This is a genomic window from Enterobacter cloacae complex sp. 309I3 (assembly GCF_050031595.1).
Classification (GTDB): domain Bacteria; phylum Pseudomonadota; class Gammaproteobacteria; order Enterobacterales; family Enterobacteriaceae; genus Enterobacter; species Enterobacter cloacae.
Window position 1 is genome coordinate 1,091,320 of sequence record NZ_JBLGWI010000001.1, and the last position, 57,084, is coordinate 1,148,403.

The 57,084-nt window shown below is 54.4% G+C and carries 54 protein-coding genes, 1 other RNA gene and 1 pseudogene (2 of these 56 cut by a window edge); 29 read left to right on the forward strand and 27 right to left on the reverse strand.

The genetic code is table 11. The annotated features are described in order from the left end of the window. Together ispA and xseB are read right to left on the reverse strand one after the other, a co-directional pair. Positions 1-241, reverse strand: the 5' portion of a protein-coding gene (ispA, locus tag ACQG22_RS05055; protein WP_014830869.1) for a (2E,6E)-farnesyl diphosphate synthase. Its footprint begins 659 nt before the window's first position; 241 of the gene's 900 nt are visible here — the first part of the coding sequence; its start codon is at positions 239-241; its stop codon lies off the left edge, out of view. Further along, positions 242-484 (reverse strand): exodeoxyribonuclease VII small subunit, encoded by a 243-nt coding sequence (gene xseB, locus ACQG22_RS05060; RefSeq protein ID WP_008503331.1) that lies wholly within the window; start codon positions 482-484, stop codon positions 242-244. It abuts the gene before it with no gap. 191 nt (positions 485-675) lie between these two features. Here xseB and thiI point away from each other — a divergent pair, with 191 nt between their 5' ends. Further along, positions 676-2,124, forward strand: a complete 1,449-nt coding sequence (thiI, locus tag ACQG22_RS05065) for a tRNA uracil 4-sulfurtransferase ThiI (protein ID WP_369706594.1) — start codon at positions 676-678, stop codon at positions 2,122-2,124. A gap of 134 nt (positions 2,125-2,258) precedes the next feature. Here the strand turns inward: thiI and yajL are convergent, their stop codons facing one another. Both yajL and panE read right to left on the reverse strand, forming a co-directional pair. Continuing rightward, positions 2,259-2,852, reverse strand: a complete 594-nt coding sequence (yajL, locus tag ACQG22_RS05070; RefSeq protein ID WP_013095845.1) for a protein deglycase YajL — start codon at positions 2,850-2,852, stop codon at positions 2,259-2,261. Beyond that, positions 2,815-3,726, reverse strand: coding sequence for a 2-dehydropantoate 2-reductase (panE, locus tag ACQG22_RS05075; protein WP_367229152.1), 912 nt, complete (start codon positions 3,724-3,726; stop codon positions 2,815-2,817). Before panE ends, yajL begins: the two co-directional genes overlap by 38 nt. 128 nt (positions 3,727-3,854) lie before the next feature. On the opposite strand from panE, the gene ACQG22_RS05080 reads away from it, so the two are divergent. After that, complete coding sequence (locus tag ACQG22_RS05080) at positions 3,855-4,346, forward strand: YajQ family cyclic di-GMP-binding protein (RefSeq protein ID WP_008503327.1); 492 nt, start codon at positions 3,855-3,857, stop codon at positions 4,344-4,346. Positions 4,347-4,377: 31 nt separating this feature from the next. On the opposite strand, the gene ACQG22_RS05085 is transcribed toward ACQG22_RS05080, so the two are convergent. The 8 genes from ACQG22_RS05085 to ACQG22_RS05120 all read right to left on the reverse strand — a co-directional run bounded on the left by ACQG22_RS05085 (position 4,378) and on the right by ACQG22_RS05120 (position 13,252). Beyond that, entirely contained in the window at positions 4,378-5,739 is a 1,362-nt protein-coding gene (locus tag ACQG22_RS05085; protein WP_013095847.1) for an MFS transporter, read from the reverse strand. Between the two features lie 149 nt (positions 5,740-5,888). Further along, complete coding sequence (gene cyoE, locus ACQG22_RS05090) at positions 5,889-6,776, reverse strand: heme o synthase (protein ID WP_013095848.1); 888 nt, start codon at positions 6,774-6,776, stop codon at positions 5,889-5,891. Positions 6,777-6,787: 11 nt separating this feature from the next. Next, complete coding sequence (locus ACQG22_RS05095) at positions 6,788-7,114, reverse strand: cytochrome o ubiquinol oxidase subunit IV (protein ID WP_006176899.1); 327 nt, start codon at positions 7,112-7,114, stop codon at positions 6,788-6,790. Further along, a complete protein-coding gene (locus ACQG22_RS05100) occupies positions 7,114-7,728 on the reverse strand; it encodes a cytochrome o ubiquinol oxidase subunit III (RefSeq protein WP_003859057.1) in 615 nt (204 codons plus the stop codon). The genes ACQG22_RS05095 and ACQG22_RS05100 overlap by 1 nt, the downstream gene beginning before the upstream one ends. After that, positions 7,718-9,709, reverse strand: a complete 1,992-nt coding sequence (gene cyoB / locus ACQG22_RS05105; protein WP_013095850.1) for a cytochrome o ubiquinol oxidase subunit I — start codon at positions 9,707-9,709, stop codon at positions 7,718-7,720. Before cyoB ends, ACQG22_RS05100 begins: the two co-directional genes overlap by 11 nt. A gap of 16 nt (positions 9,710-9,725) precedes the next feature. Beyond that, a complete protein-coding gene (gene cyoA / locus ACQG22_RS05110) occupies positions 9,726-10,673 on the reverse strand; it encodes a cytochrome o ubiquinol oxidase subunit II (RefSeq protein ID WP_013095851.1) in 948 nt (315 codons plus the stop codon). Positions 10,674-11,152: 479 nt separating this feature from the next. Next, entirely contained in the window at positions 11,153-12,628 is a 1,476-nt protein-coding gene (ampG, locus tag ACQG22_RS05115) for a muropeptide MFS transporter AmpG (RefSeq protein WP_369706595.1), read from the reverse strand. Between the two features lie 45 nt (positions 12,629-12,673). Continuing rightward, positions 12,674-13,252, reverse strand: a complete 579-nt coding sequence (locus tag ACQG22_RS05120; RefSeq protein ID WP_013095854.1) for a lipoprotein — start codon at positions 13,250-13,252, stop codon at positions 12,674-12,676. A gap of 305 nt (positions 13,253-13,557) precedes the next feature. Here ACQG22_RS05120 and bolA point away from each other — a divergent pair, with 305 nt between their 5' ends. From bolA to ACQG22_RS05165, 9 genes are all read left to right on the forward strand, one after another. Continuing rightward, on the forward strand, positions 13,558-13,875 hold the full coding sequence (gene bolA / locus ACQG22_RS05125) for a transcriptional regulator BolA (RefSeq protein ID WP_013095855.1): 318 nt from the start codon (positions 13,558-13,560) through the stop codon (positions 13,873-13,875). 330 nt (positions 13,876-14,205) lie between these two features. After that, a complete protein-coding gene (gene tig / locus ACQG22_RS05130) occupies positions 14,206-15,504 on the forward strand; it encodes a trigger factor (protein ID WP_013095856.1) in 1,299 nt (432 codons plus the stop codon). Positions 15,505-15,762: 258 nt separating this feature from the next. Next, a complete protein-coding gene (clpP, locus tag ACQG22_RS05135; RefSeq protein ID WP_013095857.1) occupies positions 15,763-16,386 on the forward strand; it encodes an ATP-dependent Clp endopeptidase proteolytic subunit ClpP in 624 nt (207 codons plus the stop codon). Positions 16,387-16,513: 127 nt separating this feature from the next. After that, positions 16,514-17,788, forward strand: coding sequence for an ATP-dependent protease ATP-binding subunit ClpX (gene clpX, locus ACQG22_RS05140; RefSeq protein WP_013095858.1), 1,275 nt, complete (start codon positions 16,514-16,516; stop codon positions 17,786-17,788). 184 nt (positions 17,789-17,972) lie between these two features. Continuing rightward, on the forward strand, positions 17,973-20,327 hold the full coding sequence (gene lon, locus ACQG22_RS05145) for an endopeptidase La (RefSeq protein WP_013095859.1): 2,355 nt from the start codon (positions 17,973-17,975) through the stop codon (positions 20,325-20,327). A 210-nt stretch (positions 20,328-20,537) separates the two neighbouring features. Then, positions 20,538-20,810 carry a nucleoid-associated protein HU-beta gene (gene hupB / locus ACQG22_RS05150; protein WP_002444653.1) on the forward strand — a complete coding sequence of 91 codons (273 nt, stop codon included), beginning with the start codon at positions 20,538-20,540 and terminating at the stop codon, positions 20,808-20,810. 212 nt (positions 20,811-21,022) lie between these two features. Then, positions 21,023-22,894, forward strand: a complete 1,872-nt coding sequence (gene ppiD / locus ACQG22_RS05155) for a peptidylprolyl isomerase (protein WP_130626576.1) — start codon at positions 21,023-21,025, stop codon at positions 22,892-22,894. Positions 22,895-23,042: 148 nt separating this feature from the next. After that, positions 23,043-23,423 carry a helix-hairpin-helix domain-containing protein gene (locus tag ACQG22_RS05160; protein ID WP_058661724.1) on the forward strand — a complete coding sequence of 127 codons (381 nt, stop codon included), beginning with the start codon at positions 23,043-23,045 and terminating at the stop codon, positions 23,421-23,423. Between the two features lie 99 nt (positions 23,424-23,522). Further along, a complete protein-coding gene (locus tag ACQG22_RS05165; protein WP_014830880.1) occupies positions 23,523-23,921 on the forward strand; it encodes a YbgC/FadM family acyl-CoA thioesterase in 399 nt (132 codons plus the stop codon). Positions 23,922-23,984: 63 nt separating this feature from the next. On the opposite strand, the gene queC is transcribed toward ACQG22_RS05165, so the two are convergent. Both queC and ACQG22_RS05175 read right to left on the reverse strand, forming a co-directional pair. Beyond that, entirely contained in the window at positions 23,985-24,680 is a 696-nt protein-coding gene (gene queC / locus ACQG22_RS05170) for a 7-cyano-7-deazaguanine synthase QueC (protein WP_013095864.1), read from the reverse strand. A gap of 66 nt (positions 24,681-24,746) precedes the next feature. Next, positions 24,747-26,447, reverse strand: a complete 1,701-nt coding sequence (locus ACQG22_RS05175) for an SgrR family transcriptional regulator (RefSeq protein ID WP_058678436.1) — start codon at positions 26,445-26,447, stop codon at positions 24,747-24,749. 101 nt (positions 26,448-26,548) lie between these two features. On the opposite strand from ACQG22_RS05175, the gene cof reads away from it, so the two are divergent. Continuing rightward, on the forward strand, positions 26,549-27,367 hold the full coding sequence (cof, locus tag ACQG22_RS05180) for an HMP-PP phosphatase (RefSeq protein WP_369706596.1): 819 nt from the start codon (positions 26,549-26,551) through the stop codon (positions 27,365-27,367). Positions 27,368-27,408: 41 nt separating this feature from the next. On the opposite strand, the gene ACQG22_RS05185 is transcribed toward cof, so the two are convergent. Continuing rightward, a complete protein-coding gene (locus ACQG22_RS05185) occupies positions 27,409-28,455 on the reverse strand; it encodes a PLP-dependent cysteine synthase family protein (protein ID WP_248766795.1) in 1,047 nt (348 codons plus the stop codon). A gap of 115 nt (positions 28,456-28,570) precedes the next feature. Here ACQG22_RS05185 and ACQG22_RS05190 point away from each other — a divergent pair, with 115 nt between their 5' ends. From ACQG22_RS05190 to amtB, 5 genes are all read left to right on the forward strand, one after another. Beyond that, a complete protein-coding gene (locus ACQG22_RS05190; protein ID WP_369706597.1) occupies positions 28,571-29,029 on the forward strand; it encodes an Lrp/AsnC family transcriptional regulator in 459 nt (152 codons plus the stop codon). 30 nt (positions 29,030-29,059) lie between these two features. Further along, positions 29,060-30,832 carry a SmdA family multidrug ABC transporter permease/ATP-binding protein gene (locus ACQG22_RS05195; RefSeq protein ID WP_095452984.1) on the forward strand — a complete coding sequence of 591 codons (1,773 nt, stop codon included), beginning with the start codon at positions 29,060-29,062 and terminating at the stop codon, positions 30,830-30,832. After that, the gene (locus ACQG22_RS05200; RefSeq protein ID WP_369706598.1) at positions 30,825-32,606 is read left to right on the forward strand and encodes a SmdB family multidrug efflux ABC transporter permease/ATP-binding protein; all 1,782 of its coding nucleotides are present in this window, start codon (positions 30,825-30,827) and stop codon (positions 32,604-32,606) included. Before ACQG22_RS05195 ends, ACQG22_RS05200 begins: the two co-directional genes overlap by 8 nt. 222 nt (positions 32,607-32,828) lie before the next feature. Then, positions 32,829-33,167 carry a P-II family nitrogen regulator gene (glnK, locus tag ACQG22_RS05205; protein ID WP_008503304.1) on the forward strand — a complete coding sequence of 113 codons (339 nt, stop codon included), beginning with the start codon at positions 32,829-32,831 and terminating at the stop codon, positions 33,165-33,167. Positions 33,168-33,202: 35 nt separating this feature from the next. Continuing rightward, positions 33,203-34,489, forward strand: coding sequence for an ammonium transporter AmtB (gene amtB / locus ACQG22_RS05210; protein WP_013095872.1), 1,287 nt, complete (start codon positions 33,203-33,205; stop codon positions 34,487-34,489). 179 nt (positions 34,490-34,668) lie between these two features. Here amtB and tesB read toward each other — a convergent pair whose 3' ends face one another. Beyond that, on the reverse strand, positions 34,669-35,529 hold the full coding sequence (gene tesB, locus ACQG22_RS05215; RefSeq protein ID WP_013095873.1) for an acyl-CoA thioesterase II: 861 nt from the start codon (positions 35,527-35,529) through the stop codon (positions 34,669-34,671). A 203-nt stretch (positions 35,530-35,732) separates the two neighbouring features. On the opposite strand from tesB, the gene ACQG22_RS05220 reads away from it, so the two are divergent. Beyond that, positions 35,733-36,260 carry a YbaY family lipoprotein gene (locus ACQG22_RS05220; RefSeq protein WP_013095874.1) on the forward strand — a complete coding sequence of 176 codons (528 nt, stop codon included), beginning with the start codon at positions 35,733-35,735 and terminating at the stop codon, positions 36,258-36,260. 29 nt (positions 36,261-36,289) lie between these two features. Here ACQG22_RS05220 and ACQG22_RS05225 read toward each other — a convergent pair. Next, positions 36,290-36,604 (reverse strand): annotated as a pseudogene (locus tag ACQG22_RS05225) (MGMT family protein); the annotation flags it as partial. A 166-nt stretch (positions 36,605-36,770) separates the two neighbouring features. On the opposite strand from ACQG22_RS05225, the gene ffs reads away from it, so the two are divergent. The 3 genes from ffs (at position 36,771) to ACQG22_RS05240 (ending at position 37,596) form a co-directional block, all read left to right on the forward strand. Then, an RNA gene (ffs, locus tag ACQG22_RS05230) (signal recognition particle sRNA small type) lies at positions 36,771-36,867 on the forward strand. 265 nt (positions 36,868-37,132) lie between these two features. Next, positions 37,133-37,384 carry a hypothetical protein gene (locus ACQG22_RS05235; protein WP_020686138.1) on the forward strand — a complete coding sequence of 84 codons (252 nt, stop codon included), beginning with the start codon at positions 37,133-37,135 and terminating at the stop codon, positions 37,382-37,384. Continuing rightward, the gene (locus ACQG22_RS05240; RefSeq protein WP_013095877.1) at positions 37,381-37,596 is read left to right on the forward strand and encodes a hypothetical protein; all 216 of its coding nucleotides are present in this window, start codon (positions 37,381-37,383) and stop codon (positions 37,594-37,596) included. Before ACQG22_RS05235 ends, ACQG22_RS05240 begins: the two co-directional genes overlap by 4 nt. Before the next feature lie 78 nt (positions 37,597-37,674). Here the strand turns inward: ACQG22_RS05240 and ACQG22_RS05245 are convergent, their stop codons facing one another. Then, the gene (locus ACQG22_RS05245; RefSeq protein ID WP_061772103.1) at positions 37,675-39,096 is read right to left on the reverse strand and encodes a PLP-dependent aminotransferase family protein; all 1,422 of its coding nucleotides are present in this window, start codon (positions 39,094-39,096) and stop codon (positions 37,675-37,677) included. 85 nt (positions 39,097-39,181) lie between these two features. On the opposite strand from ACQG22_RS05245, the gene ACQG22_RS05250 reads away from it, so the two are divergent. The 3 genes from ACQG22_RS05250 to ACQG22_RS05260 all read left to right on the forward strand — a co-directional run bounded on the left by ACQG22_RS05250 (position 39,182) and on the right by ACQG22_RS05260 (position 44,137). After that, positions 39,182-39,793, forward strand: coding sequence for a YczE/YyaS/YitT family protein (locus tag ACQG22_RS05250; protein ID WP_045292930.1), 612 nt, complete (start codon positions 39,182-39,184; stop codon positions 39,791-39,793). Positions 39,794-39,870: 77 nt separating this feature from the next. After that, entirely contained in the window at positions 39,871-40,941 is a 1,071-nt protein-coding gene (locus ACQG22_RS05255) for a LacI family DNA-binding transcriptional regulator (RefSeq protein WP_149896816.1), read from the forward strand. A gap of 103 nt (positions 40,942-41,044) precedes the next feature. After that, positions 41,045-44,137, forward strand: a complete 3,093-nt coding sequence (locus tag ACQG22_RS05260) for a beta-galactosidase (RefSeq protein ID WP_369706599.1) — start codon at positions 41,045-41,047, stop codon at positions 44,135-44,137. Between the two features lie 33 nt (positions 44,138-44,170). On the opposite strand, the gene ACQG22_RS05265 is transcribed toward ACQG22_RS05260, so the two are convergent. Further along, complete coding sequence (locus ACQG22_RS05265; RefSeq protein ID WP_369706600.1) at positions 44,171-44,998, reverse strand: nickel/cobalt efflux protein RcnA; 828 nt, start codon at positions 44,996-44,998, stop codon at positions 44,171-44,173. Between the two features lie 134 nt (positions 44,999-45,132). Between ACQG22_RS05265 and ACQG22_RS05270 the strand changes: the two genes are divergently transcribed. After that, the gene (locus ACQG22_RS05270) at positions 45,133-45,408 is read left to right on the forward strand and encodes a metal/formaldehyde-sensitive transcriptional repressor (RefSeq protein ID WP_014830896.1); all 276 of its coding nucleotides are present in this window, start codon (positions 45,133-45,135) and stop codon (positions 45,406-45,408) included. Here the strand turns inward: ACQG22_RS05270 and ACQG22_RS05275 are convergent. Continuing rightward, complete coding sequence (locus ACQG22_RS05275; protein ID WP_058684054.1) at positions 45,389-46,966, reverse strand: EAL domain-containing protein; 1,578 nt, start codon at positions 46,964-46,966, stop codon at positions 45,389-45,391. The two genes, ACQG22_RS05270 and ACQG22_RS05275, sit on opposite strands and share 20 nt — an antisense overlap. A gap of 231 nt (positions 46,967-47,197) precedes the next feature. On the opposite strand from ACQG22_RS05275, the gene ACQG22_RS05280 reads away from it, so the two are divergent. Next, entirely contained in the window at positions 47,198-47,458 is a 261-nt protein-coding gene (locus tag ACQG22_RS05280; protein WP_006176933.1) for a type B 50S ribosomal protein L31, read from the forward strand. 2 nt (positions 47,459-47,460) lie between these two features. Further along, positions 47,461-47,601 (forward strand): type B 50S ribosomal protein L36, encoded by a 141-nt coding sequence (gene ykgO / locus ACQG22_RS05285; protein WP_003859006.1) that lies wholly within the window; start codon positions 47,461-47,463, stop codon positions 47,599-47,601. Here ykgO and ACQG22_RS05290 read toward each other — a convergent pair. Further along, complete coding sequence (locus ACQG22_RS05290) at positions 47,598-48,308, reverse strand: GNAT family N-acetyltransferase (protein WP_023620096.1); 711 nt, start codon at positions 48,306-48,308, stop codon at positions 47,598-47,600. The two genes, ykgO and ACQG22_RS05290, sit on opposite strands and share 4 nt — an antisense overlap. A 101-nt stretch (positions 48,309-48,409) precedes the next feature. Here ACQG22_RS05290 and ACQG22_RS05295 point away from each other — a divergent pair, with 101 nt between their 5' ends. After that, positions 48,410-49,870, forward strand: coding sequence for a PLP-dependent aminotransferase family protein (locus tag ACQG22_RS05295; protein ID WP_048970693.1), 1,461 nt, complete (start codon positions 48,410-48,412; stop codon positions 49,868-49,870). On the opposite strand, the gene ACQG22_RS05300 is transcribed toward ACQG22_RS05295, so the two are convergent. The 6 genes from ACQG22_RS05300 to acrA form a co-directional block, all read right to left on the reverse strand. After that, a complete protein-coding gene (locus tag ACQG22_RS05300) occupies positions 49,842-50,309 on the reverse strand; it encodes a YlaC family protein (RefSeq protein WP_013095887.1) in 468 nt (155 codons plus the stop codon). The genes ACQG22_RS05295 and ACQG22_RS05300 overlap by 29 nt on opposite strands. Positions 50,310-50,424: 115 nt before the next feature. Next, positions 50,425-50,976, reverse strand: a complete 552-nt coding sequence (gene maa, locus ACQG22_RS05305) for a maltose O-acetyltransferase (protein ID WP_013095888.1) — start codon at positions 50,974-50,976, stop codon at positions 50,425-50,427. Positions 50,977-51,185: 209 nt separating this feature from the next. After that, positions 51,186-51,404: an HHA domain-containing protein gene (locus ACQG22_RS05310; RefSeq protein WP_013095889.1), complete on the reverse strand. Its 219-nt coding sequence runs from the start codon at positions 51,402-51,404 to the stop codon at positions 51,186-51,188. A gap of 27 nt (positions 51,405-51,431) precedes the next feature. After that, on the reverse strand, positions 51,432-51,806 hold the full coding sequence (tomB, locus tag ACQG22_RS05315; protein ID WP_008499288.1) for an Hha toxicity modulator TomB: 375 nt from the start codon (positions 51,804-51,806) through the stop codon (positions 51,432-51,434). Positions 51,807-52,318: 512 nt separating this feature from the next. After that, positions 52,319-55,465, reverse strand: a complete 3,147-nt coding sequence (gene acrB / locus ACQG22_RS05320) for a multidrug efflux RND transporter permease subunit AcrB (RefSeq protein WP_013095890.1) — start codon at positions 55,463-55,465, stop codon at positions 52,319-52,321. Between the two features lie 22 nt (positions 55,466-55,487). Next, positions 55,488-56,681, reverse strand: a complete 1,194-nt coding sequence (gene acrA / locus ACQG22_RS05325; protein WP_023620093.1) for a multidrug efflux RND transporter periplasmic adaptor subunit AcrA — start codon at positions 56,679-56,681, stop codon at positions 55,488-55,490. A gap of 141 nt (positions 56,682-56,822) precedes the next feature. Here acrA and acrR point away from each other — a divergent pair, with 141 nt between their 5' ends. Then, positions 56,823-57,084, forward strand: the beginning of a protein-coding gene (gene acrR / locus ACQG22_RS05330; RefSeq protein ID WP_023620092.1) for a multidrug efflux transporter transcriptional repressor AcrR. It continues 392 nt past the right edge of the window; 262 of the gene's 654 nt are visible here — the first part of the coding sequence; its start codon is at positions 56,823-56,825; the stop codon falls past the right edge of the window.

Sequence of the window (57,084 nt, forward strand, 5' to 3'; positions counted from 1 at the left end):
GCGAGTAGGCATGGATGCACTCAACGGCGGCAGCCGGGGCGTCCAGCGTAGTATCGCTGATACCAAACATATTGCCTGTGGCGTAGACGAGGAACGGGCGCAGGCGCTTTCCACCCAAGAGTGCGCCATAGTGCATGGCCTCAACCAGTGGAGTGTTCTGAAAAGGTTGTGGCGCAATAAAACGGCGCAGGGCGTCGTTGGCGCGAATGACTCGCGCCTGAAGCTCGTTAGCAAAATCCATTTACTCGGCGTCCGGTGTGAAAGGCGTTGTCTTAGCGTCTTCGCTATCGGAAAGCAGGATCTGCACACGCTGCTCGGCCTGCTGCAGTTTAACCTGCCCCTGGCGCGCCAGCTGCACGCCACGCTCGAATTCGTTGAGCGCCTCTTCCAGCGGTAAATCACCGCTCTCAAGGCGGGTGACGATCTGCTCCAGTTCACTCAGCGCAGTTTCAAAACTGGCCGGTGCGTCGTTCTTCTTCGGCATAGTGAATTGACTCTTATATTCTCAGCCCCGACATGGTAACGGACTCGGGGCAATTATCAAATAACGCGCAATGTGCACAGGAACGGCGCGATGGTGGTATACTTGCGCGCCTGGATGCAGCCACGGGTGTGGGCTGTAATATTATTTTCCATTACAAGCCTTAATACGCTTGCCTAAGAAACATTGCCGCCATGAAGTTTATCATTAAATTGTTCCCTGAAATCACCATCAAAAGCCAATCTGTGCGTTTGCGCTTTATTAAAATTCTCACCGGGAACATTCGTAACGTTTTAAAACACTACGACGAAACCCTCGCCGTGGTGCGCCACTGGGATCACGTTGAAGTTCGCGCGAAAGATGAAAACAAACGTCAGGACATTCGCGACGCGCTGACCCGTATTCCGGGTATTCACCATATTCTGGAAGTGGAAGATGTTCCGTTCACTTCCCTGCATGACATCTTCGAAAAAGCGCTGGTGCAGTATCGCGACCAGATCGAAGGCAAAACCTTCTGCGTGCGCGTGAAGCGTCGCGGCAAGCACGAATTCAGCTCTATCGAGGTGGAACGTTACGTTGGCGGCGGTCTGAACCAGCATGTTGAAACGGCGCGCGTGCGTCTGACCAACCCGGATGTCACCGTGAACCTGGAGATCGAAAACGATCGCCTGCTGCTGGTGAAAGGGCGTTACGAAGGTATCGGCGGCTTCCCAATCGGTACCCAGGAAGATGTGCTGTCCCTGATTTCCGGTGGTTTCGACTCTGGCGTCTCCAGCTACATGCTGATGCGTCGCGGCTGCCGTGTGCATTACTGCTTCTTTAATCTGGGCGGCGCGGCGCATGAAATCGGCGTGCGTCAGGTGGCATACTATCTGTGGAATCGCTTTGGCAGCTCGCACCGCGTGCGCTTTGTGGCGATCAACTTCGAGCCAGTGGTTGGCGAAATCCTGGAGAAAGTGGACGACGGTCAGATGGGCGTGGTCCTCAAGCGTATGATGGTGCGTGCGGCCTCTAAAGTAGCGGAACGCTATGGTGTGCAGGCGCTGGTCACCGGTGAAGCGCTGGGTCAGGTTTCCAGCCAGACGCTGACCAACCTGCGTCTCATCGACAATGTCTCTGACACCCTGATCCTGCGTCCGCTGATCTCTCACGACAAAGAGCACATCATCGATCTGGCGCGCGAAATCGGCACTGAAGATTTTGCCCGTACCATGCCAGAGTACTGCGGCGTGATTTCGAAGAGCCCGACGGTCAAAGCGGTAAAAGCGAAGATCGAAGCGGAAGAAGAGAACTTTGATTTCAGCATTCTGGATAAAGTGGTGGAAGAAGCGTCCAACATCGACATCCGTGAGATTGCCCAGCAGACCGAGCAGGAAGTGGTTGAAGTTGAAACCGTGAGCGGTTTCGGTGCCAACGACGCTATTCTGGATATCCGCTCCGTTGATGAGCAGGACGACAAGCCGCTACAGGTGGAAGGGGTGGAAGTGGTTTCTCTGCCGTTCTATAAGCTGAGCACCAAATTTGGCGACCTCGACCAGAGCAAAACATACCTGCTGTGGTGTGAGCGTGGGGTGATGAGTCGCCTGCAGGCGCTGTACCTGCGTGAGCAGGGCTTTGCGAATGTGAAGGTGTATCGTCCGTAGTTTTTTGCGGGTGTGTGTGTGGCTTGATGCCCTCACCCCGACCCTCTCCCACGGGGAGAGGGCGCAAACATTAAAAACGGCAACCTGAGGTTGCCGTTTTGCTTTTACCTACCGCCACCCGGCTTTTCTTTGCACTACTCTTCATAGTAGTTATAAATCCCCGCCGCCATCACCAGCGTTGAGGCGACTTCGTAGGCTTTCTCCCGCCCGACCAGCAGGTCAACAATCTTTAAGCCAAAGTCTATCGCGGTACCAGGCCCCTGGCTGGTGAGCAGGTTGACGCGCGGATCCCAGACGACGCGTTTATCCACCCACTGCTCTTCCGGGATGGTCTCTTTCAGCCCCGGGAAACCGGTCATGTTACCGATGGGAAAGATATTATGCGGAACCAGCACGGTGCCGGCGGCGGCACAAATGGCAGCAACGATACGTCCCGACAGATGAAACTGTCTGACGGTTTCGACTAACAGAGTGCTGTCGCGAAAATACTCCGCCCCTTTCAGGCCACCGGGCAGCACGATGATGTCATAGTCCCCGTCGGCCACCTGTACCAGTGGCGCATCCGCGAGGAGTTTCACTCCTCGGGAACAGGTAATAGCCAGGTTGCCATCGCTGGCGACGCTGGCGGTGGTCACCTGAATACCACCACGCACCATGATATCGATGGTGGTGACCGCTTCAGTCTCTTCGCTACCAGGGGCGAGGCAAACCAGTGCCGACGCGCTCATATTCACTCTCCTTACGTTTTACCAGGTCATACAGGCGGGCGTTTTCCGGCACAATGATACCGTGTGCGCGGGCGCGTTTTAGCAGATAGCCGGTGATGTAGTCGATTTCCGTGTGGCGTAGCGCCCGAACATCCTGCAACATGGATGAGATATTTTCTGCCGTACTATCAATAACCTGCTCGACATAATAGCGTAAATCATCCGCCGATGTGTGTAAGCCTTCACGCTCGATCACCGAGGCGACCTCGGCACAGAGGGTGGCAACCTCCTGCGGATGGTGCTTCAGTTCCCCGTTCGGGCAGTCCCACAGCGCCGTCAGCGGATTGATCACACAGTTAACGGCCAGCTTACGCCACAGCTGAGGGCGGATGTTGTTGTGCCAGGCCACGTCCGGAAGCACCGTTTGCAGAATGTCTGCCAGATAACTGTAGTCGCCGTCCTGATCCCGGGCAGGTCCAATATGCGTGACGCCGCTGGCGACATGCACAATGATATTGCCGTCACGGCGTGCGGCGTGCGTGGTGGTGGCCATCAGCAGCGGCTGCACAATGCTTTTCAGTTCATCAATCGTCCCCATGCCGTTATGCAGCAATAAAACGGGCGACGTGGGGGGAAGCTGGGCGGCCAGCGCTTTTACCGCATCTGAAACTTGCCACGCTTTGAGCGTCACCAGCAGCAGGTCGCTATGCGCCAGGAAATCAGGATCGTTCGCGGTGAGGGATTCGTTAAAGATACTTCCGTCTTCACCAATCAGGTTTACACTGCAATAGGGCTGAGGTACGCGCAGCCAGCCCTGAACTTCGTGTCCGTGCTTGCATAGTGCGGTCAGCCAGAGTTGACCAAGGGCTCCGCATCCGAGCACTGTAATTTTCATTGTTCCTCCTCACCTGCAACTGCGCCAGGTGTTACGGCCTAAGTATAGCGCCGTCAGCTAAGCTTCTGTTGAGTTATGCCTCGTAGCGGGTATTATGCAACGCAACAAAAATGAAGGGAGAAGAAAAGATGCCATCTTTCGATATTGTTTCCGAAGTTGATATCCAGGAAGTTCGCAACGGCGTAGAAAACGCAACCCGCGAAGTTGAGTCACGTTTCGATTTTCGTGGCGTTGAAGCCTCGTTTGAGCTGAACGATGCCAATAAGACCATTAAGGTGCTGAGCGAATCTGATTTCCAGGTCAACCAGCTGCTCGATATTCTGCGTGCCAAGCTGTTAAAACGCGGCATTGAAGGGACCTCGCTGGATGTACCGGAAGAGTTCGTGCACAGCGGTAAAACCTGGTTTGTTGAAGCCAAACTGAAGCAGGGCATTGAGAGCGCGGTTCAGAAGAAAATCGTTAAGCTCATCAAAGACAGCAAGCTGAAGGTTCAGGCGCAGATCCAGGGTGAAGAAATTCGTGTTACCGGAAAATCCCGTGATGATCTGCAGTCCGTCATGGCGCTGGTGCGCGGCGGCGATCTGGGACAACCGTTCCAGTTTAAAAACTTCCGCGATTAAAACGAAAAAGCCCGGTTTAACCGGGCTTTTTTCAGGCTTTCAGCGCCTGTTCAACTTCAAAGCGGTTTGTCACCTTACTGTCTATTTTGACATACGCGCTGCGCTCTTCTGCCGCGAGAAGCACTTCACTCACGCCCTCTGTCGATGCAAGACGCTGTTTCAGCGCATCGTTGATCTCAACGTCGTCAGGAATTTCTACCCGCAGGCTACTGACGTAGCGCGGCTCTTTCATGGTACCGGCAACCAGCAGCCAGACCGTCGCCAGCAGTGCGCCTGCGAGGAAGACGGTTTGGGAATCAAACAGGCCGTCGACCCAGCCGCCGAGGGCACCGCCAATGGCCACGCCGATGAACTGGCTGGTGGAGTAAATCCCCATCGCCGTGCCTTTATAACCGGCAGGGGATTCTTTGCTGATCAGCGACGGCAGCAGGGCTTCCATCAGGTTAAACGCCAGGAAGAAGAGCTGCACACCGGCAACCAGTTCCCAGAAGTGGGGGCCAGCGCCCCAGAGCACGATCTCGGCAATCAGCAATACCGCCACACAGCCAATGAAAACGCGCTTCATTTTGCGCTTCACTTCGGCATAGATAATAAACGGTACCACCGAGACGAACGAAATCACCATCGTCACCAGATAGATTTTCCAGTGTTCTGCCGCCGGGAAACCTGCGGCAGCCAGTTGACCGGGCAGGGCGACAAAGGTCGACATCAGCAGAATGTGCAGACACATAATGCCGAAGTTAAGCTTCAACAGGCGCGGCTCAACCAGTACCTTGCTAAAGCAGCCTTTGACCATTCCGGATTCACGGTTGAGGACGTGGTTTTTGCTGTCCGGTACCACCCACAGCGTTAAGGCAATACCGATGGTCGCCAGCACGGCAATCATCCAGAACAGGGCGTGCAGGCCAAGCGTGTGGGTAATAATGGGGCCGAGCACCATCGCAATCGCAAACGTGACGCCAAAGCTCACGCCAATAAATGCCATCGCTTTGGTACGGTTCTGTTCACGGGTTAAATCCGACAGCAGCGCCATCACGGCGGCGGCAATCGCGCCGGAGCCCTGCAGGGCGCGGCCAAGAATAATTCCCCAGATGGAGTGGGAGAGGGCGGCGATGATGCTACCGAGCACAAAAACCAGCAAACCACCGACAATGAGCGGCTTGCGGCCGACGCGGTCAGAGAGCAGACCAAACGGGATTTGGAATACCGCCTGAGCCAGACCATAAATACCAATCGCCAGGCCAATCAGCGCTTCGCTGGCGCCCTGCAATGCCATGCCGTATGTGGTCAGAACAGGCAGGACCATAAACATGCCAAGCATCCGTAGCGAGAAAACAGTCCCTAAACCCCAGGTCGCACGCAGCTCGCCCGGTGTCATTTTATAATCGTTCATTGCCACCTCAATTCAAAAGCAGGCCATAGTGTAGTGCGGGGAAGGGGCGGGGTAAATAAAGGGTTATTTAACAAATATTACATGCGTTATTGATAGATTCAGTGAATAAAAAAGGGTGCCGAAGCACCCCTTTATTCACCTGTTGTGGCTTACCAGACGTAAGTCAGCAGGTTATGCGAATCCGGCACCATAAAGTCCACGGACATCATCACGGACAGCGAGGTGATGGCAACAATCGAGAACACAAACAGTTTGCGAGCCCAGACTTTGTCATCTTCCACTTTGTAACCGCGCAGGGCCATACCGAGCCACCAGACGCTTACCGCTGCGGCCACCGCCAGATATTTATACCCGGCGTAACCTCCCAGCGAGAGCATCAGCGTTGCCACGGCAAAGGCGATGATGTACAGCGTGATGTGGTTCTTGGCAACGGAAATACCTTTCACGACCGGCAGAACCGGAATGTTCGCTGCCTGATAATCCTTAAAGCGGAAAATCGCGATGGCATAGGAGTGCGGCATCTGCCACAGGCTAAAGATAGCCAGCAGGATCAGCGCACCGCTGTCGAACTCGTTCGTGACGGCGCAGTAGCCAATCACCGGCGGCGCAGCGCCGGAGAGAGAACCAATCAGCGTGCCGTAGACGGAGTGACGCTTCATATACAGGCTGTAGACGCCCACATACACCACGAACCCCATCACCCCCAGCCAGCAGGCCAGCGGGTTAGCACCAAACCACAGCAGCATAAAGCCAGCAATACCCAGCAAGGTGGCGTACACCAGCGAGACGGAAGGGGCGATCAGGCCTTTCACCAGCACCCGATTTTTGGTCCTTTCCATCTTCTTGTCGATATCCATGTCGATGTAGTTGTTAAATACACAACCGGACGCAACAACCAGTGACACACCGACCAGCGTGTAGATAAAGAGGGTGTAATCAATGCTGCCTTTGGAGGCCAGCAGGAACCCTCCGATCACGGAGATCAGGTTGCCAAAGATGATGCCTGGTTTCGTTACTTGCAGGTATTGCTTAAACATACTCGCCGCTCTTAGTGAACCATCATGTTGTAGTTAAGGTTCCACATAATCCAGATGGAACCGACTACCAGGATAGCGATGATAATCACGGTAAAGATGAAAGCCGTCATGTTCCAGCCTTCATCGGACTTGGTGTTCATGTGCAGGAAGCAAACCAGATGCACCAGAATCTGAATCACCGCGGTCACCAGGATTGCACCCAGAATAACCGGCTTAGACGCAGAACCGCTCATCACCATCCAGAACGGGATCACCGTCAGGATGATCGACAGGATAAAACCTGTCATGTAGGTTTTTACGCTACCGTGGGAAGCGCCATGATCGTTTGAATGACTCATTACATCGCCCCCATCAGATAGACAACAGAGAACACACAGATCCACACCACGTCCAGGAAGTGCCAGAACAGGCTCAGGCACATGATACGGGTACGGTTAGTGCTGGTCAGGCCGCGACGGGAGATCTGGAACATCAGAACCGCCATCCAGATCAGACCGGAGGTCACGTGCAGACCGTGGGTACCGACCAGTGCGAAGAACGCAGACAGGAAGCCACTGCGATCCGGCCCGAAGCCTTCCATAATCAGGTGATGGAATTCATAGATTTCCATCCCGATGAATCCAGCACCAAACAACCAGGTCAACGCCAGCCAGGAGACAACCTGGCTCTTGTTGTTTTTGTACATGGCGATAGCCGCCATGCCGTAGGTGATGGAGCTGAATAACAGCAGTGCGGTTTCAACCAGAACGAACGGCAGTTCAAAAATGTCCTTGCCGGTCGGGCCGCCCGCTGTGCCGTTCACCAGAACGGCATAGGTTGCGAACAGACAGCAGAACAGAATGCAGTCGCTCATCAGGTAGATCCAGAACCCGAAGACTTTCGTCGGTCCTGTATCGTGGTGCGCATGTTCATGCGCGTGGGCAGTCGAGTGCGCCAGAGTATCAGTTGCCATTTTTCAGCCCCGCTTTAGAAATCTCGTCGAAATGCTGATTTTCCAGCTTTTCAACTTCACGGACTGGTACGTAGTAGTCCACGTCCTCGTCAAAGCTCTTCACAATCCAGCTGATTACGATGCCAGCGAAGCCAACAATCGCCATCCACCAGATGTGCCAGATCATTGCGAAACCAAATACCGTTGCGAAAGCGGCAATCACGATGCCCGCTGCGCTGTTTTTCGGCATATGGATCTCTTCGTAATGGTCAGGTTGCTTGTACGCTTCACCTTTTTCTTTCATTTCCCAGAATGCATCACGTTCGTGAATGTGCGGCACTACGGCAAAGTTATAGAACGGAGGTGGAGAAGAGGTCGCCCACTCCAGCGTACGGCCACCCCATGGGTCACCGGTCAGGTCGCGGTTCAGGTTACGGTCACGGATGGACACGTAGTACTGAATCAGCTGGCACAGGATACCGCAGGCAATCAGCGCGGCACCGCCCGCTGCAACCATCAGCATTGGGTGGAACTGCGGATCGATCTGCTGGCTCAGACGACGGGTCATACCCATGAAGCCCAGCACGTACAGCGGCATAAATGCTACGAAGAAGCCAATGATCCAGAACCAGAACGCGCGTTTACCCCATTTCTCGTTCAGCGTGAAGCCGAACGCTTTTGGCCACCAGTAGGTTACGCCAGCGAAGCAGCCGAAGACCACGCCACCGATGATAACGTTATGGAAGTGCGCAATCAGGAACAGACTGTTGTGCAGAACGAAGTCAGCACCCGGTACCGCCAGCAGTACGCCGGTCATCCCACCTACGGAGAAGGTGACGATGAAGCCGATGGTCCACAGCATCGCTGAGTGGAACACGATACGGCCCTGGTACATGGTGAACAGCCAGTTGAAGATCTTCACCCCGGTAGGGATGGCGATAATCATGGTGGTAATACCGAAGAAGGCGTTTACGTTCGCGCCCGCACCCATAGTAAAGAAGTGGTGCAGCCAAACGATGAACGACAGAACGGTAATACAGACGGTTGCCCACACCAGAGAGGTGTAACCAAACAGACGTTTACGCGAGAAGGTTGCTGCGATTTCGGAGAACACACCGAAGACAGGCAGCACCAGAATGTACACTTCCGGGTGACCCCAGGCCCAAATCAGGTTGATGTACATCATCATGTTGCCACCCATGTCATTCGTGAAGAAATGGGTGCCCAGGTAGCGGTCCAGGGTCAGCAGCGCGATGGTGACGGTCAGAATTGGGAAGGATGCGATAATCAGTACGTTGGCGCACAGAGATGCCCAGGTAAATACCGGCATCTTGAACATGGTCATACCAGGCGCACGCATCTTCAGGATGGTCACGAAGAAGTTGATACCGGTCAGGGTGGTACCGACACCGGAGAGCTGAAGCGCCCAAATCCAGTAGTCAACGCCAACGCCCGGACTGTACTCAATTCCTGACAGCGGTGGATAAGCCAGCCAGCCGGTCTGAGCAAATTCGCCCACGCCCAGTGACAGGTTAACCAGGATAACGCCGACAACCGTAAACCAGAAGCTCAGGTTGTTCAGGAACGGGAACGCAACGTCGCGCGCGCCGATTTGCAGCGGAACGACAACGTTCATCAGACCGATAACCAGCGGCATCGCCACGAAGAAGATCATGATAACGCCGTGAGCGGTAAAGATCTGGTCGTAGTGGTGCGGTGGCAGGAAGCCGGCTTCACCCGCAGACGCGAGTGCCTGCTGGCTACGCATCATGATCGCATCCGCAAAGCCACGAATTAACATGACGATACCGACGATGCAGTACATGATACCGAGTTTTTTGTGGTCAACCGAAGTCAGCCACTCGTTCCACAGGTAGCTCCACTTACCGAAGTAAGTGATCAAGGCCAGTAAGGCCGCGCCACCGATGATAATGGCAGCCACCGTAACCATGATAATCGGTTCATGGTAGGGCACTGCATCCAGTGTCAATTTTCCGAACATTTTCTTCCTCGGCCCCTTAGTGAGCGGTTTCCGCGTGGCTCATGTCCATGCCTTCCATACCTTCGTGCGCGCTATGCTCGCCTTCAGGCTGGGTCATGTCCATGCTCTTGCCGTGATCCATAAATTTGCCAATAACGTCTTTGAACAAATCAGGTTTCACGTTAGAGAAGTACTCCACCTTGTTGTATTCGCTAGGTGCAGCCACTTTTTCGAACGCCGCCATGTCAGACATGGTGTTTGGAGACTGCTTCGCTTTTGCAACCCACTGGTCGAAAGCGGCACGGTCCGGCGTCGCAATAGCTTTGAACTTCATACCTGAGAAGCCCGGGCCGCTATAGCTGGCGGAGATACCATCATAGGTGCCTGCTTCATTCGCGATCAGGTGCAGGTTGGTCTGCATACCAGCCATCGCGTAAATCTGGCTACCCAGACGTGGGATGAAGAAGGAGTTCATTACGGAGTTGGAGGTCACTTTGAACTGAACCGGAGTGTTCGCCGGGAAGGCGATTTCATTCACGGTAGCAATGCCCTGCTCTGGATAGATGAAGAACCATTTCCAGTCCATGGAGACCACTTCGATGGTAATTGGTTTTTCATCGTGAACCAGCGGTTTGCTTGGCTCAAGTGCGTGAGTGGTTTTCCAGGTCAGCACAGCGAGGAACAGGATGATCAGAATAGGAACCGTCCAGACCACAGCTTCCACTTTATTGGAGTGTGACCAGTTAGGGCTATACTTCGCATCTTTATTGCTCGCACGATACTTCCAGGCGAAACCAACAGCCATCAAAATGGCTGGAATAACCACAATCAACATCAGGCCAAATGCCGTCAGTATCAGTGAACGTTGTTCCAGTCCAATCTGTCCTTTGGGGTCAAGTAGTGCAGAATCGCAGCCACTGAGTAATACAGTGCCTGCGAATAATGACAACCATCCCAAACTTTTATTGTATTTCCTGAGTCTCATTTAACGACCTCAATTCCACGGGAGTCTGGTGGCGTTTAAAGTGTGGGGGCATTTTACGGGAAGGTTACATTACTGTAAACATCATTAGGCCTGTGTCAGGAAGGTGTTACCGGGTTCTGCCGCACGTGTCACAAGTGTTGCAAATTATGTCGGTTTTTATGACCGAAGCCGCATGGCATGGGCTTTATAACGAAAGGACCCCCAAGCATACCCTAAAAGGGGCAATTGGTATAACCATTGTTAAAAATAAACAAAAAATTAACAATTAATTATCAATAAAAAGACAATTAAAAAACGAAAATTCAATCTTTCCCAAGCTGAATCGTTTAATGAAAAATAGCCTGAAAGAAATGGCTCCAATAATTTCCGAATCCTATCCCGCACAAAACAACAAATATTTTTTTTAGCGTTTGTCGGTTATTTCACCGTTATAATTTCGGCCGGTGATTACAACGGGAAATAACCTTTCGCTTTTATCTTCAGGTTGTCTGCGTTTTACGCAGAGCCAGAAAATCGAGCAGCCCACCGAGCAGGATCCCGACGACCGCCAGCAGGGCGCCGACATCAAGGAGAAGGGCTTCAAGAGGAAGCACCAGGGGGGGAGTGGCATTGATGATGAGCACCACGAGCCATAACCCCAGCGCCAGACATCCCACCATTAACAGGCGTAGCGCAAAACGGTAGGCGCGCTGATATTCCGTTCGCGGCATAAAGTGTTCTGTTCGCTGGGTATATTCCAGCGTCTGGCGGCAGACCAGCAACAATAAAATGCCTGGCACGGCTGCAACCACGGAGAAGAGATAAAACGTTGGCCAACCGTGCGCTTCAACAAACCAACCGGCAATCGGCCCCACATATACGCGGCCCACGGCAGAAAGCGCCGAGAGCAGGGCGAACTGCGTTGCAGAAAACGACTTGTTGCAGAGCGTCATCAGCAGGGCCACAAACGCCGCAGTACCCATTCCGCCACACAGGTTCTCAAAGAACACTGCTGCCGCCATGCTAATCATATGTTTATCGGTAATCGACAGCAGCCAGTAACCCGCGTTAGACGCCCCCTGCAGAATGCCGAAGATCAGCAACGACCGGAACAAGGTCAGGCGCTGCATCAACACGCCGCCGTAAAGTGCGCCGACGATAGTGGCAAACAGCCCGAGGGTTTTGTTAACCACTCCCACTTCACCGGCATCAAACCCGACGCCGCGGATCAGGAACGTGGTGGTCAGGCTCATCGCGAAGGCATCACCCAGCTTATAAAGGACGATGAGCAGCAGGATCAGCCAGGCATTGTTGCGGCCAAAGAAATCACGCAGCGGTTCGGCAACGGCCTGCTCCAGAGAACGGGGGACCGGGATCACGTCGCTCGGTTCAGGGGCGAGGAGGGTGGCAATAATGCACGGGATCAGCAGGGCGGCCATCAGCCAGTACATGCCCTGCCAGCCCAGATAACGGTCAGCCAGCCACAGCGCCAGCCCACCAGATACCAACATGCCGAGGCGATAGCCCAGCACGCTGATGGCTGCACCGGCTCCACGCTCTTCTGCGGGTAACACGTCCGTTTTCCAGGCATCAAACACGATATCCTGTGACGCGGAACAGAAGGCGATCACCACCGCAAGCGCCGCCATCCAGCGAAGCTGTGTCGACGGCTCAAGGAATCCCATGGCGGCAATGGCCAGCAACAGCAGGACCTGCGTCATCACCAGCCAGCCACGACGACGGCCCAGGAACGGCGGGGTGTAGCGATCCATCACCGGTGACCACAGGAACTTAAAGACATACGCCTGGCCGACGAGCGAGAAGAAGCCAATGGTTTTGAGATCGATATTCTCAACCGTCATCCAGGCCTGCAACGTGCCGGAAGTGAGCGCGAGGGGTAAACCGGAGGCAAAGCCAAGGATCAGCAGAATGGCTGATTTGGGTTGCTGGAAAATGCGTAAGTAATGACTGGACATGTTCTTAAAAACTGACCCGGTAAAACACCGGGTCAGTCAGCAGGATTAACGCGCGTTTTGCTTGATAAAGTCGTGAATGCTGGTGTCCTGCGCCATATCGGCGATGGTATCGGTCAGCACGCTGTTTACGGCGTTCGCAATGTTTTGGTTAGAGGCCTGGAAAGCACCTTCTACGGAGTAGCTGGCACGATAGTTTTTGGTCATCTTGTTGCCGTTCTTCGCGGTAGCGATGATGGCGATGTCCGCTTTGGTGGAGATGTTGTAGCGCACGTTACCCTGGGAAACGTCAGCGTACAGGTTGTTAACGATGATCTGCAGATCAACCGCGCCGCTTGGGCCAATCATGTAACCACGAGAGGTCATCTGTTTCTCCAGCACTTCCTGCAGCAGGAAACGCAGGTCACGGGAAGCGGTCAACGTCACCAGCTGGTTGTCGCGGGTCACTTTCGCCAGGGCCTGATCCTGACGCTGATCGGCACCGTTAATGCTCACGGTCACGCCCATCAGGCTTGGATCCTGCTGAGGCAGCGTGATTTTTGGTGAGACATCGATAGTTGTTGGCGGGGTAGCGCAGCCTGCCAGCATAAAGAGGGCTACCAACGGAAAGAAGAGTTTTTTTAACATTTTCGGGTTCTCAACGAATCGTAAGCATATAGAGAGAAAAATTGCCGCCATCATAACATCGCTAACGGCCAGGGGAAGTGGTCAACGCATGTAAATTCATCGCCTTGTCTGAAAACTGACCAGTTCGCCCTTTTTCTCAACCTGTGTGTGACAAAACGTATGAGCCTCACAGTGAACTTCATTCGTTTGAATGAGAAAATAAGACGAAAGCTAAATATTTGTTGTCTTGTTGTAATGGAACCGGTAAAAGCGGCTAACATTTAAAGGGATGGGTGACATCCTGGCGTTGTCGGAGGAGTAATTTCATGATGATACGTGAGCAGATAGAAGATAAATTAAGGGCAGCGTTCAACCCTGTGTTCCTCGAAGTCGTCGACGAAAGCTATCGTCATAACGTGCCGGCAGGTTCTGAAAGCCACTTCAAAGTGGTTCTGGTTAGCGATCGCTTCACGGGAGAACGTTTCCTGAACCGACACCGCTTGATCTACAGCACCTTGACGGAAGAACTCTCCACAACCGTACATGCGCTGGCATTGCATACCTACACCATTAAGGAGTGGGAAGGCTTGCAGGATACGGTTTTTGCATCCCCGCCTTGTCGCGGTGCAGGCACCATCGCCTGATAAATCGGATTTGCAACCGCTGGAGTTTTTCCAGTATGTTGCTTACAGATTTCCTCAAAACGGCCTTCGGGCCGTTTTGTTTTGTCTGAGTTTTGAGCGGATGGTGCGATTTTAAGGCTAAAAATAGCCTTAAAGTGTGAAAAAAGCCGCAGCAACATGCCCCAACCGTTCTCGACTCACCTAAGTGATGCCGCTATAATGCCGCGTCTTATTGAATGTCTTCGGGATGATTCTGGCGACAGGGAATGTGAATCTGCACTAAGAGAGCATCCCGGTAAAACAGACAGATTCAGAGTTGACCGAGCACTGTGATTTTTTTGAGGTAACAAGATGCAAGTTTCAGTTGAAACCACTCAAGGCCTTGGCCGCCGTGTAACGATTACTATCGCTGCTGACAGCATCGAAACTGCTGTGAAAAGCGAGCTGGTCAACGTAGCAAAAAAAGTACGTATTGACGGCTTCCGTAAGGGCAAAGTACCAATGAATGTTGTTGCTCAGCGTTATGGCGCTTCCGTGCGTCAGGATGTGCTGGGTGAACTGATGAGCCGCAACTTTATCGATGCGATCATCAAAGAAAAGATTAATCCGGCCGGTGCGCCGAACTACGTTCCAGGCGAATACAAACTGGGCGAAGACTTCACCTACTCTGTAGAGTTCGAAGTGTATCCGGAAGTAGAACTGAAAGGTCTGGAATCTATCGAAGTTGAAAAACCGATTGTTTCCGTGACCGACGAAGATGTTGACGGCATGCTGGATACCCTGCGTAAGCAGCAGGCTAACTGGAAAGAGAAAGAAGGCGCTGTTGACGCTGAAGACCGCGTCACCATCGACTTCACCGGTTCTGTAGACGGCGAAGAGTTCGAAGGCGGCAAAGCGACTGACTTCGTACTGGCAATGGGTCAGGGTCGTATGATCCCGGGCTTCGAAGACGGTATCAAAGGCCACAAAGCGGGCGAAGAGTTCACCATCGACGTGACCTTCCCTGAAGAGTACCACGCTGAAAACCTGAAAGGTAAAGCAGCGAAGTTCGTCATCAACCTGAAGAAAGTGGAAGAGCGCGAGCTGCCAGAACTGACTGAAGAATTCATCAAGCGTTTCGGCGTGGAAGATGGTTCTGTTGCCGGTCTGCGTACTGAAGTACGTAAAAACATGGAACGCGAGCTGAACGGCGCTGTGCGTAACCGTGTGAAATCTCAGGCTATTGAAGGCCTGGTGAAGGCGAACGAAATCGACGTTCCAGCTGCGCTGATCGACAGCGAAATCGACGTACTGCGTCGTCAGGCTGCACAGCGTTTCGGTGGCAACCAGCAGCAAGCGATGGAACTGCCACGCGAGCTGTTCGAAGAGCAGGCAAAACGCCGCGTTGTTGTTGGTCTGCTGCTGGGCGAAGTGATTCGTACCCACGAGCTGAAAGCTGACGAAGAGCGTGTGAAAGGCCTGATCGAAGAGATGGCTTCTGCATACGAAGATCCATCAGAAGTTATCGAGTTCTACGGTAAGAACAAAGAGCTGATGGACAACATGCGCAATGTTGCCCTGGAAGAGCAGGCTGTTGAAGCGGTACTGGCGAAAGCGAAAGTGACCGAAAAAGCGACCTCTTTCAACGAACTGATGAACCAGCAGGCGTAATTTCGCCCCGAAGGTTTAAAGTTTGAACAAAAACCCGTTGCCTTCCGGCAACGGGTTTTTTTTATCGCACCAATAGCCCAGGAAGGGTGCTAAAACGCCCTTTCGGTGTTAGCGTAACAACAAAAGGTTGTTATGCTTGAAATAGGGCAATGTAAACCCCATAAGTGTGTAATCAGATGAATGAGACTGGCTGATAATCCGTCCGTAAGGTTACAATCAGTACAGCAGGTGTTTTCAATTTTGATCCAGGAGACGGAAATGTCATACAGTGGCGAACGAGATAACTTTGCACCCCATATGGCTCTGGTGCCAATGGTTATTGAACAGACCTCACGTGGTGAGCGTTCTTTTGATATCTATTCCCGTCTGCTCAAGGAACGCGTTATCTTTCTGACCGGCCAGGTGGAAGACCACATGGCGAACCTGATCGTGGCGCAGATGCTGTTTCTGGAAGCGGAAAACCCGGAAAAAGACATTTACCTGTACATTAACTCCCCAGGCGGCGTGATTACGGCAGGTATGTCCATTTATGACACCATGCAATTCATCAAGCCTGATGTGAGCACTATCTGTATGGGTCAGGCAGCATCTATGGGTGCCTTCCTGTTAACCGCAGGGGCAAAAGGCAAACGTTTCTGCCTGCCGAATTCCCGCGTGATGATTCACCAGCCGCTGGGTGGTTACCAGGGGCAGGCGACGGATATCGAAATCCACGCCCGCGAAATTCTGAAAGTAAAAGCGCGCATGAATGAACTTATGGCGCAGCATACGGGTCAATCTCTTGAGCAGATCGAGCGCGATACCGAGCGCGATCGCTTCCTCTCTGCTTCAGAGGCAGTTGAGTACGGCTTAGTCGACTCCATTTTGACCCATCGTAATTGATGCCCGCGACGCGAGTGTGCCGCTATACTAAGGTAAAGCGGCACTCTGCTTGAGAGCAGCTTGCGTCTGAAAATGGCATTTGCGTCGTCATGTGCGGCACAAAGAACTTAAAAAGAGGTTTGGACTCATGACAGATAAACGCAAAGATGGTTCGGGCAAACTGCTGTACTGCTCTTTTTGCGGCAAAAGCCAGCATGAAGTGCGTAAACTGATTGCCGGGCCGTCCGTGTATATCTGCGACGAATGTGTTGATTTATGTAATGACATCATTCGCGAAGAGATTAAAGAAGTAGCGCCTCACCGCGAGCGTAGCGCGCTGCCGACACCGCATGAAATTCGTCATCATCTGGACGACTATGTCATCGGTCAGGAGCAGGCTAAGAAAGTGCTGGCGGTAGCGGTATATAACCACTACAAACGCCTGCGTAACGGTGATACCAGCAATGGCGTAGAGCTGGGTAAAAGTAACATTCTGCTGATCGGCCCAACCGGTTCCGGTAAAACGCTGCTGGCTGAAACGCTCGCACGCCTGCTGGATGTGCCGTTCACCATGGCGGATGCCACCACCCTGACCGAGGCCGGTTACGTGGGTGAAGATGTGGAAAACATCATCCAGAAACTGCTGCAGAAGTGCGATTACGACGTACAGAAAGCCCAGCGCGGAATTGTCTATATCGATGAGATCGACAAGATCTCCCGTAAATCAGACAACCCGTCTATCACCCGTGACGTATCAGGGGAAGGTGTACAGCAGGCATTGCTGAAGCTGATCGAAGGGACCGTTGCCGCAGTGCCCCCGCAGGGTGGCCGTAAACATCCGCAGCAGGAGTTCCTGCAGGTTGATACCTCCAAGATCCTGTTCATCTGTGGCGGTGCTTTCGCCGGTCTGGATAAAGTTATCTCCCACCGTGTTGAAACCGGCTCCGGCATTGGTTTTGGCGCAACGGTGAAGGCCAAATCCGAGAAAGCGAACGAAGGCGAACTGTTGTCTCAGGTTGAACCAGAAGATCTGATCAAGTTTGGTCTGATCCCAGAATTCATTGGGCGTCTGCCGGTTGTGGCTACGCTGAATGAACTGAGTGAAGAAGCCCTGATCCAGATCCTGAAAGAGCCGAAAAACGCGCTGACCAAGCAGTATCAGGCGCTGTTTAACCTGGAAGGCGTTGAGCTGGAATTTCGTGATGAAGCGCTGGATGCAATTGCGAAGAAAGCGATGATCCGTAAAACCGGTGCCCGTGGTCTGCGTTCCATCGTTGAAGCGGCGCTGCTTGATACCATGTACGACCTGCCTTCCATGGAAGATGTCGAAAAAGTGGTTATCGACGAGTCCGTTATCGGTGGTCAAAGCAAGCCGCTGCTGATTTACGGGAAACCGGAAGCGCAGCAGGCATCTGGCGAATAATTCACCAAATCATACAAGCAGTTAATCAAAAAGGGGGGATTTTATCTCCCCTTTACTTTTTCCGTATTCATGGCGTTGAATGTGTGGGAAACATCCCCATATACTGGATTACATGTTAATGGTTGTGTGAAGCACAGTTACATGACCAGTTTACCTGGCGGACACTAAACTAAGAGAGAGCTCTATGAATCCTGAGCGTTCTGAACGCATTGAAATCCCCGTATTGCCGTTGCGCGATGTGGTGGTTTATCCGCACATGGTCATACCCTTATTTGTAGGGCGGGAAAAATCTATCCGTTGCCTCGAAGCCGCCATGGATCATGATAAAAAAATCATGTTGGTTGCGCAGAAGGAAGCTTCGACGGATGAGCCGGGTGTAAACGATCTTTTCACCGTCGGGACCGTGGCCTCTATTTTGCAGATGCTGAAGCTGCCTGACGGCACCGTTAAGGTGCTGGTAGAAGGCCTGCAGCGTGCGCGTATTACCACCCTGTCTGACAATGGCGAACATTTCTCTGCCAAGGCAGAGTACCTTGATTCGCCTCAGCTTGATGAGCGCGAGCAGGAAGTGCTGGTGCGCACCGCGATTAGCCAGTTTGAAGGCTATATCAAGCTGAACAAGAAAATCCCACCAGAAGTGCTGACGTCGCTGAACAGCATCGACGATCCCGCACGTCTGGCGGACACCATCGCAGCGCATATGCCGCTGAAGCTGGCGGACAAACAGTCCGTGCTGGAGATGTCCGACGTTAACGAACGTCTGGAATATCTGATGGCGATGATGGAGTCTGAAATCGATCTGCTGCAGGTTGAGAAGCGTATTCGCAATCGTGTGAAAAAGCAGATGGAAAAATCGCAGCGTGAGTACTATCTGAATGAGCAAATGAAAGCCATTCAGAAAGAGCTCGGCGAGATGGACGACGCGCCGGACGAAAACGAAGCGCTGAAGCGTAAGATCGACGCGGCAAAAATGCCGAAAGAGGCCAAAGAGAAAGCGGAAGCTGAACTGCAGAAGCTGAAAATGATGTCTCCGATGTCGGCTGAAGCGACGGTGGTGCGTGGCTACATCGAGTGGATGGTTCAGGTGCCGTGGAACGCCCGCAGCAAGGTCAAAAAAGACCTGCGTCAGGCGCAGGAGATCCTGGATACCGACCACTACGGCCTGGAGCGTGTTAAAGACCGCATCCTTGAGTACCTCGCGGTACAAAGCCGTGTAAACAAACTGAAAGGCCCAATCCTCTGTCTGGTTGGACCGCCAGGGGTAGGTAAAACCTCTCTGGGTCAGTCCATTGCGAAAGCGACCGGACGTAAATATATCCGTATGGCGCTGGGTGGCGTACGCGACGAAGCGGAAATCCGCGGTCACCGTCGTACCTACATCGGTTCTATGCCGGGTAAATTGATCCAGAAGATGGCGAAAGTAGGGGTTAAAAACCCACTGTTCCTGCTCGATGAGATCGACAAAATGTCGTCGGATATGCGTGGCGATCCGGCCTCGGCTCTGCTGGAAGTACTTGATCCAGAACAGAACGTGGCGTTCAGCGATCACTACCTGGAGGTGGATTACGATCTGAGCGATGTGATGTTCGTGGCGACCTCCAACTCCATGAACATTCCGGCACCGCTGCTGGATCGTATGGAAGTGATCCGTCTGTCTGGTTATACCGAAGACGAGAAGCTGAATATTGCGAAGCAGCATCTGCTGCCAAAACAGATTGAGCGTAACGCACTGAAAGCCAACGAGCTGACCGTCGAAGACAGCGCGATTATCGGCATCATTCGCTACTACACTCGCGAAGCGGGCGTGCGTAGCCTTGAGCGTGAAATCTCGAAACTGTGCCGTAAGGCGGTGAAACAGCTGCTGCTGGATAAGAGCCTGAAGCACATCACCATTAACGGCGACAATCTGCATGCCTATCTGGGCGTTCAGCGTTTCGACTATGGTCGTGCGGACAACGAAAACCGCGTGGGTCAGGTCACCGGTCTGGCATGGACGGAAGTGGGCGGCGATCTGCTGACCATCGAAACCGCCTGTGTACCAGGTAAAGGTAAGCTGACCTACACCGGTTCTTTGGGTGAAGTCATGCAGGAGTCCATCCAGGCGGCCTTGACCGTGGTTCGCGCACGTGCGGAGAAACTGGGGATCAACCCGGATTTCTACGAAAAACGCGACATTCACGTTCACGTCCCGGAAGGGGCAACGCCGAAAGATGGCCCAAGCGCCGGTATCGCGATGTGTACCGCGCTGGTCTCCTGTCTCACAGGGAACCCGGTGCGCGCTGATGTCGCAATGACCGGTGAAATTACCCTGCGTGGTCAGGTTCTGCCAATTGGTGGGTTAAAAGAAAAACTGCTGGCGGCACATCGTGGTGGGATCAAAACCGTATTGATTCCTTACGAAAATAAACGCGATCTGGAAGAGATTCCGGACAACGTGATTGCCGATCTGCAGATCCATCCTGTTAAGCGAATTGAGGAGGTTCTTACTCTCGCATTGCAGAATGAACCCTCCGGAATGCAGGTTGTGACCGCAAAATAGTGACCTCGCGCAAAGAGCGTCAATAAAAACAAGGCTGGTAAGTCATTTCGCACTTGCCAGCCTTTTTTTGTATAGCTAATTTAGATTGCTGATTAGGTCAGCCATCAACAACGGGTGTTGTAAGGTCATGGCAGGCCTGATATAACTGCTGCGCGGTCGCGTTGTGAAGGATTCAGGCGCGATATAAATTATAAAGAGAGGAAGAGAACAGTGAATAAATCTCAACTGATTGACAAAATTGCTGCTGGTGCTGATATTTCTAAAGCTGCAGCTGGACGTGCGTTAGATGCATTAATTGCTTCTGTTACTGAATCTCTGCAGGCTGGGGACGACGTTGCACTGGTAGGCTTCGGTACTTTTGCTGTTAAAGAGCGTGCTGCCCGTACTGGCCGCAACCCTCAGACCGGTAAAGAGATCACCATTGCTGCCGCTAAAGTGCCGGGTTTCCGTGCAGGTAAAGCGCTGAAAGACGCAGTAAACTGATTGCTTTCCCGTTTCAGGGAAGCCGAAAAGTACAAGGGCGCATCATTTGATGTGCCTTTTTTATTTGTCCAGACCTGATTTGTGCGAGTTTATGCGAGTTGTGGGCTGACAATCGCCCCGTTTTCTTGTCACAATACGCCTTTACGCGCGACGGTCAGGATTTTCCGTTAGCGTCAGGTAACCAGTCACCTACAGCGGAGTGTTGTTACACCATGATGGACAGCTTACGCACGGCTGCTAACAGTCTCGTGCTCAAGATTATTTTCGGTATCATTATCGTGTCGTTCATATTGACCGGCGTGAGCAGTTACCTTATCGGCGGTGGCGCAAACTATGCCGCAAAAGTGAACGGCCAAGAAATCAGCCGCGGTCAGTTCGAGAACGCGTTTGCCGGTGAACGTAACCGTATGCAGCAACAGCTGGGCGACCAATTCTCTGAGCTGGCTGCGAACGAAGGATACATGAAAACCCTGCGCCAGCAGACGCTGAACCGCCTGATTGACGAAGCGCTCCTCGATCAATATGCCAAAAAACTGGGTCTGGGTATCAGCGATGAGCAGGTTAAAAAAGCCATCTTCTCGACTCAGGCTTTCCAGTCTAACGGCAAGTTCGACAATGCTCGCTATAACAGCATTGTGAATCAGATGGGCATGACGGCCGATCAATACGCGCAGGCGCTGCGTAACCAGCTGACGACGCAACAGCTCATCAATGCGGTGGTTGGTACTGATTTCATGCTCAAAGGTGAAACTGACGAACTGGCAGCCCTGGTGGCACAGCAGCGTGTTGTGCGTCAGGCGACCATCGATGTGAATGCGCTCGCGGCGAAGCAGCAGGTGAGCGACGCAGAGGTTAACGCCTGGTACGAGCAGAATAAAAACAGCTTTGTTGCACCTGAGCAGTTCCGCGTGAGCTATATCAAACTGGATGCTGCTGCGTTGCAGGAAACCGCGACTGATGCAGAAATCCAGTCTTACTACGATCAGCATCAGGATCAGTTCACTCAGCCGCAGCGCAACCGCTACAGCGTGATTCAGACCAAAACCGAAGCCGATGCCAAAGCGGTGCTGGATGAGCTGAACAAAGGCGCAGATTTCGCCACCGTTGCGAAAGCAAAATCCACCGACATCATTTCTGCCAAAAATGGCGGCGATATGGGCTGGCTGGAAGCGGCGACTACGCCGGATGAGCTGAAAAATGCCGGTCTGAAAGACAAGGGTCAGCTGTCGGGTGTGATTAAATCGTCCGTTGGTTTCCTGGTTGCGCGTCTGGATGATATCGAAGCCGCTAAAACCAAACCTCTGGCTGAGGTGCGTGATGATATCGCCGCCAAAGTGAAGCAGGAAAAAGCGCTTGATGCGTACTATGCCCTGCAGCAGAAAGTGAGCGATGCGGCGAGCAACGACAACGAATCTCTGGCCGGTGCAGAGCAGGCTGCTGGCGTGAAAGCGGTTGAGACCGGCTGGTTTGGCCGTGACAACCTGCCGGAAGAGCTGAACTTCAAACCGGTTTCGGATGCCATCTTCAACGGTGGTCTGGTGGGCGAGAACGGTACGCCGGGCAGCAACTCCGATATCATTACCGTTGACGGTGACCGTGCGTTTGTTCTGCGCGTGAGCGAGCACAAGCCTGAAGCGGTAAAACCGCTGGCGGAAGTGAAAGATCAGGTTGTGGCGCAGGTTAAACATAGCAAAGCGGAACAGCAGGCAAAACTGGATGCTGAGAAGATCCTGGCTGACCTGAAAGCCGGTAAAGAAGACGCCCTGAAAGCGGCGGGTCTGAGCTTCGGTGACGCGAAAACGCTGAGCCGTACCGGTCAGGACCCAATCAGCCAGACTGTGTTTGGTCTGAGCCTGCCAGCGAAAGACAAACCGAGCTTCGGGACAACAACCGACATGCAGGGGAACGTCGTTCTGCTGGCGCTGGATGAAGTGAAAGCCGGCACCATGCCAGAAGCGCAAAAGAAAGCAATGGTTCAGGGTATTACCCAGAACAATGCCCAGATTGCTTTCGAAGCGATGATGAGCAACCTGCGTAAAGAAGCCAAAATCAAGCTGGGCGATGCCATCACTCAGCAGCAATAATTACGTATCTGCTCGCAGATTTTCGTAACGCTCTGCAAACCCTGAAGGCCGCTTTCGCGGCCTTTTCCATTTCTGTAAATGCATATTTGAGCCTCCTTTGGCTGACGGCTATGGTGACATGGCTGTCAACAAACAAGGAGATAACAGCATGAAATGTGGAATCAAAGCACTGCTAATCACACTGGCTATTGCCACTACCGGAATGAGCGCAGGCGCACTGGCGGCGCCCCCCGCAGCCAAAACGCAGTCTGTACAGAGCAAAACTGACCCCGCTGCACAAGCATCTGCCCAAACCAAAGCCGCTGAACCTGGCAAAAGCACAGAGGACGACGGTACACGCGTCAGCATCAATACGGCCTCGGCTGAAGATCTCGCCCGCGTGATGAACGGCGTAGGGCTCAAAAAAGCGCAGGCTATCGTCAGCTACCGTGAAGAGTACGGCCCGTTTAAAACGGTTGACGACCTCAGGCAGGTTCCGGGGATGGGCAGTTCACTGGTTGAGCGCAACCTCTCACACCTGACGTTGTAATTTCAGTTTTACTTGCACAGCAGCAAAAGTTTGCCAGGATAAAGAGGTCATACCAGTCTTGACCTCTTATCCTATAACAACAGTAAAGGCTATTGCGCTATGCAGACAAAAATCAAAGTACGCGGTTTTCATCTTGATGTTTACCAGCACGTGAATAACGCCCGCTATCTCGAATTTCTTGAAGAGGCGCGCTGGGACGGGCTGGAAAACAGCGAAAGCTTTCAATGGCTGACCGCGCACAACATCGCGTTCGTGGTCGTCAACATCAATATCAACTACCGTCGCCCGGCCGTGCTGGGGGATGTGCTTACAGTGACCAGCCAGGTGCAACAGCTAAACGGGAAGAGTGGCGTGCTCAGTCAGGTCGTGACGCTGGATCCGGAAGGGCAGGTGGTAGCCGATGCGCTGATCACCTTCGTTTGTATCGATCTGAAAACGCAGAAAGCACTGCCGCTGGAAGGGGAGTTGCGGGAAAAGCTGGAGCTGATGATCGTGTAGGGAGCATTTATCTGAATGCCTGTGCTGTCGACTTTATCAGTGCGACAGCACAGTGAAGTAACTTTATTTCAGCCCGGTTTTTTTCTGCATTGCGGCCATCACACCGGCTTTATCTGCCAGGTAGTGATTCAAGCCATTGGCACGCAGGTTACAGGCGGCGCACTGGCCACATCCGTCGCCCTTAATGCCGTTGTAGCAGGTCAGGGTTTCGCTGCGAACCAGATCCAACTTGCCCCAGTAGTCCGCCAGTGCCCAGGTTTCCGCTTTATCAAGCCACATTAGCGGAGTTTCAAAGCGCGTCTCCTTGGCCATCCCCAGATTTACCGCGTGATTGAGCGCTTTCACAAACTCGTCGCGGCAGTCCGGGTAACCGGAGAAGTCGGTTTCGCAAACGCCGGTGATCACCGCTTCGGCTTGCACCTGGTAGGCGTAGATGGCCGTCAGGGTCAGAAAAAGAATATTACGGCCCGGCACAAAGGTATTGGGAATACCGCTGGCGTCAGGTTTGTAATCAGGAACAGGAATACTGTCGCGAGTGAGGCTGCTGACGGCCAGTTCGTTTAACAGCGTGACGTCCAGCACCTTATGCGCGCGTGCGCCCAGTTTCAGCGCCAGTTCGCGGGCAACGTCGATTTCAGCGCGATGGCGCTGGCCATAATCGAAAGTGACACAATGCACTTCATCGTACTGGTGAAGTGCCTGAACCAGGCAGGTAGTGGAATCTTGTCCTCCGCTGAACACGACGACGGCACGTTTCATAAATCATCTCGACAGTTACGGTAAAAACATTATGTTACCGTCTGACTTCGGCGACGACCAGCTTCTTCACGACCGGGGGGCTGGAAGCCAGGCTTCTGTGAAATCAAACCAGCCACGGGTATTCAGTCGTATTCCGTTTACTCCCGGTGGCGCGCTGATTTGATACTGGTAGTTAAACAGCGGCGTCAGCACCGCATTATCCATCAGCCGGGTAAAGATGGCTCTCAGGCCAGCGTGTCTTGCCTGCTCATCGGCCTGAGTCTGAACGGCATCCAGCGTGGCCTGCAGATGCGCAACTTGCGGCGCGCTTAGCAGATGCGGCCAGAGGGTATCGCACCGAAGCCACTGTTCAAGTGTGTACTCCGGCGCTTCGCCAATCAGCCTGTCTCCCATCATCATGTCCGCATCGGCAAGCTGCGGACACCCGTCCCACGTCTTCGCATCGTGAAAGATAACGGTCAGTTCGCAGCCCTGCTGCGCAAGGTACTGTTTTAGCTGGTTTGCCATGGTGTGTAACTCAACGGGCAAATGGTAAACGAGGGTTAACGCTGCCGGTAAAGGAACGTGCGTTAAATCCGGCCACCGGGGAATAGGCAGGCCTGGAAGCAGCTCTTCTGTTGGGGTAATCAACCCTTCGTTCAGCGGGAGCGTATGCAGCAGCGTTGAGAGATGGATGATATTAATTAGCCGTCTAGCCTGCAGTTCACTCATCCGGTCGCTCTGTTTCAGGGTGAGATAACAGAAGCCCAGGCTGGTGCTGTTACTTACCAGCCGCAGGCTCTCCAGTTCATCAGGCTCGCCAATGGCAATCTGGACCGGATGACGACAACTGGTCCCCAGTCCGTAATCAAATAGCGTCGGCGTGATCCAGTATTCAATCGCCTTGATCAGCGGGTGACTAAGATGGTACTGCTCGTGGCTTTCCAGACGCACCAGCTCGGAATCAAACACGCTCAGCCTGAAAGGGCCGCTGCCCGTCATGGGCTGATCGGGGTGGGCCAGACGGCTACAGTAGGTCGCCAGACGATGGGGCAACCAGTAGTCCGGTTGATGCAGGGTAAACGTCAGGCACTGCGGGTGAGTGACCTCGATGTCTAATACGCTCTGGAACAGTTTGCGCAGGGCTGGCAGCATAAGCAGGGCCTTCAGGCTCCGCTGCAACTGCGCTGTCTCAATTTTGTCGCCGTTATGCCAGTGCAGGGTCGAGCGTATATAAAAATGCCAGCGCAGGCCGCCATCCGTGACTTCCCAGTGATGGGCAAGATCGCCCGTTGGTTCGCTGTTGTTGCCGTTAAAGCGCGTCAGCCCGGAGAAAACCTGGCCTGCCAGGTGCTGCTCCGCCCGGCCGGGTAAAAAGCCAGGCTGCAGCGCATCCAGCGAGCGGTAATAGGGAATGCGCAGCGTCGGCGTATCGTTTTGCCACTGTCCGCCCAAAAAGGGATGCAGCAACTCCCGCAACTCTTCCGGCGCAAGCTGGGCCAGCTCCAGGGCGTTATGCTGCTGCCCATGCTTCAGCGCTTCTTCCATCATCGTATTGCGCAATGATTCCGGGCTGACATAAAACCTGAGCTCGCCGCGCTTGCCGCGACCAGACTGTGCATGCCAGTTCAGCCAGCCAGCCTCCTGCGCCTGACGCAGCAGGGTGCGAACATGCCGCTCGCTGCAAAAACAGCGGCTGGCGAGCTCCGCAATGGTGACCTGCTGCGGTGCCCCTTCGGAGGGTTGCCACAGGCGTTGATACTGTTTGAGGCGGTTGAGCTGGCGCATAATAAACCCGGAACAATAATTCTCATCTATTCACTATTACTTCCGTATATCTCACGCAATACTGACGCACAAGTTAATCGCATCACATTTCGGGAGTTATGATGGCTCGGCTCGCTGCATTTGATATGGACGGCACGTTGTTAATGCCGGATCACCGTTTAGGGGAGAAAACCCTGAACACCCTTAAGCGCCTGCGTGAGCGTGATGTAACCCTGACGTTTGCCACTGGCCGTCATGTGCTGGAGATGCGCCATCTGCTGGGCGCATTTTCCCTGGATGCATTTCTGATTACCGGCAACGGAACACGAATTCATTCGGTCGAAGGGGAGGTGCTGCACCGTCAGGATCTCAACCCGGAAGTGGCGGATATCGTGCTGCACAGTACCTGGGATACCCAGGCCAGCGTTCATGTCTTTAACGAAAACGGCTGGTTTACCGGTCGTGAAATCCCTCAACTCCTCCATGCGCATGTCTACAGCGGTTTTCGCTATCAGCTGATGGATCTGCGCCGCATCCCTGCCCACGCGGTGACCAAGATCTGCTTTTGTGGCGATCACGACGATCTCTGCCGCTTACGTATTCAGTTGAATGAGGCGTTAGGCGACCGGGCCCATCTGACCTTTTCGGCGGTGGATTGTCTGGAAGTGTTGCCGGTGGGGTGTAACAAAGGTTCTGCCCTGGCGGTCCTGAGCGACCACCTGGGCTTGACGCTGCAGGAGTGTATGGCGTTTGGTGACGCCATGAACGACCGCGAGATGCTGGGCAGCGTCGGGCGCGGTTTGATTATGGGGAATGCTATGCCGCAGCTGATCTCTGCGCTTCCTCATCTGCCGGTTATCGGACACTGCCGTAATGAAGCGGTGTCCCATTTTTTAACACATTGGCTGGACAACAACACCCTCCCATATTCCCCCGAATAGTGAGACCCTTCCAGCAAGCCAGACTTCGGTCTGGCTTTTTTTTATTTCACCAGCTGTGCGATTTGCGCTTGCCACGGCGCAATATCACCGATGTTTGCCTGCACCCACTCCGCGTTGTAATAGGTTTCCAGGTAGCGCTCCCCGCTGTCGCACAGCAGCGTGATGATAGAGCCCGTGCGGCCCTCTTCACGCATGCGTGCTGCCAGCTGCAGCGCACCCCACATATTGGTACCGGTAGAGGCACCCACCTTGCGGCCCAATTGCGTCTCCAGCCAGTGGGCCGTCGCGACGCTGGCGGCATCCGGTACGCGGAGCATTTCATCCACCACATCAGGAATGAACGACGGCTCAACGCGCGGGCGGCCAATCCCTTCAATTTTACTGCCCACCGGACTGCGCAGGTCGGCATTGCGGCTTTGCCAGTAGTCGAGGAAGACCGAGTTTTGCGGATCCACCACCATCAGTTGCGTATCGTAGCCCTGACAGCGGATATAGCGGCCAATGGTGGCCGAGGTTCCGCCCGTACCGGCGCTCATGACGATATATGACGGAACCGGATGGGGCTCATGAGTCATCTGACGGAAAATACTGTCCGCTATATTGTTATTGCCACGCCAGTCGGTTGCACGCTCGGCGAAGGTGAACTGATCCATATAGTGGCCGTTCAGCTCACGGGCCAGCATTTCCGAGGCGGCGTAAATTTCGCAGGCGCTTTCTACAAAGTGGCAGCGTCCGCCATAAAATTCGATCTGTTCGATTTTGCGTTTCGCGGTGCAGGAGGGCATGACAGCGATAAACGGCAGGCCCAGTAAACGGGCGAAATAGGCTTCGGAGACGGCGGTTGAACCGGATGACGATTCAATAATTGTTGTGCCTTCTTTAATCCAGCCGTTACACAAGCCATACAGGAACAGCGAACGCGCCAGACGATGCTTCAGGCTCCCCGTAGGATGGGTACTTTCATCTTTCAGATACAGCTGAATCCCCGCAAACCCCGGCAGGGCGAGGCGGATTAAATGGGTGTCGGCCGAGCGCTGGTAGTCGGCATTGATTTCGCTGATGGCATGTTTAACCCAGTTGCTATTCATCGTAATTATCCGTTTGTCATTTTGTGCCCAGCATAGCGAAAAGCACAGAAAAAATTGTTGCTATCTGGCCTTTAAAATAGAATGAAGGGAGAAAAATTTTCTCTGTGAGGTGGGTATGCTAGATAAAATTGACCGCAAGCTGCTTTCATTGCTGCAAAGTGACTGCACCCTCTCTTTGCAGGCGCTGGCAGATGCCGTTAATCTGACCACCACACCGTGCTGGAAGCGCCTCAAGAAGCTGGAAGATGACGGCATTCTGCTGGAGCGTGTCGCGTTATTAGATCCCGAAAAACTGGGGCTGGGCCTGACGGCCTTTGTCCTGATAAAAACGCAGCATCACAGCAGCGAATGGTATTGTCGCTTCGTAAACCAGGTCTCTGACATGCCGGAGGTTCTCGGCTTCTGGCGTATGGCCGGGGAGTACGATTATCTGATGCGTGTCCAGGTGGCAGACATGAAGCGCTATGATGATTTCTACAAGCGGCTGGTGAATAGCGTACCGGGCTTGTCGGACGTCACCTCCAGCTTCGCCATGGAACAGATTAAATACACCACAGCGTTACCCATTGAATAACTCCATAAAATACCTTCAGGAACAAACCGCGTGCGATTATTTGCCCAACTAAGCTGGTACTTTCGTCGGGAGTGGCAGCGCTACCTCGGCGCAGTTCTCCTGCTTATCATCATTGCCATTTTGCAGCTGATCCCGCCGAAGGTGGTGGGCTACGTCGTGGATGGCGTTACGGAACAGCATTACACCACCGCACGGGTGTTGATGTGGGTTGGCACGCTGGTGCTGACGGCCGTCATCGTCTATTTGCTGCGTTACGTCTGGCGCGTGCTGCTATTTGGCGCGTCCTATCAGCTGGCCGTTGAGCTGCGCGAGGATTTTTACCGTCAGCTGAGTCGCCAGCACCCCGAGTTTTACCTGCGCCATCGCACCGGGGATCTCATCGCCCGCGCCACCAACGACGTCGATCGCGTGGTGTTCGCGGCCGGGGAAGGCGTATTAACGCTGGTGGATTCGCTGGTGATGGGCTGCGCGGTTCTGATTGTGATGTCCACTCAGATCAGCTGGCAACTTACCCTGCTGGCATTGCTGCCGATGCCGCTGATGGCGCTGGCGATCAACCGTTATGGCGAACAACTGCACGAGCGTTTCAAGCTGGCGCAGGCGGCGTTTTCGTCGCTAAACGATCGCACGCAGGAGAGTATGACCAGTATCCGCATGATCAAAGCCTTTGGTCTGGAGGATCGGCAATCTGCCCTGTTTGCGGCCGATGCCGCAGACACCGGCGCAAAAAACATGCGCGTTGCGCGTATTGATGCGCGCTTTGATCCGACCATCTATATCGCTATTGGCATGGCCAACCTGTTGGCCGTCGGTGGCGGGAGCTGGATGGTGGTGCAGGGCACCTTGACCCTGGGGCAGTTAACCAGTTTTGCCATGTACCTGGGGCTGATGATTTGGCCGATGCTGGCGCTGGCCTGGATGTTTAACATCGTGGAGCGCGGCAGTGCCGCCTATAGCCGCATTCGCGCCATGCTGTCTGAAGCGCCAGTGGTCAACGACGGTACCGAACCGGTACCGGAAGGGCGTGGGGTGATGAACGTCGACATCCGTACGTTTGTTTATCCGCAGACGGAACATCCGGTGCTGGAAAACGTCAGCTTTACGCTGCAACCGGGGCAAATGCTCGGGATCTGTGGCCCGACGGGATCCGGTAAAAGTACCGTTCTTTCGCTGCTCCAGCGTCACTTTGATGTCACGCTGGGGGACATTCGTTTCCACAATCTTCCTCTCACGACACTGCAACTAGACGACTGGCGTCGCCGTTTGGCCGTGGTCAGCCAGACGCCGTTTCTCTTTTCTGACACTGTGGCGAACAACATAGCCCTTGGCTGTCCGTCGGCCACGCAGGAAGAGATTGAGCATGTGGCGCGCTTAGCCAGCGTACATGACGATATTTTGCGTCTGCCGCAGGGGTATGAAACGGAGGTGGGTGAACGTGGCGTTATGCTCTCTGGCGGGCAAAAACAGCGAATTTCCATTGCCCGTGCGCTGCTGCTCAATGCTGAAATCCTGATCCTGGATGATGCGCTTTCTGCTGTGGATGGTCGAACCGAGCACCAGATCCTGCATAACCTTCGCCAGTGGAGCGACGGACGGACGGTGATCATCAGTGCCCACCGTTTGTCAGCGCTGACGGAAGCCAGTGAAATTCTGGTGTTGCAGCACGGGCACATTGCCCAGCGCGGGCAGCATGACCAGCTTGCGGAGCAACCGGGGTGGTATCGCGACATGTATCGCTATCAGCAGCTTGAAGCGGCACTTGACGATGCCCCGGAACAGGAAGAGGAGGACGCTAATGCGTAAATCAAAAACGCAGTGGCCGACGCTAAAACGCCTGCTGGCCTACGGTTCGCCATGGCGAAAACCCCTTGCTCTTGCCGTCGTGCTGCTGTGGATTGCGGCGATTGCAGAAGTGAGCGGTCCGCTGCTCATCAGTTATTTCATCGATAATATGGTTGCGAAAAGCTATTTGCCGCTGGGGCTGGTGGCGGGGTTAGGCGTGGCCTATGTAGGGCTACAGCTGGCAGCGGCTGGCCTGCACTATGCGCAGTCGCTACTCTTTAACCGGGCGGCGGTGGGCGTGGTTCAGAAGCTGCGTACCGACGTTATGGATGCTGCGCTGCGCCAGCCGCTGAGCGAGTTTGATATCCAGCCGGTCGGGCAGGTGATTTCGCGGGTGACCAACGATACCGAGGTGATCCGCGATCTGTACGTGACGGTTGTGGCGACCGTGCTGCGCAGTGCCGCGTTGATTGGCGCCATGCTGGTGGCGATGTTCAGCCTTGACTGGCGCATGGCGCTGGTGGCGATCGCGATTTTCCCGGCGGTGCTGATTGTGATGGTGATCTATCAGCGCTACAGCACACCTATTGTACGTCGGGTGCGGACCTACCTGGCCGATATTAACGATGGCTTCAACGAAGTGATCAACGGCATGAGCGTCATCCAGCAGTTCCGCCAGCAGGCTCGCTTTGGCGAGCGCATGGGCGAAGCCAGCCGTTCGCACTATATGGCGCGTATGCAGACGCTGCGCCTTGATGGTTTCCTGCTGCGTCCGCTGCTGAGCCTCTTCTCGGCGCTGGTGCTTTGTGGCCTGCTGATGCTCTTTGGCCTGAGTCCGGGCGGAACGATTGAGGTGGGGGTTCTGTATGCTTTTATCAGCTATCTGGGACGCCTGAACGAGCCGCTGATTGAACTCACAACCCAACAATCCATGTTGCAGCAGGCGGTGGTTGCTGGCGAGCGCGTCTTTGAACTGATGGACAGACCGCGTCAGACCTATGGTGAGGATACAGCACCGCTGCAAAGCGGGGCCATTACCTTTGACCATGTCTCGTTTGCCTACCGTGAAGACAGGCTGGTGTTGCAGGACATCAATCTTGATGTGCCGTCGCGCGGCTTTGTGGCGCTGGTGGGGCATACCGGCAGCGGCAAGAGTACGCTTGCAAGCCTGTTGATGGGCTACTACCCGTTAACGAAAGGCGAAATTCGTCTGGATGGACGTCCGCTGGCGTCGCTCAGCCACAGCGTATTGCGTAAAGGCGTGGCAATGGTGCAGCAAGACCCGGTTGTGCTGGCCGATACCTTTTACGCCAACGTGACCCTGGGGCGTGATTATACCGAGGAGCAGGTTTGGGCAGTGCTGAAAAAAGTGCAGCTCGCGGAGCTGGCACGCGGATTCAGCGACGGGATCAACACCCGGCTGGGCGAGCAGGGGAATAACCTATCTGTCGGTCAAAAACAGCTTTTGGCGCTGGCGCGTGTGCTGATTGAAACGCCACAGGTGCTGATTCTGGATGAAGCGACGGCCAGCATCGACTCCGGTACTGAACAGGCTATCCAGCAGGCACTGGCCGCCGTGCGCGATCACACGACGCTGGTGGTTATCGCGCACCGTCTTTCAACGATTGTCGACGCAGATACCATTCTGGTGCTGCATCGCGGACAGGCCGTTGAACGCGGTACGCACCGGGCGCTCCTGGAGGCGAAAGGCCGCTACTGGCAGATGTATCAGCTGCAACTGGCGGGTGAAGAGCTGGCGGCCAGCGTCCGGGAGGAAGAGTCGCTTAGCGCCTGATGCACCAAAAACAGGCAACGTGCTAACAGTCACCGCTGTTGGTGCAAAACCGAAACGCGCCATGCACTGCCATGGTGCGTTTTTTTTCACCTGTTGATCATGAATGGTCTTTTAACGCGCATTGCGCCGCTTTTCCCTTCCGTTTTCATTTCTGGCACACCCCTTGCAATGTCTCCTGCGTATTAGCTGCGGCCATTACCGAATTCTGACTGGAGGGGATCTATGAAGCTGGTTACGGTGGTAATCAAACCATTCAAACTCGAAGACGTGCGTGAAGCGTTGTCTTCAATGGGTATTCAGGGACTGACTGTCACCGAAGTGAAAGGCTTCGGTCGTCAGAAGGGTCATGCCGAGCTTTATCGCGGGGCGGAATACAGCGTTAACTTCCTGCCAAAAGTAAAAATTGATGTCGCGATTGCTGATGACCAGCTTGATGAAGTCATCGATGTGATCAGCAAAGCGGCCTATACCGGCAAAATTGGCGACGGCAAAATTTTCGTTGCCGAACTGCAGCGCGTCATTCGCATCCGTACCGGCGAATCTGACGAAGCGGCACTGTAAGTAACTCCTGGCACACAGTGATAGGGATCGAGAAAATGAAGATAGCAACAATCAAAACGGGTCTGGGTTCGCTGGCACTGCTGCCGGGCCTGGCAATGGCTGCTCCTGCGGTGGCAGACAAAGCCGATAACGCCTTTATGATGATCAGCACCGCGCTGGTGCTGTTCATGTCTATTCCGGGCATCGCGCTGTTTTACGGCGGCCTGATCCGTGGCAAAAACGTTCTCTCCATGCTGACGCAGGTTGCCGTGACGTTCGCGCTGGTTTGCGTGCTGTGGGTGGTTTACGGCTACTCTCTGGCCTTCGGTGAAGGTAACGCCTTCTTCGGCAACTTCAACTGGGCCATGTTGAAAAATATTGAACTGACCGCAGTGATGGGCAGTTTCTATCAGTACATCCACGTTGCGTTCCAGGGCTCGTTCGCCTGTATCACCGTGGGGCTGATTGTGGGTGCGCTGGCTGAGCGTATTCGCTTCTCTGCCGTTCTGATCTTTGTGGTGGTCTGGCTGACACTCTCCTATGTGCCGATTGCACACATGGTCTGGGGGGGCGGTCTGCTGGCGTCGCACGGCGCACTGGATTTCGCAGGCGGTACTGTTGTTCACATCAACGCTGCGGTAGCGGGTCTGGTGGGTGCATATCTGATTGGCAAACGCGTGGGCTTTGGCAAAGAAGCGTTCAAACCACACAACCTGCCGATGGTCTTTACCGGTACAGCAATCCTCTATTTTGGCTGGTTCGGCTTCAACGCCGGCTCTGCGAGCGCTGCTAACGAAATCGCTGCGCTGGCCTTCGTGAATACCGTGGTGGCCACGGCGGGTGCAATCCTCTCATGGGTGTTTGGTGAGTGGGCGGTACGCGGTAAACCTTCTCTGCTGGGCGCGTGCTCGGGTGCCATTGCCGGTCTGGTGGGGATCACCCCAGCATGTGGTTACGTCGGTGTCGGTGGTGCGCTGCTTGTCGGCCTGGTGTCAGGTCTGGCGGGTCTGTGGGGTGTGACGGCGCTGAAACGTCTTCTGCGCGTGGATGACCCTTGCGATGTCTTTGGCGTGCACGGCGTGTGCGGTATCGTCGGTTGTATCATGACTGGTATCTTCGCCGCGAAATCGCTGGGCGGAGTGGGTTACGCTGAGGGCGTTGACATGGTTCACCAGGTGCTGGTGCAGCTGGAAAGTATCGCCATTACCGTTGTGTGGTCTGCTGTGGTGGCCTTCATTGGCTACAAACTGGCGGACATGACTGTGGGTCTGCGCGTACCGGAAGAGCAGGAGCGCGAAGGTCTCGACGTCAACAGCCACGGCGAGAATGCGTATAACGCATAATAAACAGCAAAACGGCAATCTCCGATTGCCGTTTTTAGTGTTTATTCCCTCTCCCTGTGGGAGAGGGCCAGGGTGAGGGCATCAGGCCGCACAAGGCAAAAGCAAAACGGCAATCTCCGATTGCCGTTTTTAGTATTTATTCCCTCTCCCTGTGGGAGAGGGCCAGGGTGAGGGCAACATCACCCGCGATTACGCATCACCCCTTCCTGCACCGTCGAGGCGACCAGCACGCCGTCCTGCGTATAAAACTCTCCACGTACAAACCCGCGAGCGCTGGACGCCGAGGTACTTTCCACGCTGTAGAGCAGCCAGTCATTCATGTTAAATGGACGATGGAACCACATCGAGTGATCGATCGTCGCAACCTGCATCCCTTTTTCAAGGAACCCCACGCCGTGCGGCTGCAGTGCAACCGGCAGGAAGTTAAAATCTGACGCATAGCCCAGCAGATACTGATGCACGCGGAAATCCTCTGGTACGGTGCCGTTGGCGCGGATCCAGACCTGGCGTTTCGGCTCGGCCGTATGGCCTTTCATCGGGTTATGGAATTCGACCGGACGGATCTCCAGAGGTTTATCACAAAGGAATTTCTCTTTGACCTGCGGTGGCAGCAAGTGGGCCAGCGCGCGGGCGATATCGGTCTCCGATTTGAGATCGTCCGGCGACGGTGCCGCTGGCATCGTTTTCTGGTGCTCATAACCCGGTTCCGGTGCCTGGAAAGAGGCGGTCATGTAAAAGATGGGCTTGCCATTCTGAATGGCTGCCACGCGGCGCGCGCTAAAGCTGTTGCCGTCACGCAGCACTTCCACGTCGTACACAATGGGTTTTGCGCTATCGCCAGGGCGCAGAAAATAGCTGTGAAAGGAGTGCACCAGACGGTCTGCCGGGACGGTCTCCTTGGCAGCGTACAGTGCCTGTCCGACGACCTGCCCGCCGAAGACCTGACGCAAGCCCAAATCTTCGCTCTGTCCGCGAAAGAGTCCTTCCTCAATTTTTTCCAGATTCAGTAATGTCAGCAGATTGTTCAGTGCCTGACTCATAGTTGTCCTCAATAAACGCCGTGGCGAAAGATAGGCAGAGTATAACGCAGAAATGAAAGTGGTCCGACGGGTAGAATTATCTGAATATCAGGGAGAATTTAGGCATTAATCAGTGATCTGTGCCACACTTGAATACGATATGTGTTTGAAACGACATCGGATGGGATCGATCCCGCTGGTGCATTGATGATAAGGAGACTTCAATGAAACTCGTGCCCATGCTAAGTGGTGTAGCTATTGCGGTGGCGTTGTCCGCCTGTGCAGGTAAGAGCGCCCAGGTGCCGGTGCCAGCAGCAGATCCAAATGGGATTAATACACTCTCACAGCAATCCATTCAGCAACCTAATGTTTCCGGTACTATCTGGATCAAACAGCGAGTCGCTTTACCACCGGATGCGGTATTAACGGTCACGCTGTCTGATGCTTCTCTGGCCGACGCGCCGTCGAAAGTGGTGGCCCAGCGTGCTGTTCGTACCGAAGGTAAGCAGGCACCGTTTAGCTTCGTGCTGCCGTATAACCCGGCAGACGTACAGCCGAACGCCCGTATCCTTCTGAGCGCTGCGGTAACCATCAACGGTAAGCTGGTGTTTATTACCGATACGGTTCAGGAAGCCATCAACAACGGTGGGACGAAAATCGACCTGAACCTGGTGCCGGTGCAGCAAACCGAAGTGCCGATCGCACCACAGACGAACCAACCGTCTGTACCTACCCCACCGACTCAGCTGTAATGTGTTCCCCTCTCCTTCGGGGGAGGGGGTCAATACACCCAGCGATACTTCTGCAAATCAATCTGCCCTGACCCGGACACCTGTATCCCTTCTGAAAGTAATGCCTGCCTCTGGCGCTGCAAATCCGGCCCGATGAGCGAGATGGCACCATGACGATTCACAACCCGATGCCAGGGCAATGTACTGCCTTCAGGAAGCCGTTTTAGCACGCCACCCACCTGACGCGCCGCGCGGGGGGAGCCAGCAAGACGTGCGACGTCACCATAGGTTGTCACGTAGCCTTCCGGAATGGAGGCCACAATTTGCCACACTCGCTGTGGAAAGGAGTCGTATTCGTCCATCAGTACACCTGTGGGGATGAGTGAAGTGCCATGTTAAACGAAGATTGCGCCGATTGCTGTGCCTGTTTGCGCAAGAAACCACCATCCGGTTGCTGGCAGCTTGCAATTGACCGTTAGCACAGGGATAATGCGCCAGCGCGTTGGGTAACAACGCTCACAATGGGGGCTCTGTTGGTTCTCCCGCAACGCTACTCTGTTCACCAGGTCAGGTCCGGAAGGAAGCAGCCAGGGCAGACGACGTGTGTGCCGGGATGTAGCTGGCAGGGCCCCCACCCATTTGTGCTTCTGGCAACATCTCCCCGTTTTTTACTTCCTTCCGGCATGGCTATTCCACAGAATTAACAAGGTTTAATTCGTGGTGTAATATATATTTCATCGCGCTGAAATATTACTGTCATAAACCTGTAATAATAGACTGTCATTTTATTTCTGGGCGTCTTTTTTCTGTCATAAGTTAAAAATATATATCTGGATTACATTGTTAACATCGTGTATTAAATAAAGGACTTATTCCGAAGGAAAGTGACAATCATGGCTACTGCGGTATTAAACGTTAAGATTGACGAAGCGCTAAAAGAAAGACTTCGCCACTATGCGGAAGTGAATAACGAAAACTTAAGCGTGACCACAGAGAAGTTGCTGCTGCTGGCATTTGAAGCCGCAGACGAGGTGGGAGTATCGGAAGAGGATATTGATAATCAGCATACGGAAGAAGAGAGTGTAACGCCTTTTACTCCTAAAGAAATCAAAGCTCTACGTAAACTTCTGAAGAAGAGAAAATGAAACAACAACTATCGACCGCCAGTGACTACAAAGAAGCCTGCGATCTGTTGCGTTCAGGCTACGTGAAGCATGTCCGTCTTGGCTGGAATGTAGGAAGTGATGAGTTCTTTCGTATTGCGTCTGACTGGTGTGATACCGGCGCAAAAATAAAGAAAGACGGTGAAAGTTTTGTTATTTCACTGAAAGGTTTTCCTATTCCTCCTCAGCACTGATTCCTGACTGGTGAAAACTGCTGACTGCCGTATGACAGTCAGCAGTTTTTATTTTATGATCCACTTCAAACTTTTATATTAAACAAGACTGCGTTTTACCGACGGCGCGGTTTTATTTAATGCGAGCCAAACCGGTTTGATTCGTAGCAACGCCTGCTCAAGCTCTGCCGACTCGAGCGAGAAGGGCACGCGTAAGTAGCGGTCAAACGCACCCGATAACCCAAAGCGTGTGCCGGTTCCAAGATTAATCCCCAACATCTCTGCACGTGCGGCGAGTTGTGTCGCCAGCATGCCCGGCAGCTCGATCCAGTAGGATAGCCCGCCTTCCGCCTCCTGAAACCGCCACTGGGGAAAATGTTCGCGCAGCAGTTCACCGCAGCGGTCGCGTCGCTCCTTCAGTATTTTCCGGCGCGCAGGCAGAAATGTCTCGCTATTGTTGATGAGCCACAGCGTGGCCAGCTGTTCCAGCAGCGGCGAGCCTAAATCCAGCGTATCCCGCGTCTGGGCAAGTGTGGCAATGGTGCGCGACGAGGCGCGGATCCAGCCGAGGCGCAACCCACCCCAGAAACTTTTTCCCGCCGAACCCAGGGTGATCACCGTAGCCTGCGAATTAAACGACGCCAGCGGTGGCGGGGGCGGTGCTTCAAACCAGAGATCGACCATCGTTTCATCGACCACCAGCGTGGTACGGGTGCGAGCGGCAATGTCGGTTATTGCCTGACGGGTGGCGATATCCATGCATCGCCCTGTTGGATTGTGAAAATCCGGCATCAGGTACGCCAGGCGCGGTGCCGTCTGTGCCAGCGTGGCGGCAAAGCCATCCGTATCCCAGCCGCTTTCCGGCAGCGACACGCCCACCGGCCGACACGATGCCCCCTGGATGGCTGCAATCGCCAGCGGATAGGTGGGATGATCGACCACGACGCGATCGCCCGGGCCGGCCATCATCCGCAGTACCAGCGCAAAACCGCTGACGGCACCATTAACCACCATCACTTCGTCTGCGCGGGTCGGCAGCCCACGTGCAGTATAGCGAGCGGCAATGGCGTCGCGCAGAGCCGCCAGGCCGAGCTGATCATAACCGGTCAGCGTAAGATGCTGGGTGATCGCGGTGAGCGCCCAGGTGTAAGCCTGGTGGATCTCTGGCCCGGCATTCAGGGCGGCAGTGGAGAGATCCAGCGCTGCGCTTGCCGCTGAAAGCGTCGGTACGGCACGGGTATCGGGCAGGATCACGCGTGAACCGCTGCCGTGGCGGCTCTCCAGATACCCTTCTTCTCGCAGATGGGCCAGCGCGCTGCTGATGGTCGTCCGGCTTACATCTAACGCCGTGGCCAGTTCACGTTCACCGGGCAGGCGCGTGCTCAACGCCAGCCTGCCGTCGAGGATCAGCAGGCGCAACGCGTCGGCCAGCTGTCGCCAGAGCGGGGTTCGGGACGGGGTTTGTTGCCAGTGGCCCAAAAGGCGAACCAGCGACTGACTTCCGAAACGGCGTGATGACATATGCAGTCCACTATTTGAAAACTGGACATTAATCATAGTGCCATTTTCGAACAAGATGAAAGCCTGGTTCACTGGAGAAGCTAAAATGGTACGTCGTCTGCTGCAACTGTACGTTGGTTTAGGCCTGTACGGGCTTTCAACCGCGATGTTTATTCGTTCGGATCTGGGGGTTGACCCATGGGATGTGTTTCACCTTGGGGTGGGATTACAGCTGGGGATGACCATCGGTACGGTGATTATTTTGACCGGTGCCGCGGTGCTGCTGCTGTGGATCCCGCTGCGTCAGATGCCTGGGCTGGGAACGCTCAGTAACGTAGTCTGTATTGGCCTGGCGGCGGATGCCTCGATGGCCCTTATCCCCGAGCTGGATTTTCTCCCCATTCGGATTGCTCTGCTGGTTGGGGGCATTGTGCTGAACGCGATAGCAACCGGTATGTATATCGGTGCCGGGTTCGGGGCGGGCCCACGCGATGGACTGATGACCGGCATTCACGCCCGGCTGGGGTGGTCAATCCGCAGCGTTCGGACCTCAATTGAAGTGAGTGTTCTGCTGATTGGCTGCGTCCTTGGCGGAACGTTTGGCGTCGGGACGGTACTGTATGCCCTGACCATCGGCCCGCTTATCCAGCTCTGTTTGCCGTGGTTCCGTCAGAAACCGCGTACGGATAACGTTCCTCAGCCAGAGCGGGTTGTTTAATTTTGCGAAGCGCTCACAGGTATTAATGGCCGCGCTGTGCCACAATAGACGGCTCTGTTAACACCAAGCCGGAACGCATGAAAGCCATTACTCTCTATGATGTTGCCCTCCTTGCGGGGGTGTCTTATCAAACCGTTTCCCGTGTGATTAACGACGCGGAGCATGTTTCTGCCCGGACACGGGAAAAGGTGCAGCAGGCCATGGCGGAGCTGCACTATGTTCCTAACCGTGGCGCGCAGCAGCTGGCGGGCAAGCGCACCCGTACGCTGGGACTGATCACTACCGATCTGGCGCTGCATGCGCCTTCGCAAATTGTCTCTGCGGTCAAATCCCGGGCGGTAGAAAAGGGGGCGAGCGTACTGATCTCAATGGTGGAACATCCGCAACAGTGCCAGGCCGCGCTTCAGGAGCTGCTGGCGCAGCGCGTGGAAGCCCTGCTGGTGAACGTGCCGCTTGACGATCCCCATGCCGAACAACTCAAGGCACTGGCGTCGCCCGTGCCGGTGCTGTTTCTGGATGTCTCTCCGTCGGCAGCGGTCAACAGTCTGGTTTTTAATGCGGAACAGGGCGCTCGTCTGGGCGTTGAACATTTGCTGTCGCTCGGGCATCAGCGTATTGCATTGCTGAGCGGGCCGGAAAGCTCTGTTTCCGCTCGTGCCCGTCTGGCGGCATGGAAAGCCGCGCTGGCGGAAGCCGGCCTCGAGGCGGCGGCGGTGGCCTACGGCGACTGGAGCGCAGCCTGCGGTTATGAAAAGGGGCATGCGCTGTTGTCTGCTGCAACGTTACCGGATGCCATTCTGGTGGCTAACGATCAAATGGCGCTGGGGGTGATGCGGGCCTGCGCGGAAAAAGGGGTGACGATCCCGGGCCAGATATCGATAGTGGGGTTTGACGATACCGCCGACAGCGCCTGGTTTTCACCTCCGCTTACCACCATCCGTCAGGCATTTCGCGAGGCAGGTGAACAAAGTGTGGAGTGGCTGCTGGCTCCCGCCCGCCATGAAGCCTGCTGGCAGGTTCAGTTGCCCGTCACATTGATTAGCCGACACTCCAGTGCCCGTCGCACCCCGCAGCAGGCCGATCGTGAGGATCTTGCGCAGCAGCTCAGAAGCCTGGCCCTGCTGGCAGAGCAACTTGCCCGCCAGTAACACTTTTGTGATCTGACTCGCTACACGGCGATCCCGCGCTTTACCGCGGCAGTTTGCCAGGGCATGTTGAGTAAAATTGTGAGCGCTTCGCAAAGAGGGAAACATGTCCAATACTGTCTCGCTGACTCTCAGCGCACTTCTGGCCCGTCGGGACTGGGAAAATCCCGGCGTCACCCAGTGGAACCGGCTGGCGGCGCATGCGCCATTTCATAGCTGGCGTAATGAACACGCCGCCAGAGAGGACGCGGCATCCATCAGCCGACGTTCCCTGAATGGGGAGTGGCGATTTAGCTTCTTTTCTGCACCTGAGCAGGTTCCGCAGGCATGGACAGGCGAAGATTGCCCGGATGCCGTTGCGATGCCGGTGCCGTCAATCTGGCAGATGCAGGGGTTTGATACACCTGTTTACACCAACGTCACCTATCCCATTCCCGTCAATCCGCCCTTTGTTCCGGCGGAGAATCCGGTCGGTTGTTACTCGCTCACATTTGAGGTGGAGGACGCGTGGCTCGAGGGCGGGCAAACCCGCATTATCTTTGATGGCGTGAACTCGGCGTTTCATCTCTGGTGCAACGGTCAGTGGGTGGGGTATTCCCAGGACAGCCGTCTGCCGGCCGAATTCGATCTCTCGGGCGTATTGCGTGCTGGCCAGAACCGCCTGGCCGTGATGGTTTTGCGCTGGTGCGACGGAAGCTATCTGGAAGATCAGGACATGTGGCGCATGAGCGGGATTTTCCGCGATGTGTCGCTGCTGCATAAGCCGGAGACGTACATCGCGGATTATCAGGTGGTCACCGACCTCAATGCGGAGCTGGATCGCGCCGTGCTGAAGGTGGATGTCGCCCTGGCGGGCGCTCACTTTACGGAGTGCGAGGTGGCAATAACGCTCTGGCGCAACGGTGAACGCTGTGCCAGCGCCACCCGGCGGCCAGGTTCGGCCATTGTGGATGAACGCGGCAACTGGGAAGAGCGGTTGACGGTGGCGATCCCGGTTGCGTCACCCGCCTTATGGAGTGCTGAGGCCCCAGAGCTTTATCGGCTGACGATCGCGCTGCTGGACCCGCAGGGTGAGGTGCTGGAGATTGAAGCCTGTGATGTGGGTTTCCGCCGCGTTGAAATCAGCAATGGCCTGCTGAAGCTCAACGGCAAGCCACTGCTGATCCGCGGGGTCAACCGGCATGAACATCACCCGGAAAACGGCCAGGTGATGGACGAAGCGACGATGCGTCGCGATATCGAAATCATGAAGCAACACAACTTCAACGCCGTACGCTGCTCGCACTACCCGAACCATCCTCTGTGGTACCGGCTTTGCGATCGCTACGGCCTGTATGTGGTTGACGAGGCCAATATCGAAACCCACGGCATGGTGCCGATGAGTCGTCTCGCTGACGATCCCCGCTGGCTGCCCGCCATGAGCGAGCGCGTGACCCGCATGGTGCAACGCGATCGTAATCATCCGTCCATTATCATCTGGTCGCTGGGCAATGAGTCTGGCCACGGTGCAAACCACGACGCGCTGTATCGCTGGCTAAAAACCACCGATCCGACGCGCCCGGTTCAATATGAAGGCGGCGGAGCGAACACGGCGGCGACCGATATCATTTGTCCGATGTATGCCCGTGTTGATCAGGACCAGCCGTTCCCGGCGGTGCCGAAATGGTCCATTAAAAAATGGATCGGGTTGCCGGATGAAACCCGACCGCTGATCCTCTGCGAATACGCCCACGCAATGGGCAACAGCTTTGGTGGCTTCGCCAGATACTGGCAGGCGTTTCGTAGCCATCCACGTCTGCAGGGAGGATTTGTCTGGGACTGGGTCGACCAGGCGCTGACGAAGAAAGATGAAAATGGCACCCCGTTCTGGGCCTACGGCGGCGATTTTGGTGATACACCCAATGACCGACAGTTCTGCCTTAACGGGCTGGTGTTCCCCGATCGCACGCCGCACCCGGCACTGTATGAGGCTCAGCGCGCGCAGCAGTTCTTTACCTTTACGCGGGTAAGCACTTCTCCGCTGGTGGTGGACGTGCAAAGCGATTACCTGTTCCGTCATACGGATAACGAGCTGCTCAGATGGTCGGTGACCCGTGACGGAACGGTGCTGGCTAAGGGGGAGGTTACGCTCTCCATCGCGCCTCAGGAGACTCAGCGTCTGGACATCTCTCTGCCCGCGCTGACGGCGGAGCCGGGCGAGGTCTGGCTGAATGTCGAGGTGTACCAGCTGAAGGCAACGCCGTGGTCACCGGAAAACCATCGCTGCGCGTGGGATCAATGGCCGCTCCCGGCACCGTTGTTTATCGCCCCGCCCGCACCGGTGGGTGTGCCGCCGGTACTGACGCAAACCGATGAGATGCTGACCCTGACGCACCAGCAGCAGCGATGGATAGTTGACCGTACCTCAGGACACCTGACGCAGTGGCTGAACAATGGCGTTGAAACGCTGCTCTCGCCGCTGACGGATAACTTTACCCGCGCGCCGCTGGACAATGATATCGGGGTCAGCGAGGCCACGCGTATCGATCCAAATGCATGGGTGGAGCGCTGGAAGGCAGCGGGGATGTACGACATCACCCCGCGGTTGCTGCGTTGTGAAGGAGAGCAGCATGCCCGCGAGGCGGTAGTCACGACGCTGCATGCCTGGGAACATCTCGGCAAAGCGCTGTTCCTGAGCCGTAAAGTCTGGCGAGTGGACGATCAGGGTGTGCTGCACGGTGAGGTTGAGGTAGAGGTTGCGTCTGATATTCCGGAGCCTGCGCGTATTGGCCTGAGCATGCATCTTGCCCGGCCGCCGGAAGCCGTTCACTGGCTGGGGCTGGGGCCGCATGAAAACTACCCGGACAGAAAGCTGGCAGCACAGCAGGGGCGCTGGACGTTGCCGCTGCAGGCAATGCATACGCCGTACATCTTCCCGACGGAAAACGGCTTGCGGTGCGATACCCGTGAACTGGTGCTGGGGAGGCATCAGTTGAACGGGCAGTTCCATTTCTCTGTGAGCCGCTACAGCCAGCAACAGCTGCGTGAGACAACCCATCACCATCTGCTGCGTGACGAGCCGGGGTATTGGCTCAATCTTGATGCGTTCCATATGGGCGTGGGTGGAGATGACTCCTGGAGCCCCAGCGTCTCGCCGGAATTTATCCTGCAAAATCGCCAGCTTCGCTATCGCTTTAGCTGGCGTCAGAACCTCAACTGACCTTCGGTGGCGGCCACGCGTTGGCCGCCTGGTTCAGGCCAGGATACCGCCTAACCCGTGCAGGATCATGTAACCCCCCACCAGGATAATCAGTGCCGCAGAGAACCACGGTGCTTTGCGTGAAAACTCGCTGAACCCCGGCCAGCGTTTTGTCGCATGTTTAAGGCTTAACGCGGCAATCGCGCCCGATGCCACCAGCGTTAACGCCAGACCAATACTGAAGCTAAATACCAGCGTGGCGCCCAGGGCAAAGTACTTGAGCTGCAGGCAGATCAGCAGGACGGTGATTGACGCCGGGCAGGGGATCAACCCGCCGGTCAGCCCAAACATCGCAATTTGCCCGGTGGTGACGTTTTGTCCGTTAAAACGACGATTGATATCCTGCGCATGGGCGCGCTGGTGGGCGTCTTGCCACTCCTCTGCAACCAGTTGATGTTCATGGTGGTGATGATCATGATGGTGGTCATGGTCATGGTCATGGTCATGGTCATGGTCATGGTGGTGATGATGATCGTGCGGCTGATTCTCCTTCCAGGTACGCCACGCCATCCACAGCGCGATCAAAACGATCAATACCCCAGAGATAAGCTGGAACCAGGGTTCAGAGGTTTGCGCATCCCAGCCGCGACCAAACCATAATCCCGCCATGGCAATGATCCAGACCACCGCGGTATGGGAAAGCGTGGCCGCCAGCCCCAATAATACCGCCTGTTTCAGCGTGCCACGGATCGCCACAATAAAGGCCGCCATCATTGTTTTAGAGTGGCCCGGCTCAAGACCATGCAGGGCACCGAGCAGGATCGCGCTGGGAATGAATAGCCATACGTTGCCCTGTTGCAGAAGAGAAGCAAAATCGTTCATTACAAAATCCGCACTGGAAAAGGTGCGCAGATAGTACTCCCCCCCAGTAGTTTAATACTACCCCCCAGTAGAAAAATACTAAGGGGGAGTAGGGCGTGTTATGCTTTACCCGCCAGAAGAAGAAGGATGCAGAGATGTCACATACGGTTCGTCACAAGAAGATGTTATTGACTCGCCTGAAGAAAATTCAGGGGCAGAGCACCGCGCTGGAAAAAATGCTCAGTAACGACGAGCATGAGTGTGCCGAGGTATTACAGCAGCTGGCCGCGATCCGCGGTGCGGTGAATGGCATGATGCTGCAGGTGATCGAAGGCCATTTAACCGATCACGTCGTCAAAGAGCCTGAGGAAGATCAGCGTGAGGCCGATCTTGGCGTGGTTTTACAGGTGATCAAATCTTATCTGAAGTAGAAGGGGCGTTAAGGTTATTTTCTGCCCATGCCATAAATTCCGCTTTTGGCAGCGCCTTACTGTAGTACCAGCCTTGCCCGTATTGCACGCCGTGACGGTGCAGCCAGGCGAGCTGCCCTGCGGTTTCCACTCCCTCAGCAACCATCGCCAGCTTCAGTGATTTCGCCATTTCTATAATGTGTGGCGTTACGTTTTTGTACTCCAGCGCATCCACGAACGACTTATCAATTTTCAGCGTGTCGACGTCCAGATCCTGCAGATAGCTCAGGCTGGAATAGCCCGTGCCAAAATCATCGATGTAAATGGCGTGGCCCGAACGGCGAAAAGCGGCGATGGCCGGTGCGCTGATTTTGGGATCGGCAAAGCCGCGTTCGGTTAATTCAAGCGCTATCTGTTCCGGGCGGACTTGCCATTTATTGAGTAGCTGGCTCAGGAGCGGCGGCAGTTTGCCGGAGGTTAAATCTGCAGGCGCGAGGTTGACGGAGATATGCTGATCGGCATGGAGATGCAGCCAGTTGCCCATATCCTCGAACACTTTTTCGATCACCAGATGCGTGAGGCGCGAGATAAGCCCAGTTTGTTCCGCCAGCGGGACGAAACTGTCAGGCGACAGGCTACTCCCGTCAGGCTGGGGCCAACGCGTTAGCGCCTCTGCGCCCACTATTTTCCCGCTACAGAGCGCCACAATAGGCTGGTAGTAAACCTCGAATTCGCGGTTATTGATGGCATCAAGCAGGCGGTTACGCGGCGACTGGATGCGACGCAATATCCGCAGAACAAACAGGGCGGCAAGCAGGCTTATCAGCATGCCAAACGGCAGCCAGAAAAGGAGTTGCCGGTGCCAGGTTTCCGCCAGCGGTTTCAGCGCAGCCCATGCAACAACGTTTATTCCCAACTCCGGTACGGGCTTCATGACGTACATTGCACCGTTGTACTCAACACTGACCATCTCCTGATCTTTAATCATGTTGCGGATGTGCGGATCCAGTTTACTGCTGCTGGAAAACACGAGATGCGTTGCGTTCGCTACCAGGGCGGCATCGATAGAAATATCGGCGAAGGGGATCACATCCACCAGCGAGGCGGGATCGACCAGTACAAGATAATGTCCTTGCCCCAGCACGGCCATGTTGCGGTTGAAACCGAGTTCGTTTGGCCTCGTAAGCCACGCGCTATAGCCATCTTCCGTAATGCGCATGGGCGGCGGGAACGCGGTCGCTTTGCTGACCTGTTCCAGCGACGAGCACAGCGGTTTAAGGTTATCGGTGTAGATCACTTCCTGAACATAGAGCCACGAGAAGGCGATCCGGCGCATTTCCCGTAAATGCAAATGGCTACACGGAGGGCCTTTAAAGGTCTGCAGTTGCGTGAGCGCTTCCTTGGCCTGCCCAACAACCCTGTCCGTACGCAACAGCACGCGTGAGGCATAGCTGTCCAGCGCATCGACAAATTTTTCTTCCGCCTGGCGATGCGCCAGCCAGATACTGAGGCAAATCGGTATCAGCACAGAAAAGATCAGTATGCCAGTCACCAGGCTGACCAGATGTCGGGTTTTCATGCTGCCGTGTCCTTCCTCATATGCCCACTCCAGGGCACTGAGACGCTTGCCAGAGGAGAAAGTTTTTACCGCGAAATGATATAGTTATAGCACGTGAGCGTCATGGTTTTCGTTCCGCAGCAGCGAAATCAAAAAATATCGTCGGAAATGTGATGCACTCTCGGGGGTTGTTTTTACCGCAGAGCCTGGATATTATTTTGTTATGTTATAACAAAACATGAGTGATTCACGATGAAACCCAATATCCATCCAGCCTATCGCACCGTGGTGTTTCACGACACCAGTGCCAATGAATACTTTAAAGTTGGTTCAACCATCAAGACTGACCGCGAAATTGAACTCGACGGTGAAACCTATCCTTACATCACCATCGAGGTCTCTTCAAAATCGCATCCGTTTTATACCGGCAAACAGAAAACCTTCTCAACGGATGGCAGCGCGGCGCGCTTCCGTAAACGTTTTGGCGGCTTTCTTAATGCGAAGCGGGGGTGATCATGCAGGTACTTAACTCGTTGCGGAGTGCGAAACAGCGTCACCCGGATTGCCAGATAGTCAAACGTAAGGGACGCCTGTATGTGATTTGCAAATCAAACCCGCGCTTTAAAGCGGTGCAGGGACGTAAAAAAAGACGCTAGACGCCCGTTTCACGCCAGCTTTCCAGGGATCTTTTCTGTTTGCCATCGGCAGTAAAATTGTCGGTGGCAAGCCAGCTTTCAAAGGCGCTCGCCAGCGCTGGCCACTCTTTGTCGATAATCGAAAACCAGTCCGTATCCCGGTTATGGCCTTTGGTGACCAGCGCCTGGCGAAAACGCCCCTCAAACAAAAAGCCCAGACGCAGCGCAGCCTTGCGGGAAGGCTCGTTTAGGCTGTTGCACTTCCACTCATAACGCCGGTAGCCCAGAGTATCGAACACGTATTGCATCAGCAGAAACTGCGCTTCGGTAGACATCGGCGTGCGGCTCAACAGCGGGGAGAAATGAACGTGTCCCACCTCCACAACGCCATTTTTGGGGTCGATACGCATCAGGGCCAGGGTTCCCACCGGGGAGCGGGTCTGATTATCGAAGACGGTAAAGTGTATCGGGTCTGATAATTCACTCACGCTTGCCACCCATGCGGCAAATTCACCTGCCGTGGCATCGGGTTCACGCAGAAGCCATGTCCAGCTTCGGGTATCCCCGGCGAGCGAATAAGCGGCAAACAGCGCACCGGCATGCTCCACCTGCAGCGGCTCAAGCCAGCAGTAGCGGCCCTGAAGGACCACCCGGGAAGGGTGCTGACGGGGCTGCCAGTCGATTAGCGCTTCGCCCACCGGCTGCCCAAACTGATTGAAAGTATTCATCTTCATCTCCGTGACGTTGTAAAGAGTTCCAGACTAGTGAAGAAGTGGTTCCTTAAAAAGGACCAACAGGCTATGTTTTGGTGGTACCACGAGGAGGGGCGATGAATATTCCAGGCGATGAACTGTATACCTTGCTGAATACGGCGCTGAAAAACCGCGGACAAGAGACGCTGCAGCGCACGCTTTATCTTTCATTGCGGGAGTACATATTGTCCGGCAGGTTACAGTCCGGTAGTCGCCTGTCTGGTTCCAGAACGCTGGCCGGGCATCTCTCCCTTTCCCGAAACACCGTTAATGGGGCACTGGAACAGCTCACGCTCGAAGGGTATCTGTTGCGTAGCCGCCAGGGAACGCGGGTGGCACCGCTAGCGGCCCGTCAGCTCGCGCAGGATTTACCGGCGCCCGCGGTTGCGCTTGCCGGGCGGGTTAGCGCACTGCCTGCCCCTGTACCGCGTAGCACGCCGGTTCTGGCCTTTACGCCGGGGACACCGGCCATCAACTATTTTCCCTTGCCGCTCTGGCGGCGCCTGTACGATCGCGTGTTGCGGGAGGAGGGAAGTGCCCTGTTGGGCTACGGCGATCCCGCCGGGGAACCTGCTTTGCGGGCGGCCATTGCCCGCCACCTTGCGCTTTCCCGCGGGATTGACTGCGACGCCAGCCAGATTGTGATCACCGAAGGCGCACTGGAAGGTGTGAATCTCTGCACCCTGCTGTTGAGTGAGCCGGGCGATGTTGCCTGGGTGGAAGATCCCGGCTATGCCGGCGCAAAAAGCGCCTTTGTGAAAGCGGGTTTAGCCATAACGGGAATACCTGTTGATGGAGAGGGCATGTGCTGGGAAGGAACAGAGGCGCCGTCCCCTTCGCTTATTTTTACTTCACCTTCACATCAGTTTCCCTACGGAAGTGTCCTCAGCGCGCGGCGGCGTCTGGCGTTACTGGATGTGGCGCGACAACATAACGCCTGGATTATCGAGGATGATTACGACAGTGAGTTTCGTTATAGCGGTGAGCCGGTACCGGCGATGCTGGGAATGATTAACCATGCGCCCGTTGTTTATCTGGGTACATTCAGCAAAACGTTATTCCCGTCGCTCAGAATGGGGTTTATGGTTTTCCCCCCGGCGCTGGCGAAAGCGGCACGCCCGGCCATCGGTTCGTTATTGCGCGGTGGGCATCGCGCCGAGCAGCGTACCCTGGCGCTGTTCATTGAAGAGGGTCACTATGCCCGCCATTTGGCAGCCATGCGTCGTCTCTATCGTAAACGCTACCGGCAGCTGCGTGAGGCTCTGAATGCGGAGCTTCATGTACCACACCGGATTCTGGCGGGGGAAGGGGGCATGCATCTGACGGTGGCGATTGACGGAATCGACGACAGGCAACTGGTGGAACAGGCCAGGGCGTATCAGCTGGCTCCAGCGGCATTGAGCGGGTATTACCTTGATACAAAACAGGGGCAGAGCGGTCTGGTATTAGGCTACGGAAACACATCCGCTTCACTGTATGCGTCGGCTATCCGACGCATACAAATACTGATCACGCAACAGCAGGGCGGGAAAGGGTAAAGACATCATAGAAAGAGAGCTGGCCTTTGGTTGAGACCATTTTTTGCAGTTTCTCTTTTTGTTCGGTTTCTACTGCAGGGGAGTGCAGAATGCTGTCGATCAGCTCCGGCGGGACAAAACGGGTGTTGTACCACTCGCCGTTATAGCAGACCCGGAAATCGAGCACGTCGATATCTTCATAACGATAGCGCGGATGCACGTCAAAAAAGAAAAACGCGTTAAATACCACAAACAGCACCACAAGCAGCCAGACGGAGTCCACAAGCGTTTCGGATTTCAGCATGACAATCAGCGTTGCCAGCCAGGCGGCATACATTGCGACAAACAGGCCTGGATGTTTGCGAATAAAGCTAATGCTAAAGCGCGGGCGATTATCGCGCTTTTCGCGGATGTTGAGATCGTCGATGGTGGCGGTAAGCAGGCGCTGTATTTCGGTCATTTTTTGCCTTCATGATTGTTGAATACAGGGGATCTGCCTATTTTAGGGGAGCCATTTGACTGAAAAAAGTAACAGTTATGTGCTGAAAGACCATAACAGTTGACTCCCCACACCTTCACAGCATTTTGATAATTTTCGCCGGATTACCCCCGACGACGGCATTGGCCGGGACATCTTTTGTCACCACAGCGCCGGAGGCAATCACCACATTATCCCCCACCGTGACGCCCGGGTTAATCACTGCCCGTCCGCCGATCCAGACATTATTGCCAATGCGCACGGGTTTACCGTATTCCACTCCGCTGTTGCGTTCTTCGGCATCCAGCGGGTGGGTGGCCGTATAAATATGCACGCCAGGCGCGAGCATACAGTTATCACCAATATGAATAGGGCAGACATCGAGCATCACGCAGTCGAAGTTAGCGTAAAATTCTTTGCCCAGGAAAATGTTATAGCCATAGTCACAACGGAAAGCTGGCTCAATATAAGCCCCTTCACTTTGCCCCAGCAGTTCCGCCAGAATCTTCTGGCGTTCTGTTTTCTCATCGGGGGCGGAGTGGTTATAGCGGTGAACCAGATGGCGGGCACGCAGTCGGTCGGCCCGTAATGTTTCATCACCAGGACGGTAATGTTCACCCGCAATCATTTTCTGTTTTTCTACGCTCATAGGATGCCTCTCTGGGTTCGATTACCGCAGGGTAATCGGGATAAGCCAGGAAGGGAACGTTCCCGAAAAGCGCGTGTGACTAAAGTCACAACATTGTTGCTAATGATCACGTTTTACACGGAGACCTGGCTTTAACACCGGGATCGTAATTCGAAAGGTATAAACAACTAAGAGAGTGGCGTAGAACCTCTACAGACACACTTCAACAACTAACGGACAAATTTCCACACGGAAGGCGGGATTTTGTCATACAGTTTATTCATGGTCAGCTCGGCAAGACGATGGTCAGCGGCTGAATAAAATACGGTCAGTTCATTATCAGAAAGCTCGTATTTATTTTTTTCAATCACGCGTTCGAGTGTGTCAATTGACTGACAACGTCGTAAGCGCATCAAATAATCGGTTTTTGTGAGTGGTTTATCAGACATAAATTCACCTTAGTCATTGTAATAATTTTAACAGGAAAGGCTAACCGGGTTAGCTCTGCTCACGTTGACGAAACAGCGGAATAGCCGGTTTCCAGATTTACGCCATTTCTGCAAATCCTGCGCGTTAATGCCGTAGCTGCTGAACAACATAAAGGTGTCATCCAGGTATTCGTCAATTTGCTCAATCAGTTTATTATCTTCATTGTACTTAATTTTATAATTAAGTGCGAAGGTCGCGATATGCTCTATCAACTCATTCAATTGCAAATTGATGGCCGATGTTGGATCGTTCACCCAGCCATGATTACTTTCATCAAGATTGGCAAGGCAGTCATGGTACAAGGATTCGCAGAGAAATTTCAACTGCGCGATATCATGCCTTTTTGGCGAGTACTCGTCCATAGCGCATCCCCTTCTGAGTGATTTCTTACTCACCGAACATCATTGTCGGGATGGATACAACCTACTTAGCTCTACGGGTGCTGTGCTCCTGTTCACTCTAACTATAAGCCACTCTGATCAGGATTTCACCGCGCTATTACGAAAAATTACAATTAAAATCAGAGTCTGCGAGCGTTTACGCAATAGTACATCCTAAGATGAACACTTTTATCCAAATTAACGCTGGTTTTTTTTCGCTTCCTTACGTTTCATTGATTTAGCGTAAACACGCGGAAAAAGTCCGGATTCAGAATTTTCTTTGTATGGACTTGTTATTAGGAATATTCCTAATAAGTTAAGCGGCGAAATGGAATTAAAAAAATCCTGAGTTCGCCCATTAAGTTTTCTACTAATTATGATATGCCTTTTAAACATGGCATAAAATAAATAAAACGACAATAAGCGTATTTTATGATTTTTTTCAGAAATGAAAAAGGCCGCTAATGCGGCCTTTTTATCATGTGAAACCGGTATCAGTGAGGTTCTACCGAATGACTGTGTTCAATATCTTCATTCTTCCGGCTGAAGCGGCGGCGAACCACCACAAAGAACACCGGTACGAAGAAGATAGCCAGTACGGTCGCGGTGATCATACCGCCCATTACCCCGGTACCTACCGCGTTCTGTGCGCCGGAACCCGCACCAGAGCTGATAACCAGCGGCAGTACCCCGAGGATAAATGCCAGTGAGGTCATCAGAATAGGACGCAGACGCATACGAACAGCTTCAAGCGTGGCTTCGATCAGGCCTTTACCTTCTTTCTCCATCAGATCTTTGGCGAATTCGACGATAAGTATCGCGTTCTTCGCCGACAAGCCAATGGTTGTCAGCAGACCTACCTGGAAGTACACGTCGTTGGTCAGCCCACGGAACGTTGCGGCCAGCAGCGCACCGATAACCCCCAATGGCACCACCAGCATAACGGAGAACGGAATTGACCAGCTCTCATACAGTGCCGCCAGACACAGGAACACCACAATCAGTGAAATGGCGTACAGGGCAGGGGCCTGGTTACCGGACAGACGTTCCTGATAGGACATACCGGTCCAGTCATAGCCAATACCCGCAGGCAGCTTGCTGGCCAACTCTTCCATCAGGTTCATGGCTTCACCGGTGCTTCGACCCGGCGCGGCCTGACCCAGAATTTCCATGGATGGCAGCCCGTTATAACGTTCCAGACGCGGTGAACCGTATTCCCAGCGCGACGTCGAGAAGGCTGAGAACGGCACCATCTGGCCATCGCTGCCGCGAACGTACCAGTTGTTGATATCGTTCGGCAACATACGGTATTGCGCTTCAGACATCACGTACACTTTCTTCACACGACCACGGTCGATGAAGTCGTTAACGTAGCTACCGCCCCAGGCTGCGCCCAGTGTGGTATTGATGTCGCTGATGGATACACCCAGCGCCTGTGCTTTCTCCTGGTCGATATCGATCTTGTACTGCGGCGTATCTTCCAGGCCGTTAGGACGCACGCCGACCAGCAGGTCAGGGTGTTTAGCCACTTCGCCAAACAGCTGGTTACGCGCCTGAGTCAGTTTCTCGTGGCCCAGACCGCCCTGGTCAATCAGCTGGAAGTCGAAACCGGTCGCCGTACCCAGTTCAACGATCGCTGGCAGGTTAAAGGCGAAGACCATCGCATCTTTAATCTGCGAGAAGGTGCCCATTGCACGGCCGGTGATCGCTTCAACCTTGTTCTCTTCGCCCGGACGTTCGGACCAGTCTTTCAGTGAAACGAAGGCGATACCGGTGTTTTGGCCACGACCCGCAAAGCCAAAGCCGTTAACCGCAAACACGGATTCAACGTTCGCTTTTTCTTTGGTGAGGTAGTAGTCCGTCACTTCATCCAGCACTTTCTGGGTACGTTCTTGCGATGCACCCGCCGGAAGCTGCGCCATCGTCAGGAATACGCCCTGGTCTTCATCTGGCAGGAACGAGCTTGGCAGACGAACGAACAGATAGGCCATGCCCACCACGATGATGATATAGAGCAGCAGATAACGACCGGTGCTGCGCAGAATGTTCCCTACGCTGTCGGTATAGTGGTGCGTACTCTTATCAAACATGCGGTTAAACCAGCCGAAGAACCCTTTGTGCTCGCCGTGACCGCCTTTCTGAATCGGCTTCAGCATGGTTGCACACAGCGCAGGCGTCAGGATCAACGCCACCAGCACCGACAGCGCCATCGCAGAAACGATAGTGATGGAGAACTGACGGTAAATCGCACCGGTAGAGCCCCCGAAGAAGGCCATCGGAATAAATACGGCGGACAGCACCATCGCGATACCGACCAGCGCGCCCTGGATCTGGCCCATGGATTTACGGGTTGCTTCCTTCGGCGGCAGACCTTCTTCCGCCATGACGCGCTCGACGTTTTCTACCACCACGATGGCGTCATCCACCAGCAAACCGATGGCGAGCACCATCCCGAACATCGTCAGGGTGTTTATCGAGTAGCCAAATATTGCCAGTATGGCGAAGGTTCCGAGCAAGACGACCGGTACGGCGATGGTTGGAATCAGCGTCGCGCGGAAGTTCTGCAGGAACAGATACATCACCAGGAAGACCAGGATGATCGCTTCTACCAGGGTTTTAACCACTTCGTGAATCGAAATTTTAACGAATGGCGTGGTGTCATACGGATAAACGATCTTCAGACCTGACGGGAAGAACGGTTCCATCTTCTTCAGTTCTGCACGGATAGCCGTTGCGGTGTCCAGGGCGTTAGCACCGGTCGCCAGTTTGATACCCAGACCGGAAGCCGGTTTACCGTTAAACTTCGCAATGATGTCGTAGTTTTCGCCACCCAGCTCCACTTTTGCCACGTCACGCAGGCGAACCTGCGAACCGTCCTGATTCACTTTCAGCAGAATTTTGCTGAATTCATCGGCGGAGGTCAGACGGGTTTGCGCGATGATGGACGCGTTAAGCTGCTGGCCTTTCACCGGCGGCGTACCGCCTAACTGACCGGCTGCAACCTGGGCGTTCTGTGCTTTAATGGCGTTGATGACGTCAACCGGCGTCAGCTGGAAGTTGTTCAGTTTGTTCGGGTCCATCCAGATACGCATCGCGTACTGGGAACCAAACAGCTGAACGTCACCCACACCTGAAGTACGGCTGATGGCGTCCTTCATGTTGGCGCCCACGTAGTCGGAAATATCCTCCTGCGTCATGGTGCCGTTGGTGTTGATAACGCCAACAACCATCAGGAAGCTACTGGACGATTTCTCGACGCTCACACCCTGCTGTTGTACTTCCTGCGGCAGCAGCGGCATCGCCAGCTGCAGTTTGTTCTGTACCTGAACCTGCGCGATGTCAGCATCAGTACCAGACTCGAAGGTCAGGGTGATCTGAACCGTACCGGTGGAGTCACTGTTTGAGGACATGTACATCAGGTTATCGATACCGTTCATGTTCTGTTCGATAACCTGCGTAACGGTATCCTGCACCGTTTTCGCATCCGCCCCCGGGTAGGTTGCGGAGATCGTCACCGCCGGTGGCGCAATGGTCGGATATTGCGCAACAGGCAGCTTCAGGATCGCAAGTCCCCCGGCCAGCATGATAATAATGGCGATCACCCATGCGAATATGGGGCGATCGATAAAGAAATTAGGCATGTCTTAACGGCTCCTGTTTAAGTTAAGACTTGGTTTGTTCTGACTGGCCAGCGGCCGAAGCTTGTTGTTTATCGTCAGACTTCACTTCCTGTGCTTTAACCTGCGCGCCAGGACGAACTTTTTGCAAACCAGTAACAATCACGCGATCGCCATCTTTCAGACCGTCCGTCACCAGCCACTTATCGCCAATCGCCTGCGTAGCAGTGATATTGCGCATTTCGACTTTGTCACCAGCGCCAACAACCAGTGCGCTCGCATCGCCGCGTGGCGTACGGGTCACACCCTGCTGTGGAACCAGAAGTGCGGTTGGGTTAGTGCCTTCTTCCAGACGTGCGCGAACGAACATACCTGGCAACAGGGTGTGGTCAGGGTTCGGGAAGATCGCACGTAAGGTGATGGAACCGGTGGTCTGGTCGACCGTCACATCAGAGAATTCCAGCGTACCCGCCTGTGGATATTTGATGCCGTCGTTAGTGACCAGCTCCACTTTGGCTTTACCGTTCTCCTGCTTCAGGGTGCCGTTTGCCAGCTCTTGTTTCAGTCGCAGGAAATCGTTGCTGGACTGCGTCACGTCAACGTAGATCGGATCAAGCTGCTGCACGGTTGCCATCGCTGTGGCCTGACCGTTTTGCACCAGTGCCCCTTCCGTCACGGAGGATTTACCAATACGACCGCTGATAGGGGAGGTCACTTTGGTATAGGCCAGGTTGATGCGCGCGGTTTCGACAGCTGCTTTTGCTGCCACAACGGCCGCGTTAGCCTGCTGTGCATCCGCCAGGGCTGTGTCGTAGTCCTGTTGGCTGATGTACTGCGTACCGAGCAGTTTTTTGTAACGATTCAACGTCAGCTGAGAGATTTTGGCCGCCGCTTCCGCTTTCGCCAGGTCGCCTTTCGCGCTTTCATACGACGCCTGATACGTTGCGGGATCAATCTGATAAAGAGACTCACCGGCTTGCACATCGCCGCCTTCGGTAAAGTTACGTTTCAGGATAATGCCGCTCACCTGAGGACGAACTTCTGCAATGCGATAAGCACTTGTGCGGCCAGGCAATTCGGTGGTGATCTGAAGAGGTTCGGATTTGAGCGTCACAACGCCAACTTCTGGCATCTGCTGCGCTCCTTGTTGAGCCTGTTTGTCGTCACATCCTGTAAGCGCTAAGCTGCCTGAGAGCATCAGAACGACCGCCAGAGGCGTTAACCCTCTGTTTTTGTTCATATGTAAACCTCGAGTGTCCGATTTCAAATTGATCAATGGTCCTGAGTCCAAAAACCCATTGCTGCGTTTATATTATCGTCATGCTATGGTACATACATTCACAAATGTATGTAAATCTGACGCCTGTAAATTCACCCACTTATGGCACGAAAAACCAAACAACAAGCGCTTGAAACCCGACAACACATTCTGGATGTGGCAATCCGCTTATTTTCTCAGCAAGGTGTTTCGTCAACCTCGCTGGCACAGATTGCTCAGGCCGCTGGCGTTACGCGGGGAGCGATTTACTGGCATTTTAAAGACAAGTCAGATCTGTTCAGTGAAATCTGGGAGCTTTCAGAGTCCAGCATTAGCGATCTCGAGAGTGAGTATCGGGCAAAATTCCCTGACGATCCACTCTCAG

Coding starts and splice junctions, on each gene's coding strand:
- tesB (WP_013095873.1), bottom strand. CDS start 35,529: ATGAGTCAGGCACTGAACAATCTGCTGACATTACTGAATCTGGAAAAA.
- queC (WP_013095864.1), bottom strand. CDS start 24,680: ATGAAACGTGCCGTCGTCGTGTTCAGCGGAGGACAAGATTCCACTACC.
- cyoE (WP_013095848.1), bottom strand. CDS start 6,776: ATGTTTAAGCAATACCTGCAAGTAACGAAACCAGGCATCATCTTTGGC.
- lon (WP_013095859.1), top strand. CDS start 17,973: ATGAATCCTGAGCGTTCTGAACGCATTGAAATCCCCGTATTGCCGTTG.
- ACQG22_RS05245 (WP_061772103.1), bottom strand. CDS start 39,096: ATGTCATCACGCCGTTTCGGAAGTCAGTCGCTGGTTCGCCTTTTGGGC.
- thiI (WP_369706594.1), top strand. CDS start 676: ATGAAGTTTATCATTAAATTGTTCCCTGAAATCACCATCAAAAGCCAA.
- tig (WP_013095856.1), top strand. CDS start 14,206: ATGCAAGTTTCAGTTGAAACCACTCAAGGCCTTGGCCGCCGTGTAACG.
- ACQG22_RS05300 (WP_013095887.1), bottom strand. CDS start 50,309: ATGACCGAAATACAGCGCCTGCTTACCGCCACCATCGACGATCTCAAC.
- clpP (WP_013095857.1), top strand. CDS start 15,763: ATGTCATACAGTGGCGAACGAGATAACTTTGCACCCCATATGGCTCTG.
- ykgO (WP_003859006.1), top strand. CDS start 47,461: ATGCAGGTACTTAACTCGTTGCGGAGTGCGAAACAGCGTCACCCGGAT.
- ACQG22_RS05270 (WP_014830896.1), top strand. CDS start 45,133: ATGTCACATACGGTTCGTCACAAGAAGATGTTATTGACTCGCCTGAAG.
- acrB (WP_013095890.1), bottom strand. CDS start 55,465: ATGCCTAATTTCTTTATCGATCGCCCCATATTCGCATGGGTGATCGCC.
- acrA (WP_023620093.1), bottom strand. CDS start 56,681: ATGAACAAAAACAGAGGGTTAACGCCTCTGGCGGTCGTTCTGATGCTC.
- clpX (WP_013095858.1), top strand. CDS start 16,514: ATGACAGATAAACGCAAAGATGGTTCGGGCAAACTGCTGTACTGCTCT.
- ACQG22_RS05250 (WP_045292930.1), top strand. CDS start 39,182: ATGGTACGTCGTCTGCTGCAACTGTACGTTGGTTTAGGCCTGTACGGG.
- maa (WP_013095888.1), bottom strand. CDS start 50,976: ATGAGCGTAGAAAAACAGAAAATGATTGCGGGTGAACATTACCGTCCT.
- ACQG22_RS05095 (WP_006176899.1), bottom strand. CDS start 7,114: ATGAGTCATTCAAACGATCATGGCGCTTCCCACGGTAGCGTAAAAACC.
- cyoA (WP_013095851.1), bottom strand. CDS start 10,673: ATGAGACTCAGGAAATACAATAAAAGTTTGGGATGGTTGTCATTATTC.
- ACQG22_RS05200 (WP_369706598.1), top strand. CDS start 30,825: ATGCGTAAATCAAAAACGCAGTGGCCGACGCTAAAACGCCTGCTGGCC.
- ppiD (WP_130626576.1), top strand. CDS start 21,023: ATGATGGACAGCTTACGCACGGCTGCTAACAGTCTCGTGCTCAAGATT.
- ACQG22_RS05185 (WP_248766795.1), bottom strand. CDS start 28,455: ATGAATAGCAACTGGGTTAAACATGCCATCAGCGAAATCAATGCCGAC.
- ACQG22_RS05175 (WP_058678436.1), bottom strand. CDS start 26,447: ATGCGCCAGCTCAACCGCCTCAAACAGTATCAACGCCTGTGGCAACCC.
- ACQG22_RS05265 (WP_369706600.1), bottom strand. CDS start 44,998: ATGAACGATTTTGCTTCTCTTCTGCAACAGGGCAACGTATGGCTATTC.
- yajL (WP_013095845.1), bottom strand. CDS start 2,852: ATGAGCGCGTCGGCACTGGTTTGCCTCGCCCCTGGTAGCGAAGAGACT.
- cyoB (WP_013095850.1), bottom strand. CDS start 9,709: ATGTTCGGAAAATTGACACTGGATGCAGTGCCCTACCATGAACCGATT.
- ACQG22_RS05235 (WP_020686138.1), top strand. CDS start 37,133: ATGGCTACTGCGGTATTAAACGTTAAGATTGACGAAGCGCTAAAAGAA.
- ACQG22_RS05280 (WP_006176933.1), top strand. CDS start 47,198: ATGAAACCCAATATCCATCCAGCCTATCGCACCGTGGTGTTTCACGAC.
- ACQG22_RS05255 (WP_149896816.1), top strand. CDS start 39,871: ATGAAAGCCATTACTCTCTATGATGTTGCCCTCCTTGCGGGGGTGTCT.
- bolA (WP_013095855.1), top strand. CDS start 13,558: ATGATGATACGTGAGCAGATAGAAGATAAATTAAGGGCAGCGTTCAAC.
- ACQG22_RS05120 (WP_013095854.1), bottom strand. CDS start 13,252: ATGTTAAAAAAACTCTTCTTTCCGTTGGTAGCCCTCTTTATGCTGGCA.
- ACQG22_RS05165 (WP_014830880.1), top strand. CDS start 23,523: ATGCAGACAAAAATCAAAGTACGCGGTTTTCATCTTGATGTTTACCAG.
- ACQG22_RS05295 (WP_048970693.1), top strand. CDS start 48,410: ATGAATATTCCAGGCGATGAACTGTATACCTTGCTGAATACGGCGCTG.
- ACQG22_RS05240 (WP_013095877.1), top strand. CDS start 37,381: ATGAAACAACAACTATCGACCGCCAGTGACTACAAAGAAGCCTGCGAT.
- panE (WP_367229152.1), bottom strand. CDS start 3,726: ATGAAAATTACAGTGCTCGGATGCGGAGCCCTTGGTCAACTCTGGCTG.
- ACQG22_RS05085 (WP_013095847.1), bottom strand. CDS start 5,739: ATGAACGATTATAAAATGACACCGGGCGAGCTGCGTGCGACCTGGGGT.
- ACQG22_RS05190 (WP_369706597.1), top strand. CDS start 28,571: ATGCTAGATAAAATTGACCGCAAGCTGCTTTCATTGCTGCAAAGTGAC.
- ampG (WP_369706595.1), bottom strand. CDS start 12,628: ATGTCCAGTCATTACTTACGCATTTTCCAGCAACCCAAATCAGCCATT.
- amtB (WP_013095872.1), top strand. CDS start 33,203: ATGAAGATAGCAACAATCAAAACGGGTCTGGGTTCGCTGGCACTGCTG.
- ACQG22_RS05220 (WP_013095874.1), top strand. CDS start 35,733: ATGAAACTCGTGCCCATGCTAAGTGGTGTAGCTATTGCGGTGGCGTTG.
- ACQG22_RS05260 (WP_369706599.1), top strand. CDS start 41,045: ATGTCCAATACTGTCTCGCTGACTCTCAGCGCACTTCTGGCCCGTCGG.
- ACQG22_RS05290 (WP_023620096.1), bottom strand. CDS start 48,308: ATGAATACTTTCAATCAGTTTGGGCAGCCGGTGGGCGAAGCGCTAATC.
- ACQG22_RS05275 (WP_058684054.1), bottom strand. CDS start 46,966: ATGAAAACCCGACATCTGGTCAGCCTGGTGACTGGCATACTGATCTTT.
- tomB (WP_008499288.1), bottom strand. CDS start 51,806: ATGGACGAGTACTCGCCAAAAAGGCATGATATCGCGCAGTTGAAATTT.
- xseB (WP_008503331.1), bottom strand. CDS start 484: ATGCCGAAGAAGAACGACGCACCGGCCAGTTTTGAAACTGCGCTGAGT.
- glnK (WP_008503304.1), top strand. CDS start 32,829: ATGAAGCTGGTTACGGTGGTAATCAAACCATTCAAACTCGAAGACGTG.
- ACQG22_RS05100 (WP_003859057.1), bottom strand. CDS start 7,728: ATGGCAACTGATACTCTGGCGCACTCGACTGCCCACGCGCATGAACAT.
- ACQG22_RS05310 (WP_013095889.1), bottom strand. CDS start 51,404: ATGTCTGATAAACCACTCACAAAAACCGATTATTTGATGCGCTTACGA.
- ACQG22_RS05080 (WP_008503327.1), top strand. CDS start 3,855: ATGCCATCTTTCGATATTGTTTCCGAAGTTGATATCCAGGAAGTTCGC.
- ACQG22_RS05160 (WP_058661724.1), top strand. CDS start 23,043: ATGAAATGTGGAATCAAAGCACTGCTAATCACACTGGCTATTGCCACT.
- cof (WP_369706596.1), top strand. CDS start 26,549: ATGGCTCGGCTCGCTGCATTTGATATGGACGGCACGTTGTTAATGCCG.